This window comes from Arthrobacter sp. 05L421, from assembly GCF_056397785.1.
Map to the genome: position 1 here is coordinate 1 of NZ_JBFTOC010000009.1, position 55,926 is coordinate 55,926.

Sequence of the window (55,926 nt, forward strand, 5' to 3'; positions counted from 1 at the left end):
GGGAGAGTAGGTCACCGCCGGAACACCATTAACGGTCGAGGACCCCCAACCACGTTGGGGGTCCTCCCGCATTTAACGGCACTTCACAACTGACCCGCAGCAGGGGCCGTTTTGGAGGCCCAGAACGGCCCCTGCTGCCAGCCAGTTGGACAAGAACCGCCGACGAACCGGGCGCCGCCGTCGCCCCCATACGCGGGGGAGCCTCGCCGCAGGGGCGCCTCACTGCAGGTCACCAGACGAACACCATTGACGGTCGAGGACCCCCAACCACTTCGGGGGTCCTTGCGCATTTAAGCCCCAGACTGGACCTCAGTCACCAGACACGCCTCGTCAGCAGCCCACTGCGGACAGAGGCGGTGCAGGAGGTTGTGACACTTCCCACCGCAGGCCCTATTGAGGTGATGCCGTTAGCCGGTGGCCGGTTGCTCGCCTAGAATTGGGGGAGATGTACGGACTTCGAAGCGCTTGATTTCGGGTTGCGTAGGAAACGAAACACGGAACAGAGCGGCTGCGATTGCGCCAGTGGTCAGCTCTCAACAGGAGGAATCCCAGCATGGCTGAGCACAATGATGGCAACCGCGGCGGCAAGGCCCCCGACAACTCTGGCGGACGCAGTTCCGGTGGAGCCCCTTTCCGCGGCACGAGCAACTCGGGCGGCGATCCCCGTGGGTTCCGTTCCAGGGAAGACCGTGACCGCAAGCCGTATGGGGATCGTGCTCCGCGTGAGGGCGGCGGCGAGCGTAAGCCGTACAGCGGGGGTGAGCGTAAGCCGTACAGCGGCGGTGGCGCCGGGGGTGAGCGTAAGCCGTACAGCGGCGGTGGCTCCGGCGGTGAGCGTAAGCCGTATGGTGACCGTGCCCCGCGTGAAGGTGGCGGCCAGCGCAGCTTCGGTGGCGATAGCCGCCCGTCCTATGGTGACCGCAAGCCCTACAGCGCCGGCGGTGAGCGTAAGCCGTATGGTGACCGCGCTCCCCGTGAGGGCGGGGATCAGCGTAGTTTCGGTGGCGGCGATCGCAAGCCGTATAGCAGTGGCGGCGCCGGTGGCGAGCGTAAGCCGTATGGTGATCGTGCCCCCCGTGAAGGCGGTGGCCAGCGCAGCTTCGGTGGCGACAGCCGCCCGTCCTATGGTGACCGCAAGCCGTACAGCGGTGGCGGGGCTGGCGGCGAGCGTAAGCCGTATGGTGATCGTGCCCCTCGTGAAGGTGGCGGCCAGCGCAGCTTCGGCGGTGGCGATCGCAAGCCGTACAGCGGTGGCGACAGCCGCCCGTCCTACGGTGACCGTAAGCCCTATGGTGACCGCGCTCCGCGTGAAGGCGGGGGGCAGCGCAGCTTCGGTGGCGACCGTGACCGCAAGCCGTACAGCGGTGGCGAGAACCGCAAGCCGTTCGGCAACCGCGAGGACCGTCCGGCACGGAGCTTTGACCGTGGCGACTCAGGCCCCCGCCAGTACGGGCAGGACCGCCCGGAAGACCGTCCGGTGCGGGTGCCCAATGCACGCGATCTCCGCAGCGCCAACCGTCCGGACCGGGAGCGCTCACCGCAGATCGACGAGGACGTCACGGGCAAGGAACTTGACCGCGCCACCCAGCACCAGATCAAGACTCTCGAAGGCACCAGCGCCGAATGGGTGGCCCGCCACCTCGTCATGGCAGGACGGCTTCTGGACGAAGAGCCGGAGCTTGCCTTCCAGCACGCCCTGGCGGCCAGCCGCCGCGGCGGACGCCTTGCATCCGTCCGCGAGGCTGTTGGCCTGACGGCCTATGCAGCCGGCCACTATGGTGAAGCCCTCCGGGAATTCCGCACCTACCGCCGGATCAGCGGCTCCAACATGCACCTGCCGGTCATGGCCGACTGCGAGCGGGGCCTGGGCCGCCCGGACCGTGCCCTGGACATGGCCCGGTCCGACGAAGCCAAGGATCTCGACGCCCCCGGCAAGGTGGAGCTGGCCATCGTGGCCGCCGGTGCCCGCACCGACCTGGGGCAGCTCGACGCCGCGGTTTCCGAGCTGGAAATCCCGCAGTTGGACATCAACCGCGCCTTCTCCTACAGCCCTCGGTTGTTCCGCGCCTACGCTGACGCTCTGACGGGAGCCGGCCGCGGCGCCGAAGCCGGCAAGTGGCAACGCCAGGCCATCGTGGCCGAGAACGCGCTGGGCCTCGGGGAGGACGAGGAACCCGACATCATCGATCTCGGCTGGGACGAGGAAGAAGAGGCCCGCGAGGAGGATCGGCAGCGCCGCCTCCGTGCGCAGGAGAATGCCGACATGCACGCCGGAACTGAAGAGCGCTCCCCGCGTGCCGCCAGTGCTGCCGCCGCGGCAGAAGCCGCCGGCACAGCAGCTGGCCTGAACGCGACCGACGATGACGCGATCGACGACAATGCCATCGACAACAGCGCCGACGACGCCGAGGCTGACTACTTCGAGTCCGACGACGCCGAGTCCGACCAGGATTCGGTGGAGGCCGACGTGCTCGATGACGCCGATGGAGAAGCTGACTCCGAAGCGGACGCTGAATCCGAGGGGGAGCCGACGGCTGAAGCGGAGCAGGAACTCCTTGACGACTCAGAGACTGCCCAGCGTGAACGTGTGGAGGACTAGCCGAATGACGGATACCGCCCTGATTTCCACCTTTGATGCCCTGCTCTCCGACCTCGACGGCGTCGTCTATGCCGGCGCCCATGCCATCCCCGGCGCCGTCGAGTCGCTGCGCCGGCTGGCCGGTGTCGGCGTCGGGCTGGGCTACGTCACCAACAATGCATCCCGTTCTCCGGCGCAGGTAGCGCAGCATCTGCGCGATCTCGGCGCCCCCGCCGAGGACCATCAGGTGGTGAGTTCCTCGCAGGCGGCGGCAGCGCTGCTGGCCTCGCTGCTGCCGGCCGGGGCACACGTGCTGATCACGGGCAGCGCCGCGCTGGCCCAGGAAATTGAGCTTGTTGGCCTGGTCCCCGTCCGCGGCGCGGAGGATGACCCGGTCGCCGTCGTGCAGGGCTTTAGCCCGGACATTGGGTGGAAGGACCTCGCGGAGGCGTCGTACGTCGTCGCCGGCGGGGCGCTCTGGGTGGCGACCAACATGGACTGGTCCATTCCCCAGGCGCGTGGCATTGCCCCCGGCAACGGGACGCTCGTGGCCGCCGTGGCGGCCGCGACGGGCAAGAGCCCGCTCGTGGCGGGCAAACCTGAGGCGCCGCTGTTCCACACCGCCGCCAAGCGGCTGGCCTCGGACCGGCCGCTGGTGGTCGGTGACCGGCTGGACACCGACATCCTGGGCGGCAACAACGCCGGCTTCGCCACGGTGGCCGTGCTGACCGGAGTGGACACCAGGGAATCGATCCTCGCCGCAAAGTCGATGGAACGCCCCGATTTCCTCATCAATGACCTGACCGGCCTCTACGCGCCGTACCCTGCCGTGGAGCACGACGCCGGCCGGTTCAGCAGCGGCGCGGCCTCGGCGATCGTACGGGGGCAGTCCGTCCACATCAGCGGCGACCCCGCCGACCTCGATTCATGGCGTGCCGCCTGTTCGGCCTGGTGGGCCGCGAACCCTGAGACGACCAGCGCCTTGGCTCCGGTCCTCGAGTGGCTCGATCACTAGGCTGGAGACATGACCGAGCTAAACCAGCAACCAGACTCTGCGCTGAACCAGGCCCTAAACCAGCTGCCAGCTGAGGCGGAGGCGCCGGACCTTGCGGCCGACGTCACCTGGCCTGACCTGGCGTCGCGGCAGCTCTCGGCAGAACCGTCCGGGCCCGCGGCACAAGAACAGCAGACGCAAGGACAGCGCGCAAACGTCCAGGACCAGGCCGTCAGCGTTGTGCTGGACCGTCTGGCGGCTCTGCGGCAAACGCCCGTGTCCGAGCACGGAGAAGTTTATGCAGGCATGCACGACGCACTGCTGGAGGCCCTGAACGAGGACGTGGCCGGCCACGCCGGCGTGGCGCGCCGGATCCATGCGGCGGGGGACGGGGGATCGTGAGCCGGCTGGACCAAGCGCTCGTCGGCCGGGGGCTGGCGAGGTCCCGGACGCATGCCGCCCGGCTGATTTCCGAGGGCAAGGTCAGCTCCGGCGGCGAGGTCCTCGCCAAGGCATCACTGCAAATCCCGGATGACGCCCCGCTGGACGTCACGGCCTCCGCCGAGGACGGCTACGTCAGCCGTGCCGGGCACAAGCTGGCCGGCGCGCTGGATGCCTTTCCCGCCGTCGACGTCGCGGGCAAACGGTGTCTCGACACCGGTGCCTCCACCGGGGGGTTCACGGACGTCCTGCTACGGCGCGGAGCCGCCCACGTGGTGGCTGTGGACGTTGGGCACGGCCAACTGGTGCCGGAAATCCGGAACGACGCCCGCGTTGCCGTGCACGAAGGACTCAACGTCCGGTACATGACGCCCGCGGAAATCGGCGGGCTGGCCGCGTTGACGGTGGCGGACCTGTCCTTCATCTCGCTGACCCTTGTGGTGGCGCCGCTCAGGGCCTGTACCGAGCCCGGCGGCGACCTCGTCCTCATGGTCAAGCCACAATTCGAGATCGGCAAGGACCGCCTGGGCCGGACCGGGGTGGTTACCTCGGAACGGGAACGCCGGATGGCCGTGGGCAAGGTGGCAGCTGCCGCCGCGGACGCGGGGCTCGAATTGAAAGGGCTCGCCCAGAGTCCGTTGCCGGGCCAGGACGGCAATGTCGAATACTTCCTGTGGATAAAACGCGCGATGTCGGAAGTCCCGCCTAAGATCGAGGAGCGGGACGCAGCCGTTGCTGCGTTGCTCGGAACAATCTGGCCGAACCACTAGTACCACCAGAAGGCGGAACCCGATGAGCAGGCGTGTCCTCATCCTTGCCCACACAGGGCGCGAGGAATCCCTCAAGGCTGCCTGGGAAGCGTGTGCCCTGTTGCACGAATCCGGGCTGGTCCCTGTGCTGCAGGAGAACGAGCTCGGGGACATGGTCCGCTTCTTCGGCCGGCTCGACCACCCCGTCGAGGTCCTCCACGACCACGTGAAGCTGCCAGAGGTGGAACTCGTCATGGTGCTGGGCGGGGACGGCACCATCCTCCGCGCTGCCGAGCTGGTCCGCGAAGTCGACGTGCCACTGCTCGGGGTCAACCTCGGCCACGTGGGGTTCCTGGCCGAGAGCGAGCGGGCCGACCTCGCCCAAACCGTCGAGTGGATCGCCAGCCGCGACTACACGGTGGAAGAGCGCATGACGATCGACGTCCAGGTCTGGGTCCGCGGACAGAAGATCTGGCACACCTGGGCCCTTAACGAGGCCGCGATCGAGAAAGGCAACCGGGAACGGATGCTGGAGGTGGTCACGGAAGTCGACGAACGCCCCCTGACCTCCTTCGGTTGCGACGGCGTGGTCCTGGCCACGCCCACCGGCTCCACGGCCTACGCGTTTTCCGCCGGCGGTCCTGTGGTGTGGCCCGAGGTTGAGGCCCTCCTGATCGTGCCGATCAGTGCCCATGCCCTCTTCGCGAAGCCGCTCGTGGTCTCGCCCCGGTCCAGGCTCGCGGTCGAGATCCTGAATCGGACCGACGCCCAGGGCGTCCTCTGGTGCGACGGCCGCCGCTCGGTGGATCTGCCGCCCGGCGCGCGCGTTGAAGTGACTCGCTCCGCGACGCCCGTGCGGCTGGCCAGACTGCGTCAGACCCCCTTCTCCGGCAGGCTGGTGCGCAAGTTCGAGCTCCCGATCCAGGGCTGGCGCGGCCCCATGCCGCAGGCCGAGGCGATCCACACCGGACCCATCCCGATCATCCGCACGCCCCGCCCCATGCCGCCGCTGCCCTCGCCGCGCCACTCGGAACCCGGTGACGCCCCCGATCCCTCGACTGATCCCTCAACCGAGAAGTGAACCATGCTTGAAGAACTGCGTATCCGCGACCTCGGCGTCATCACCGACGCCACCCTGCCGCTGGGCCCGGGCCTCAGCGTGGTGACCGGTGAAACCGGTGCCGGCAAGACCATGGTGGTCACCGCCGTCGGCCTGCTCCTCGGTGCCAGATCCGACGCCGGCGCAGTCCGTAGCGGGGCGAAGAGCGCCTCCGCGGAAGCCGTGCTGAAGCTCGACGCCGGGCACGCCGCCGTCGTGCGGTCCCGCGAGGCCGGGGCGGAGGTTGAGGAGTTCGACGGCGGTGTGGAACTGCTGCTTGCCCGCAGCGTCGGCGCCGACGGCCGCAGCCGTGCGTACCTGGGCGGACGCGCCGCGCCGGTCGGGGTGCTGGCCGAAATCGGCGAAACTCTCGTGGTGGTGCACGGGCAGTCGGACCAGATCCGGCTCAAGAGCCCGGTGGCGCAGCGCGGCGCCTTGGACAAATTCGCCGGCGAGAGTTTTGCGGGCACGCTGGCCGCCTATCAGGCCCTCTATGCCCACTGGCATGCCAGCCAGGGCGAGCTGGACGCCTTGCGCAGTGCCGCCCGTGAACGCCTCCGCGAGGCCGAGTCGCTGCAGGCTGCGCTGGCCGAGATCGACGCCGTGGACCCGCAGCCGGGGGAGGACGATTCCCTCAAGGCCGAGGCCGTGAAACTGGCCAACGTCGAGGAACTGCGCATCGCGGCCAGTGCAGCCCACCAGGCGCTCATCGCCGAGGACTTCGGCGAAGAAGCCGACGCCACCACCCTGGTGGACGCCGCCAAGCGCACCTTGGAGCATGTGGCCGAACACGACGAGGAGCTGGGCTCAGCCGCGGCGCGCCTGGCCGAGGTCGGCTTCCTGCTCAACGACATCGCCGCGGAGCTCGCCAGCTACCAGGCCGCCCTGGACACGGAGGGGCCGGAGCGGCTCGCCGAGATCGAGGACCGCCGGGCTTCTCTGGCCAAGCTGGTCCGCAAGTACGCGCCGAGCATCGACGAGGTGCTGGTCTGGGCCGAGGCCGCCCGGGCCCGGCACGAGGAACTGCAGGACGACTCCACCCGGATCGAATCGCTGGACGCCGAGGTGGCCCGGGCCGAAGCCGAGCTCCGGAAGAAGGCCGCCGCGATCAGCAAGGCGCGCACGAAGGCCGCCAAGGACCTCTCCGCACGGGTCAGTGCCGAGCTGACCGCACTGGCCATGGCCGACGCCACCCTGGTCATCAACGTGGAGTCCGCAGCCCAGCTGGGGCCGTTCGGGGCCGATGAGGTCTCCTTCCTGCTGCAGCCGCACTCCGGCGCGCCGGCCCGGCCGCTGGGCAAGGGCGCGTCGGGCGGTGAACTCTCCAGAGTCATGCTCGCCATCGAGGTGGTGCTGGCCGCCGTCGATCCCGTCCCGACGTTCGTCTTCGACGAGGTCGACGCCGGCGTGGGCGGCCGGGCCGCCGTCGAGATCGGGCGCCGGCTGGCGATGCTGGCCCAGCACGTTCAGGTCCTCGTGGTGACCCACCTCCCGCAGGTGGCCGCGTTCGCGAACCAGCACATCAGGGTCACCAAGACCTCCGTGCGGGGCGCCGACGGCGCTACCGCCACGGGCTTCACCTCCAGCGACGTGCAGCTGCTGGACGAGTCAGAGCGCGTCCGCGAGCTGGCCCGCATGCTGGCGGGCCAGGAGGACTCGGAATCAGCCCAGGCGCACGCACAGGAGCTGCTGGACGACGCCAAACTGCTGCCACAAATCTGAGCGGCCCGGCAGGGACGTCCGCAAGGATTCCCGCAGGGACCGCTACTAGGACAACAATCACATCGGGATCCCGCCAAGGAGCCCGTGGAAGGCCGAATTGATGATAAGCTCAAACCCCGTGGTGCAGCGATCAAACTCTCGTGTAAATTCCCGGTTTCCGGGCTCGTCCAAGACGACCAAACACATCTTCGTCACCGGTGGTGTAGCGTCCTCGCTCGGTAAGGGACTGACGGCTTCGAGCCTCGGCCACCTCCTGCGGGCACGCGGTCTGTCTGTAACAATGCAAAAGCTCGATCCTTATCTGAACGTGGATCCGGGCACGATGAACCCCTTCCAGCACGGCGAAGTCTTCGTCACTGACGACGGCGCCGAAACGGACCTGGACATCGGCCACTATGAGCGCTTCCTCGATGAAAACCTCGAAGGATCGGCCAACGTCACAACCGGCCAGGTCTACTCGACCGTCATCGCCAAGGAACGCCGCGGCGAATACCTTGGCGACACCGTCCAGGTCATCCCGCACATCACCGATGAGATCAAGCGGCGCATGCGGCTTCCCGCCGAGGGTAAGAACGCCCCGGACGTGATCATCACCGAAATCGGCGGCACGGTGGGCGACATCGAGTCCCAGCCGTTCCTTGAATCCGCCCGCCAGGTCCGCCAGGACATCGGCCGCGGGAACGTCTTCTTCCTCCACGTATCCCTCGTGCCGTACATCGGCCCGTCGCAGGAGCTGAAGACCAAACCGACGCAGCACTCCGTCGCCGCGCTGCGCTCCATCGGCATCCAGCCGGAGGCAATCGTGATCCGGTCGGACCGCGAAGTTCCGCAGCCGATGCGCGACAAGATCGGCCGCATGTGCGACGTCGACATCGACGCCGTGATCGGCTGCCCGGACGCACCGAGCATCTACGACATCCCGAAGACCCTGCACTCCCAGGGCTTGGACTCGTACATCGTACGCGCCCTGGACCTGCCGTTCAAGGATGTGGACTGGACCAGCTGGGACAAGCTGCTCGACGCCGTCCACAACCCGAAGCACGAAGTTGAGATCGCGCTGGTGGGCAAGTACATCGATCTGCCGGACGCTTACTTGTCCGTCACCGAAGCCCTGCGTGCCGGCGGCTTCGCCAACGACACCAAGGTCAAGATCCGCTGGGTCCCCTCTGACGAATGCGAAACCCGCGAGGGCGCTGTGCAGTCCCTGGCGGGCGTCGACGCCATCTGCGTTCCGGGCGGCTTCGGCATCCGCGGCCTCGAAGGCAAACTCGGCGCCCTGAAGTACGCCCGCGAAACCAAGCTCCCGGTCCTGGGCCTTTGCCTGGGCCTGCAGTGCATGGTGATCGAGTACGCCCGCAACGTGGTCGGCCTCGAGGGAGCGTCCTCGTCCGAATTCGAGCCGGACTCCAAGTACCCCGTCATCGCCACGATGGAGGAGCAGTTGGACATCGTCGACGGCAAGGGCGACCTCGGCGGCACCATGCGCCTGGGCCTGTACGAAGCCAAGCTTGACGAAGGCTCCGTCGTCGCCGAGACCTACGGCGCCACAAAGGTCAGCGAACGGCACCGCCACCGCTACGAAGTCAACAACAAGTACCGCGATCAGATTGCCGCCAAGGGCCTGTCGTTCTCTGGAACGTCGCCCGATGGCAAGCTGGTCGAGTTCGTGGAACTTCCCCGCGAAGTCCACCCGTACTACGTAGCCACGCAGGCGCACCCCGAGCTCAGCTCGCGGCCCACGCGCCCTCACCCGCTGTTCGCGGGCCTGATCGAGGCTGCCCTGGGGCACCAGCGGGCCGCCGACGCCGCGCCCTCTGCAAGTATCAGCGCCAGCGCCAAGGCCGATGCTCCGGCTGCTGCGCCGAAGCCCTCGTCGGCAGCAGTGTCCAAGTAATTTCCAACTGAATCAAAGGACGGCGCGATGCCCGGTATGTCTGAGACCCCCAATGCTGCACGGCAGGTTTCGGATGAGCCGAGCCCGCGCCGTCTTTTGTCTTCCCGGAAGGTTTACGAAGGCAGGATCTGGGACGTCGTCAGCGACAGTTTCCAGCTCAGCGACGACGGCGACACCCTGGTCCGGGACTACATTGACCACCCCGGTGCGGTGGCCATTCTTCCGATGAACGACGCCGGCGACGTGCTGCTGCTCCGGCAGTACCGGCACCCCGTCGGCATGGACCTCTGGGAGATCCCCGCCGGGCTGCTGGACGTCGAGGGGGAGGACTTCGTCATTGGCGCCGCCCGCGAACTGGCGGAGGAAGCGGATCTCGTGGCGGACCGTTGGAACGTGCTGGCGGACTTCTTCAACTCCCCGGGATCCTCCAGCGAGGCCATCCGCATCTACCTGGCCCGCGGCCTGAGCGAGGTGCCCGGACATGAGCGGCACGTGCGCACCGATGAGGAAGCCGAAATCGAACTGCACTGGACCCCGCTGGACGAGGCCGTGCGGGCGGTCCTTGACGGACGCCTGCACAACCCGTCCGCCGTCGTCGGCGTGCTGGCCGCTGCCGCCGCCCGCGGCGACAACTTCGAAAGCCTCCGCCCGGCCGACGCGCCTTGGCCTGCCCATCCCAGCCAGCGCCAATGACCGATGCGCTGACTGCCGAGCCTCCGGCCCCGGCACAACTTTCGGCCTCTGCGCAACTTCCGGATCCTGCTGAACTTCCGGACTCTGCTGAACTTCCGGACCCTGCGCAACCGGAGGCAGCCACTCCCGAACCGCCGCCCGCCCGGCGGCTCACAGCGATAGACCGCGCAATAACTGACTATTTGCAGCACATGGGCGTGGAACGCGGACTTGCGGCCAACACCCTCTCGGCCTACCGGCGGGACCTGGCCCGCTACGCCCGGCACCTTGCCCACGCGGGCCGGGAACGTCCCACCGAGATCACCCGGCACGACGTCACCGGCTTCGTCCAGGCCCTCTCCGACGGGTCTGACGGCGGCTCCGCCCTGGGCATCCGCTCGGCGGCACGGACGGTGGTGGCCGTGCGCGGACTCCACAAGTTCTGGGCCCTCGAAGGCGTCACGCCCACCGACCCAGCCAGCGACGTCCACCCGCCCATGCCCGGCAAGCGGCTGCCCAAGGCCATCAGCGTGGACGAGGTCACCCGGATCCTCGAGGCGGCCGGCACGGACACAGCAACCGGCCTGCGCGACCGCGCGCTGCTTGAGTTCCTCTATTCCACCGGTGCCCGCATCAGCGAAGCCGTGGGCCTGGACGTCGACGACATCTCCCTGCACACGCCCGAGCAGGCCGGCGAAGCCGATGGGCCGGCGATCGTCAGGCTGTTCGGCAAGGGCTCCAAGGAACGCCTCGTCCCGCTCGGCTCCTACGGGGCCCGCGCCCTCGACGCCTACCTCGTGCGCGGCCGGCCCCTGCTGGCAGCCAAGGGCAAGGGCACCCCTGCCCTGTTCCTCAACGCCCGCGGCGGCAGGATCAGCCGTCAAAGCGCCTGGACCATTTTGAAGGCGGCGGCGGACAAGGCCAACATCACCAAAGACGTTTCCCCGCACACCCTGCGGCACTCCTTCGCCACCCACCTGCTTGAGGGCGGTGCCGATGTCCGGGTGGTCCAGGAACTGCTGGGGCACGCCTCGGTAACCACCACGCAGGTCTACACCCAGGTGACGGCCGATACGCTGCGGGAGATCTACGCCGCCGCGCACCCGCGCGCCCTGGGCTAAGCCGCTGCTGCCCAGAGACTTCCTCCTCACAAAGAGTGACGTCGCCGGCTTCGACGGGTCGCGAGGCTCTACCTTGACCATATGCCGGGCGCCTGAGCCATAATCGAGCCGGGCACCAGAGCGGGGCCGCAGAGAAGAGCCGACGGATGGCGCCGCAGGAGCAGCCGCCGGAGCAGAGGAGTCCTCGAATGACGAAGTACCTGATCTCGTTTCCCGGTGAGGCCATGGATTTCCCTGAGGAGGACTTCGAGGCGGTGGTCGAAGCCTCGCATGCCGTCATCGACGAGGCCAAGGCGGCGGGCGTGTACGTCTTCGGCGGCGGGATCGATGAGGACGTGGACCCGGTGCTCGTGGCCGGTGACGGCACTGTCACCGAGGGCACGTACCCAGGCCACAAGGTGCCCAACGGCGGCTACACCGTTCTCGAGCTGCCCTCGCGGGAGGCGGCACTTGAGTGGGCCGCGAAGATTGCCGCCGCCTGCCGCTGCTCGCAAGAGCTCCGGCAGTTCCAATACGACCCGGCCAGCTGACGAGGGCAACCTCGGCCAGAGTCGATCGTGCGACTGCACCGCGGCTGGTTTCGGCAAAAATGTCGGTGGCTCCTGATTTGATTGGGGTATGGAAAGCAGCGCAGCATGGAGCGCGGAAACCTGGAGCGCGGAGAGCAGGGCGGCCCTGGAGGCCGTCGCCGCGTCCGCTGCCGAGCTTGCTGCGCTGACACGCGCCGGCGTTGGCAGGTCCGATGCGCCCGGCGCCGATCCGCTGTGTAATGCGGATCCGTTGCGGAGCCGGGCGGACGGGTGCCTGGACGGGCTCGCCGAGGTGGCCGGATGGAGGCCCGGACCGCGGCGCTGAAGGTGCGGCTGGCCGCCGACTACGCGCGGGCGACCGTGGCCCTGGCGCCGCCGGCGCCGTCCCCGCAGGACCGCACCGCCCAGGGAATGGCGCTGGTCGCCGAGCTCGCCTGTGTGCTGACCGTGAGCGAACGAACCGCCGGCGCCCTCCTGTCCGATTCCCGGGCACTGACCACGGCGCTGCCGCTGACCCTGGCCGCCCTGCAGGCCGGGACGATCTCCTGGCAGCACGCCCGGATCATCATCGACGAAACCAGCGAATTGGATCCCGCCGGAGCGGCCGGCCTCGAAGCGCACTTCCTGGACCCCGAAGCACCCAACCCGGCCCGCGGCTGCGAGGCCGGGGACCTCGTGCCGTCCCGGTTCCGGGCCAAGGCCCGCGCCTGGCGCGAACGCCACCACCCGGTCAGCATCGAAGAACGCCACACCAAGAGCGCCGAGGACCGGCGGGTCGACTACCTCCCGGACCGGGACGGCATGGCCTGGCTCTCCGCCCACCTCCCGGCCGACACCGCCGCGGGGATCTGGGAACGGACCACCGCCGCCGCCCGCGCCCTTCAAGGCCCGGACGAGGCCCGGACCCTCAGCCAGCTCCGCGCCGACATCACCGCCACCTGGCTGCTCACCAGCCATGGCACCGGCCCCGGCAGTGGCGGCACCGCCGACAGCGGCAGTGGCGGCAGCGGAACGGCCAGCGGCGGGAGCCCCGGCGGGGGCACAGCCGGCGCCGGCTGTGGAAGCGCCAGCGGCGGACTGGCGGCAGGCGGAACGGGCTTGGGTGCGAGTTTCGTCGGGGGTGTTCCGTCGCCGCGGGCGCAGGTCCTGGTCACCGTCCCGGTCCTTTCGCTCCTGGGCGTCACCGAGGAACCGGCGACCCTGGACGGGTACGGGCCGATCCCGCCGTCCATGGCCCGCCGGCTGATCGCCGACGGCGCCGGGTCCTTCTACCGGGTCCTGACCGACCCCCGGGACGGAGCCCCGCTGGAAATCGGCCGGACCAGCTACCGTCTCACGAGGGCCCAGCGGCACTGGCTCCGGCTCCGCGACGGCAGGTGCCCCTTCCCCGGCTGCGGCAACCACTCTTTGGACAACGAGGCGGACCACCTGCTGGCCTGGGCCGACGGCGGCACCACCGGCATCTCCAACTTGGGCCAGCCCTGCCCAAAGCACCACCGCCTCAAACACGGCTCCGCCTGGACACCGTCCGGGGCCAGCAAGGACCACCCGCCGGGCTGGACCTCACCGTCCGGACGGCACTACCCCAGCGAACACCAGGACTGGGAACCACCCGAATGGCCGGACGACATCCCGGCCACGGACGAAAGCCCAGACGATGGACTGCCCGCGGTCCTTGGCCTGACCGCAGGTCCGGGACGTCATGGCGAATTGGAGCCGCTTCCGGATGAGGATCCCGGACTGGAACTGCCGCCGGACCCCTTTCCGGACTGGCATGCCTTCACGGTCTGGGACGATTTCTCCGCCGCGGACACAGGTGATCCGCGCTGGTCCGAGCCCTTGGGAATTCCCTCGTTGGAAGACTGCCTTCTCTAACCAGCCTGATCGACCAGTAGGGGGCCGTTCGGCCGGATAATTTCGCCAGACTTTTTGTTGGTGTGGATTGTGACTCGTAGCGAGAGCTGGCGTTCTTTCGGGCTTGAGGGGAAGTGCCACTGAGGCGGAGACTTGGATTTACGCCCTCAGCCATTGCGTCCCCTCGCATTTCAAGCTGCTCTGCTTGCGACCTTTCGGCCGCCAGGTCCGCCTCGTTGGAGAACTCTGTCCGGGCGGATGTTGGCTCACGCAATTGCGAGTGAGTGAAAGTCTTTCCACGGCACGGATTGGGCGGTGTCTGGAACATGATTCTCAGACGACCGACGTGAGAAGAACTCCTCAGGAAGCAAATGAGAGTAAGCATCCAGCCCAGTGGATACGTGCAGTTCGCCGAGAGTAGCGGTGCGTTCGGGAGCGCGGCTCGCGGAGCGTGGTGGACCTCACAACATGCGCCAGAAATCTCGTTCCTGCGAACTTTTTTGCTGACCCGTGTAAGAAAATACCTTTCACTGGACACTTAGACATCTAGAAGGGAAGTCATCGATGTCCGGGGGAACCACCATGTTGGCTGCCAAAGAGCAAGCGTTCATTGATCTGCACACCCAGCACTCCGCGCGGGTATACCGCTACATTGCCTGCCGTATCAGTGACCGGCACCGCGCCGAGGAACTAGCTGCGGACGTCTTCAGAATTGCTTGGGAAAAGGAGCTGTCGGAACCGCCCGGCATTGGCTGGCTGTTGGCTACGGCCCGGAACGTGATCGGCAATGAGTACAAAGGCCGGCGACGCCGTCAGGAACTTATTGACAGGCTGAAAGAGGAGGCCCGCACCCAAGTCCCCGCCTCAAACGGTGGAGAAGGGGCGGCCGTGGCAGATGTGCTGGTGCAGCTCAGGGAGCGGGACCGCGAGGTCCTCATGCTCAGCTACTGGGACGAGCTGACCATCGCTGAACTGGCGCAGATGCTGGGATGTTCTTCTTCCGCCGCTGCGGTCCGCCTGCACCGGGCACGCCGGGCGTTCGCGAAAGCTGCGCCCTCATATCTCATGACCGAACGGAAGGACTAGCCATGGACCGCATCGAACAGCTCATGAAGGACGCAAAACCTCGGGTGGGAGCTCCAGACGCGGCGCCGGAAGGCGACTCTGCCCGATCGATTGCCTTTTCCACGGATCCGGACCTTGTTCGTTTGGCAGGGCGCACTCCGGCACGTCGCAATGCCGTGCGGGCTACGGCCGCAACTGTGCTGGCCGCTGCAGCTGTGGTTGGCGCAGTGGTTGTCGGCGGCCATCTGATGCCGCAACCGGCGCCCGGACCGGCCCAGACGGGCATCCCAACGCCGACTGCCTCCGCCAGCCCCTCGCCCGATTCCCCACGCCCCTCCACTGCCGCTCCTGCCGCCACTCCCACTCAAGCGAGTACCGCAGCCGGAGCCTTGAGCACCGGCGGCGTCGCGTGCACCATGGCCAACGTCGACCAGCAACGCAATGACCAAGTTCGGGCTATCAAGGCAGTACCCGCCGTTGAACGGCACTATTACACGGTGCTGGGCTGCGCCGGCGGATGGATCGCCTACTCCATTTCCGGTGACGGGATCCGGGCACTCCAGCTCGATGGCGGCAACGCCTGGTTCAAGATCGCCAAACTGCAGAACGGCCGATTCCTCTGCGATGTCCGGCAGGAGTGGTCCAGCGTATACAACTGGGAGTTCCAAGCCACGAACAACCAGGGACTCACCCCGCAGCAGGCCATGGACAAGGAATTCGCGGACAAGGGGATTCCGGTCGAACTGCGGCCACAGCTTGTGGGCGATGGTCCTGCAGCCGGATAGCCTCGGCAGCCAGCGGCAGCTATAGGCTGGAGCACATGAAGCTCACGCCTGTCACTCTTTGCTTCCCGCTCCGTGACGCGGAGACCGGCACCGAGGTGCTGCTGGGCATGAAGAGGACCGGTTTCGGCATCGGCAAGATCGTGGGCATCGGCGGCCACGTAGAGCCGGGAGAAAGCGACGCCGAGGCCGTGGTCCGCGAAGTTTGGGAAGAGGCCGGCATCGTGGTGCTCCAAGAGGACTTGACCCACGCCGGCCTCGTCGAGTTCATCTTCCCCGCCAGGCCTGAGTGGAACATGTCGTGCCGGCTCTTCACCACGCGGCGGTGGGACGGCGAACCTGCAGAGAGCCCGGAAATCACGCCCGAGTGGTTCGACTCCGGGTCGTTGCCGCTGGAGCGGATGTGGCAGGATGCGGCGCACTGGCTGCCCCCAGCGCTGGCAGGCGGAACGATCGACGTCGTCGTGGTCCTCAACGAGGACAACGAGACCGTCGCGTCAGTCCGGTATCCCTCCACGCAGCGGTGAACAGGGCTCCCGCGCCGCCGGTTTCCGCGACTCGAAATCGTGTTGCGGGCAATGCCGCGGCCTGACCGGTAGCCTGAGGTTCGAACATCGCGCCGCGGCGATCCACGCACTTCCATCGCACACCTGCGAGCGGCACACGGGCAATTTTGGGGGCAAGGCATGGACTCAAACAATCACGACCTTCCGGGTAGGGATCCCTGGGACGAGGAGCCGTCCAAGGACGCCGCGTCACGCCGGCACTGGCCGTGGGCGGCCGCCGTCGTTGCCCTCGCCGTGGTGGCCGTGGCTGGCGGAGTTGCCGTGGCCGGAAACATGGGATCCGTTGACCGGACTCCCGCGGCCGCCTCGACGGCCGCAGTGATCACATCGACAGCGTCCACTGCCCTCACGGCGACGCCGTCGCCGGACGCTGCGACGTCGGCGCCCGTATCGCCGTCGTCCTCCCCAACGTCTGCTGCGGCTGCCCCGGCACCGTCCGCCGGGGCCTGGCTGACCTTTACCAGCGCCGATTCGAAGGTCAGTTTCGACTACCCGGCCGCCTGGCGTGTCACCGACGTCTCCGGGGGTTCCGGTGGGGTCGATGTTGACGTGGCGAACGAGGCCGCTGTGGTGGTGGCATCCCTGCATTTCGGACCGTCCGGAGGGATCGGCGGCGCGTGCCAGGGCGCCGTTCCCTATACGGTGCTTGATTCGGCAGAAGTGGATCTTCCGCACCAGCCCGCCAAGGGCTCTGTCACGCCGAGGTTTGCCTTCCGGACACTCCAGGAAAAGGACCGCGTCACGGCGTCCTACGGACTAACCGATACTCCGGCCGGCCAGAACGGCAGCACCTGCATGTTCTATAACGTAGTCACCGGGCCGCCCGAGTCGCCGCTGTTCTCCTTCGCCGATGCTTTCCAGGTCAATGTGGGGGGCTCGGAGGAAAATCCCACGCACAAGGGAGCCAAGACGTTCCCTTCGTTGGACGCAGCCCGGGCCTACATGAAGACCCCGGAGTACCTGAATGCAAAGCGGATGATTACCTCGCTGAAGATCAACGAGGGCTAGCAGGCTACGCACGGCAGCAAAGGGCGCGGGCCGTCCACCTTCAAAGGTGGCCGGCCCGCGCCTTTGCTTGCTGGCGTTTCTGCCGCAGAGGGCCCTCTTAGGCCAGGTGCCGTTCCTCGACGCCGTTGTACTCGCTCAACGGTCGGATCAGGGAGTTCGAATCCAGCTGCTCCATGATGTGCGCCGTCCAGCCGGTGATGCGGCTGGCGACGAACAGGGGAGTGAACGTCGCCGTGTCGAAGCCCATGAGGTGGTAGGTGGGTCCGGTCGGATAGTCGAGGTTCGGTTTGATGCCCTTCGCCTCGTCCATCGCCGTCTCGAGCCCGTTGTAGAGGCCCAGCAGCTCGGGCCGGCCGTAGTGCGCGATCATCTTGTCCAGGGCCGACTTCATGGTGGGGACCCGGGAGTCGCCATGCTTGTAGACGCGGTGGCCGAAGCCCATGACCTTCTTCTTGTGGGCCAGGGCGTTTTCCATCCAGGCCTTGGCCCGGACGTGAGCCTCTTCCAATGACTCCTCAGTCCGGATGCCGATCTCGTCAAAGGTGTGCATGACGGCCTCGTTCGCACCGCCGTGCAGCGAGCCCTTGAGGGCGCCGATGGCGCCGGTCACGGCCGAGTGCAGGTCCGAGAGCGTGGAGGTGATCACCCGGGCCGTGAAGGTGGAGGCATTGAAAGAGTGCTCGGCGTACAAAATCATGGAGACGTTGAACGCGTCAACCACCTCGGGGACGGCCTCCTCACCGAAGGTCATCCAGAGGAAGTTCGCGTCGTAGCCCAGATCCTCGCGAGGCTCCACCACATCCTGGCCATGACGGCGGCGCTGGTCGTAAGCCACGACGGCGGGCATCGCGGCGAACAGGTCGACGGCCTTGGCCAGGTTGGCTTCGCGCGAGGAATCCTCGGCCAAGGGGTGCCGGGCTCCCATGACCGACGTGGCGGTCCGGCACACATCCATGGGGTGCGCGGTGGTGGGCAGCGCGTCGATCACCTGTTTGACCACCGGGTCCAGGGCGCGGCCCGCACGTTCCCGGGCGGTGAACTCGGCCAGCTGGTCTGGAGTGGGCAGTTCGCCGTTCCAGAGCAGGTAGGCGACCTCCTCGAAGCTGCACTTGGCGGCCAGTTCCTGCACGGGGTACCCGCGATACAGCAGCGAGTTGGTCTCCGGGTTGACCTTGGAGACCGCGGTGTAGTCAACCACGACGCCGGCGAGGCCCTTTTTGATGTCCTGTTCAGCCATGCTGAAACTCCTTTGTCTCTGACGCCTGTACCGGCACGAGCCGGTGGTTCTGTGTGGGCTTACTTACCGGGGATCTGGAAATTGAACACCCCGGTGTCGAAACGGTTGTAAGCCTCATAATCAACAAGATCGTACAAACGCGCACGGGTCAGCATGCTCCCAACCTGTGCCTCCTGGGTTCCGTCGGCCTTAATCGATTCCAGAGTACGCTCCGCAGCGCCCATGGCACTACGGAGCAGCGTCACCGGATAGATCACCATATTGACGCCGACGCCGGCCAATTCCTCCACGGTGAACAGGGCACTCTGGCCGAATTCGGTCATGTTGGCCAGAATGGGGACGTCGACGGCGTCGCGGATGGCCTGGAACTCGCTCAGGTCCTTCATCGCCTCGGGGAAAATCGCGTCCGCACCGGCCTCGACGAGGGCCCGGGCGCGCTCCTGCGTGGCCTGCAGGCCGTCTGTGGCGCGGATGTCGGTCCGGGCCATGATCAGGAAGTTCGGGTCGCGCCGGGCGTCGGCCGCGGCCCGGATCCGCTTGGTGGCGGTGTCCAGGTCCACCACGTTCTTGCCGTCGAGGTGGCCGCAGCGCTTGGGATTGAACTGGTCCTCGATGTGGCAGCCGGCCAGGCCAGCGTTCTCGAGCTCCTGGACCGAACGGGCCACGTTCATGGGCTCGCCGAAGCCGGTATCGGCGTCGACGATTGCCGGCAGGTCGGTCATCCGGGCGATCTGCCCGGCGCGGGTGGCCACCTCGGTGAGGGTGGTCAGGCCGATGTCCGGCAGGCCGAGGTCGTTGGCGAGGACTGCACCGGAAATGTACACCCCGGCGAAGCCCTTCTCCTCGATCAGCCGCGCCGAGAGCGGGTTGAACGCGCCGGGGAACTGCTGAATCGTGCCAGAGGCGAGGAGTTCGCGGAACCGGATCCGCTTCTGCTCCGGCGTGACCTTCGAATACAACATTAGAAGAGTCCCTTCGGGGCCGCGGCGAGGTCGATCACGCCGTCGGCCGCCTGGATATTCAGCTGGTCCAGCTCGCCGGCGGCGAGCTTGGGGAGCCGGGCGGCAGCGGCGAGGAAGCGCTCGATCTCCTCGTCGGCCACCAGGCCGGCGGCGAGGGTGCGGAACTTGTTCACGTACTGCTCCCGCGCGAACGGCCGGGCGCCCAGCGGGTGGGCGTCGGCGACGGCGATCTCATCGGTGATGACGGTGCCGTCCGTGAGCGTGATCTCCACAGTGCCGCCGAAGGCCTTCTCGGCAATGTCCAGGGAGTGGTAGCGCCGGGTCCATTCCGGGTCCTCGACCGTGCTGACCTTGTGCCAGAGTTCCACGGTGTCGGGGCGGGCGGCGCGTTCCGGGGCGTAGGAGTCCACGTGGTGCCAGCGACCGTCCTGCAGGGCGACGGTGAAAATGTACGGGATCGAGTGGTCCAGCGTCTCGCGGCTGGCCGTGGGATCGTACTTCTGCGGGTCGTTGGCGCCGGAGCCGATCACGTAGTGCGTGTGGTGGCTGGTCTTGATCAGCACGGAATCGACGTTGGCCGGGTCCGTGACTTCGGGGTGTTCGCCGTTGAGCTTGCGGGCGAGGTCGATCCACGCCTGGGCCTGGTATTCGGCCGAGTGTTCCTTGGTGTACGTGTCCATGATGGCCCGCTTGGCCTCGCCTGCCTCGGGCAGCGGCACGGTGTAGGAGGCGTCCGGGCCGTCCAGCATCCAGGCGATCACGCCGTCTTCGCCCTCGTAGATCGGCACCGGGGAGGTCTGGCCGCGCATGGCACGGTCCGCGGATTCGACGGCCATTTTGCCGGCGAACGCGGGGGCGTGGGCCTTCCAGGTGGAGATTTCGCCCTTGCGGGACTGCCGGGTGGCGGTGGTGGTGTGCAGCCCCTGGCCGACGGACTGGAAGATGGTCTCGACGTCGAGTCCCAACAAGGTGCCGATGCCGGCGGCGGCGGACGGGCCGAGGTGCGCCACGTGGTCAATCTTGTGCTTGTGCAGGCAGATGGCCTTGACCAGGTTGACCTGGATCTCGTAGCCGGTGGCGATGCCGCGGATCAGGTCCTGGCCGCTGGAACCGGCGTGCTGGCCGACGGCCAGGATCGGGGGGATGTTGTCGCCGGGGTGCGAGTAATCCGCGGCCAGGAAGGTGTCGTGGTAGTCGAGTTCGCGGACCGCGACGCCGTTGGCCCAGGCGGCCCATTCGGGGGAGACGCGTTCCTCGATGCCGAAGACCTTGGAGCCCTTGCCGCCGGTGCTGGGGCCGTGGGTGAGGGCCTGGGCCCGGGCCGCGACGATCGGGGCCCGGTTCAGCGACGCGATGGCCACCGAGGCGTTGTCGATGATCCGGTTGATCACCATGTCGGTGACCTCATCGGTGACCTCCACGGGATCCGCGGCCACCTTGGCGATCTTGTAGGCGAGCTGGTCCTCGCGGCCCAGGTTTTCCTCGCTCTTGTAAACGCGGACGTGGTGTTCCTTAACCATGGTGCTCCCTTTGCTGAGGTGTATGGGTGGCTTTGACGTGCGAAAGGCTGCGGTGCAGGTGAAGCGTGGTGGCGGCCTCGGCCAGCCGCGGGTTACCGGCGGCGATCGCCTCGGCGATGGCGGCGTGCTCGGCGGCGGCGGCGGTGAGCCGGGCGGCGTCGTCCGCGGCCAGGCGCCGGACGCGCACGAGGTGGACGCGGAGGCTTCGCATCGCCTGGACGAGGTAGGCGTTGGAGATCGCGGCGTCAATGGCCGTATCCAGCCGTCCGACCAGCGCGTAGTAGTCGTGCAGGGCCGGATCCCGGCCACCGATCAGCTCCGGGGCCTGGAGCAGCTCGCGCCGGAGCTGTTCGAACGTCGCGGGGTCTCCGCGCTCGGCGGCCAGGGCGGCGGCCCTGCCTTCGAGGGTCTCGCGCAGTTCGAACAGTTCGTCGATGTCGTCCAGCGAAATGTCGGTCACGACGACGCCGCGGCCGCCCGTCGTCGTCAGGCCTTCGGCTGTAAGCCGGCTCAGGGCCTCCCGCAGCGGGGTGCGGGAAATGCCGAGGCGCTCCGACTGTTCGACTTCCGCGAGCACGGTCCCGGGCAGGAGACGCCATTCGATGATGTCGTCGCGGAGGGCCGCGTAGGCCTTGTCGCTGGCGCGCATCCTGCCCCCTTCGGTGACGGCTCTGTAACGGTGGAACATCAACAGTGTATACACGCGTGGCTGATTTGCCCAGCAAATCAGGCCACCGGCGGTGAAAAAGATGAGCTGTGTATACAGAAACTCTTGTAACGCCGGACCGCTCCGGTTTACCCTGTCTATCATCGGTTGCATCACAACGTCGTGGACAGGATGTACGTCATGGTCACCAAGAGCTACCAGGCCGCCTACGAACGGAGCCTGGATCATCCCGCAGAGTTCTGGCTGGAGGCCGCGGACGGGATCTCCTGGCAGACGCCACCGAGGCAGGCCCTCGATCCCAGCCGGGCACCGCTCTACGACTGGTTTCCCGACGGTGTCCTGAACACGTCCTATAACGCCCTCGATCGCCACGTCGCCCAGGGCAGGGGCGCGCAGGACGCCCTGGTCTACGACTCGGCGATGTTGGGCACGCAGCAGAGCTACACGTATGCGGAACTGACGGACCTCGTGGCCCGGTTCGCCGGAGTCCTGCGCCGCAGCGGTGTTGGTAAGGGCGACCGCGTGGTGATCTACATGCCGATGATCCCCGAGGCCGTGATCGCGATGCTGGCCACCGCACGGCTCGGCGCCGTGCACTCGGTGGTCTTTGGCGGGTTCGCCCCCAAGGAGCTCGCCGCCCGCATCCGCGACGCCGCACCCGCCGCGGTGGTCACGGCGTCCGGTGGCATCGAGCCCTCGCGGCGGATTGAATACCTGCCCGCCGTTGCCGAGGCCCTGGGCATCGCCGGCGCCACGGACACTCCGGTGCTGGTCAAGGCCAGGGAAGGCTTCGCCTCCACTGCGGCCTCGATGGCGGCCTCGATGGCGGCCTCTACGGCGGCCGAACAGTCCGGCTGGCTCGACTGGGACGCCGAGATGGCCAACGCCGAGCCTGCCGCGCCGGTGGCTGTGGCGGCCACAGATCCGCTGTACATCCTCTACACCTCCGGCACCACCGGGGCGCCGAAGGGCGTGGTGCGGGACAACGGCGGCCATGCCGTGGCCCTGAAGTGGACCATGGAAAACATCTACGACGTCGGCCCCGGGGACGTCATGTGGACCGCCTCGGACGTCGGCTGGGTGGTGGGTCACTCCTACATCGTGTACGGGCCGCTGCTTGCCGGCGCCACCACGGTGCTGTACGAAGGCAAGCCGGTGGGGACGCCCGACGCCGGCGCGTTCTGGCGGGTCATCCAGGACCACAAGGTCAATGTGCTGTTCACCGCGCCCACGGCACTGCGTGCCATCCGGAAAGCCGACCCCGAGGGCCAGCTCGTGGACAACTACGACATTTCCAGCCTGCGGACCCTGTTCGCGGCCGGCGAGCGGCTGGACACCGACACCTTCCACTGGGCCTCCCGGGTCCTCGGCGTTCCGGTGGTCGATCACTGGTGGCAGACGGAGACGGGCTGGGCCATCTGCGCCAACCCCCGCGGCCTCGACGGGCTGCCGATCAAGGCTGGCTCGCCGAGCGTCCCGATGCCCGGCTTCCGGCTCAACATCGTCGACGGCGCGGGCGGCGACGTCGAGGCCGGCACGGAAGGCAACATCGTCCTGGGCCTGCCCCTGCCGCCCGGCACTCTGACCACGCTGTGGCGCAACGACGAACGCTACATCTCCTCCTACCTGCAGGCGTTCGAGGGCTACTACGCCACCGGCGACTCCGGCTACCGGGACGGGGACGGCTATGTCTTTGTCATGGGCCGAACCGACGACATCATCAACGTCGCCGGACACCGGCTCTCCACCGGCGCCATGGAACAGGTGATCGGCCAACACCCGGCGGTCGCCGAATGCGCGGTGATCGGCCTCTCCGATCCCCTCAAGGGCCAGCATCCCAGCGGCTACGTGGTCCTCAAATCCGGGGTGGACATACCCGAGGACGTTTTGGCCAAGGACCTGATTGCCCTGGTCCGGCGGGACATCGGGGCCGTGGCGGACTTCAAGCACGTCACCGTGGTGGAGGCCTTGCCCAAGACCCGGTCCGGAAAGATCCTGCGAAAGACCATGCGGCAGATCGCCGACGGCGAGACCTACGTCGTGCCGTCCACGATCGAGGACGCCGGCGTGATCGACCGGCTGCTCGAAACCTTGCGCCCCGCCAATCCGGAGTGAGTCCCTCGTCGAGACGACACTTGGCGGCAATGTTTCCGGGAATCATTGCCGCCAAGTGTCGTTTCAATGACTGGAACCACGGCGGCGCGGCCCTAGATGTACTGTTAGGGCCGCGGCCGAGTCCAGCGGTATTCGTTCTCCGGCCGGCCGGGGGCACCGTAGCGGGCGGCCCGGGAAACCGTTCCGGCGTCGGCGAGGTATTCGAGGTAGCGCCGGGCGGTAACCCGGGACATGCCGAGCGCCTCCATGACCTCGCTGGCGGAGACCGCCCCGTCCTGGTCCTTGATGTAGTCCTGGACGGATTCCAGCGTGGATACGGCCAGGCCCTTGGGCAGCGACACTTCGGAGGGGGCGCGCAGGCTGGCGAAGGCCTGGTCCACATCACTTTGGGACGCCCGGGATCCTGCGACGCCGGTCACCGGCGAAGCCAGTTGCTCGCGGAACTGCCGGTAGCTGGCGAGTTTGTCTGCAAACGTTGCGTAGGTGAACGGCTTGATCAGGTACTGGACCACACCGGTGGCCACTGCACTGCGGACGATGTTCAGTTCCCGCACGGCGGTGATGGCGATGATGTCCGCGAAGAGCCCGGCCGCCCGCATCCGGCGTGCGATGTCCAGCCCGTGCAGGTCCGGGAGATTCATATCCAGCAGCACCAGCTCCACCGGGTTGCCCGCCGCCGCGAAGTCCGTGAGCAGGCGAAGGGCGGACTGCCCGTCCGGCGCGGAACCCGCCAGGGTGAAACCGTCCAGCCTTTCGATGTAGGCGGCGTGCGCCGCAGCGGCGATGGGCTCGTCTTCGACGACGAGCACCCGGATGTCGCTCATGGCTGTCCCTCTTTTGTGACCGGCGGTGTTGTGGTCGGCAGCGTGACGCGGAACAGCGCCCCGGCCGGGCTGGTGATTGTCATGGTACCGCCCAGCCGCTGCACGGCCTGGCGGACCAAGGCCAGCCCAAGGCCGCGCCCGAAAGGCCCCGGCGCCTTGGTGCTGAAGCCGTGACGGAAGACGTCGTCCACGGCCGCGGGGTCGATGCCGGGGCCGCTGTCTTCCACGGTGATCTCGAGGGCGGTCCCGGTGGTCTCGACGGTCAGCTCCACGAGCCGGGGCGCCGGGGCCTCGGCCGCGGCGTCGATCGCGTTGTCCAGCAGGTTCCCGAGGATGGCCACGAGGTCCTGCACGGCAAGTCCGGTCACCGCCGTCGAACCCGACGTGTTCAAGGTCAGTTCGACGCCGCGTTCGTGCGCCTCGGCTGCCTTGCCCATAATCAGCGCACCGAGCACGGGTTCCTCGATGGAACTTACGAGGTCGTCCGTCAGCCGCTGGCTCAGTTCCATGTCCTTCGTGGCGAAGTCCAGCGCCTCGGGCGCCCGGCCCAGTTCCATGAGCGAGACGATCGTGTGGAGGCGGTTGGCGTGCTCGTGGGTCTGGGCCCGAAGGGCGTCCGAGAGCGTGCGCATGGTTTCGACTTCGCTGCCGAGGGATTCGATTTCGGTGCGGTCGCGGATAGTGGCGACAGTTCCGTACACGTGGGCACCGGAAGCCGCTCCCCGCTGGCGGCCTGTGGCGGATGCAGGGCCCACCGCAGGGCCCTGGTTAACCACCAGGACCCGGGAGCCGGTCAGATGGATCTCGTCGAGCGCCGTCCGTCCGGATTCAAAGAGTTCCTTCAGGCTGGGTGCCAGCGGCAAGTCCGCGAGGGATGGCGCGGTCTGGCGCCCGCGTCCTGCGCCGGCGGCCGTACTGGCAGCATCCGTCCCGGCAGCGGCAGCGCCGTCGGCTGACTGCTTCGGCAACCCCAGCAGGTCGGCGGCCTGGTCGTTGTACATGACCACTTTGCCCTGCGGGTCGATGAGGATCACGCCCTCACGCACCGAATGCAGCACTGATTCGTAGTACGCGAAGAGCTGGCCGAGCTGTTCGGGTCCCCAGCCGCGGGTCACCCGGCGCAGATACCGCCCCAGCAGCCAGGATGCCAGCGAACCACCTGCCAGCAGCGCCAGGGCGATGGCCAGCACCGCCGGCAGCCTGCCGGAGACCGCCACATCTACCGTCCGGACCGTCACGCCCGCGGCCACGAGTGCCCGCACCTTCCCTTCCGCATCTTTGACCGGGGCGATGGTGCGCACAGACGGGCCGAGGGTTCCGGTCGTGACCTCCGTAAAAACCTGGCCGTTGAGGGCTGCGTCGATGGAACCGATGTATGGCTTGCCCAGTTCCTCATTGCGCGGATGGGTCCACCGCGTCCGGTCCGGGGCCATGATCGTGACGAAATCCGGGCCGGCATCGTTCATGACCTTCAGGGCATACGGCTGGAGCAGGGCTGACGGGTCGGCGGCGCTCGCCGCCTGCAGGACGAAGGGCGCGTCGGCCACCGTGGTGGCAATGCCTGCCATCCGGCGTCCGGCCTCGTCATAGGCCTGATCGCGTGCATCGACGAACGTGGCCGTGCCCACGATGGCCGTCAACGCCACGATGAACAGCAGATTGGCCGCAAACAGCCTGCGGGCGATGCTCCAGCGGTGGATCATCAACACCTTCCATGACCAATATGAACGCAAGGGTGATGCGCGTCACCTTGTCATCAATGATGGGGGTACACGCAAGAACGGACCGAGCGGACCACAGAGTGGGCCTCACGAAAGTCCAGCCTATCCAAGGAGAAACACCATGGCCTCTCAACGAGGAGAGTCGGCAGCACCGGCCGCAACGACGGCCAAGAAGCGCAAGGGACTGGACAAGTCCCACTACCTCTACATTGCAGTCATCGTCGCCGTGGTTGCAGGCGCCGTTGTCGGCCTGCTCTTTCCCGAGGTCGGCAAATCCCTGAAGCCGCTGGGCGACGGCTTCATCAAACTCATCAAGATGATGATCGGCCCCGTGATTTTCTGCACGATCGTGTTGGGCATCGGCTCCATTGCCAAGGCCGCCACGGTTGGCAAGGTCGGCGGACTGGCCCTCGTCTACTTCATGGTCATGTCTACCTTTGCCCTGGCGATCGGCCTCGTAGTGGGCAACCTGATCCACCCGGGTGAGGGCCTGAACCTCGCGCCCTACGATCCGAACAAGAAGGCGGCGGTCGACAGCACCGTTGACTTCCTGCTCGGCATCATCCCGGGCGACATTCCCGTGCTGCCGACGCTCCTCGCCGCGATCCTGGTCGGCTTCGCCCTGCAGAAGATGGGCCCGCAGGGAGCCCCAATCCTCAAGGCCGTGGGCTACGGGCAGGCCCTGGTATTCCGCATCCTCATCATGATCATGTGGCTGGCCCCCGTCGGAGCCTTCGGTGCGATCGCCGCCGTCGTCGGTGCCACCGGCTTCCAGGCCATCATCAGCATGGCCACCCTGATGGGCGCCTTCTACATCACCTGCGCCCTGTTCATCGTCGTGATCCTCGGCGGCCTGCTCAAGGTGGTCACCGGAGTCAGCATCTTCAAGCTCATGAAGTACCTCGGCCGCGAATACCTGCTGATCTTCTCCACGTCCTCCTCCGAGGCCGCACTGCCCCGCCTGATCGCGAAGATGGAACACCTCGGCGTGTCCAAGCCGGTGGTCGGCGTGACCGTCCCCACCGGCTACTCCTTCAACCTGGACGGCACCGCCATCTACCTGACCATGGCCGCGCTGTTCGTCGCCAACGCCATGGGTACGCCCTTGGACCTGGGCGCCCAGGTTTCCCTGCTGGTCTTCATGATCATCGCCTCCAAGGGTGCCGCCGGCGTCACCGGCGCCGGCCTGGCCACGCTGGCCGCCGGACTCCAGGCGCATGCCCCTCAGCTGCTTGGCGGCGTGGGCATGATCGTCGGCATCGACCGCTTCATGTCCGAGGCTCGTGCACTGACCAACTTCACCGGCAACGCCGTCGCCACGGTGCTGATCGGCACCTGGGTCAAGGAGATCGACGGCGAACGCGTGGACCGTGTCCTCGCCGGTGCCGAACCGTTTGACGAAGAGACCATGCTCGCCGGCCACAGCGGTGTACAGGACACCGTCGAAGAACCGGCACAGCCGGTCCTGGCGCACGCCTGAACCCTGTCTCTGAACCCCGTCGTTCAACAATGGCCGTCGTTCAACAACGGCCCAAGTTGAGCGGACACACCACCGCTAGATGACGCCCGAAGCGCCCGGCAGCTCAGCTGCCGGGCGCTTCGGCGTTCGAATCAGCCCCCGTCCGCGCCGAAATCTGTGCCGAAGGGGGTGACCACCGTCCGGCGGGGCGTCCCGGCGTCGTCGTAGTTCAGGGTGCTGACGCGGACGCCGTACAACGCCGAGAGTTGCGCATCGGCGAGGAGCGGCCCGGCAGGACCAGTCACCACACCCTCGGCGCCCATGAGGACCACCGAGTCTGCGAGGAACAGGGCGTGGTCCGGGTGATGGGTGCTCACCAGCAGCGACATCCCGGTCCGCACGAGTTCCCTCAGGAGTTGGAGCACCCGGACCTGGTTTTTCAGGTCCAGCCCGGTGGACGGCTCGTCCAGGACAAGGAGCCGCGAACCGCCCGCGACGGCCCGTGCGATGAGGACCAGCTGCTGCTCGCCCCCGCTCAGGGTGGGAAACAGCCGGTCGGCCAGGGCCGCGATCCCCACCCGGTCCATGGCCTGGAGCGCGGCAGCCCGGTCCCGGGTGCCGGGGGAGCGGAAGACGCCGATGTGGCGGGCACGGCCCATGACCACCATGTCCAGGGCCGGGTAGCCGAACGTGCTGCCGCGGGCCTGCGGAACGTAGCCGGCCGTCTCGGACCTGCGCACCGCCCCCTCCTGTACTGCCAGCAGGCCGGCCGCGCAGCGCACCAGTGTCGTTTTGCCGCTGCCGTTTGGTCCCAGAACCGCAGTCACGGTGCCCGGCGGCACCGAGAAGCTCAGATCCTTGAACACCCAGTTCTGCGGTGAGTAGCCAAACCCGGCCCCGCGCAGCTCAAGCACCGTCCCAGATCCTCTCCCGGTTCCGGCGCAACAGCACGAAGAAGACTGGTGCCCCGATCAGCGCGGTGAGGACGCCCAGCGGGATTTCGCCGGCCGTGGCGGTGCGCGCGATGGTGTCGATGGCGACGAGGTACGCCCCGCCGAGCAGGAATGAGACCGGCAGCAGGACCCGGTGGTCCGGGCCCACCCACATGCGCGCCAGGTGCGGGATGACAAGCCCCACCCAACTGATGACCCCGCTGACGGCCACGGCCCCGGCCACCATGAGGGCCACGGCGGAGAGGACCGTCCAGCGCAGCGGCCGCGGCCGGAGCCCCAGGGCCGTGGCGTCGTCGTCGCCGAGCGAGAGGACGTTGACCCGCCACCTCAGCGCCAGCAGGACGACGCCGCCGGCGGCGATCGGAATGAGGGCCACGAGCACCTTCCCCCACGTAGCGGTGGAGACGCTGCCAAGCAGCCAGAAGACGATCGCGGGAAGGGTGGTGAACGGGTCCGCCAGATACGTCACCAGGGCCACCAAAGCGGAGAAGAACGACGCCGTGACGATACCCCCGAGGACGACCATGAGGATGTGGGCCCCGCCCCGGCCGGAGGTGATGAGGAAGACGATGGCCAGTGCCAGCAGCCCGAAGCCGAACGATCCGCCCACGAGGGCCAGCGGACCCAGGCCCAGCAACAGGGCCAGGGCGCCCCCGAAGGAGGCCCCGGATGAAACGCCGATGACCTCAGGGCTGACCAGGGGGTTGCGGAACACAGCCTGCAGCGCGGCCCCGCCGATGGCGAGGCCACCACCGACCAGCAGGGCCAGCAGGACCCTGGGCAACCTGACCAGCAGCACCACGTTTTCCTCAGCCGCGGGCAGGGTTGATCCGATTGGAAATACCCGGGAGGCCAGGATTTCCGCGACATGGGGGAGGGACACGTTGTACCGGCCGCTGGCGAGTGCAAGGGCCGACACGGCGGCCAGGACGGCCAGGGAGAGCAGGCATGGCCCGAGAACCTGGCGCAGCCCTGGTCCGCGGCGGCCGCTAAGGTATCGCGTGGTCAGAGGCTGGGCCTCACGAAGCATCGAACTGCCGGTAGTTGGCCGAGGCGCCATTGACGTCAGTCCACAGGATCTTGTCCATTTCCGGCGCTGACGGCCGGTGGCGGTACAGGAAATCGAAGTAGTCGCTCGTCTCGTCCCGCAGCGCGGACCGGTTGCCGGAGGGGAAACTGATGTCGCTGAGCCAACGCCACATGAGCGGCGATTCCTGGCTGGGGGGATCCCAGCGGTATCCGCCCAGCGGGACCTTGTAGACACGCTTCGAACGCACGGCGGACACGCTTTGCCACACCGGGTTGCCGTAGAGGTCCCCGGGCATTGCGTCGTCGAAGTTCCCGAGGAGAATGACCTCCGGATTCCAGGCCAGGACCTGTTCGACGTCCACGCCCACCATGCCCTTGCCCTGGAGCCCCTGCGGGCCGGTTGCCGGATTGTGTGCGCCGACGAGCTTGATGTAGAAGTCGTTGTAGCTGCCGTTTCCGGCGACCTTGAGCCCGCCACTGAACCTGTTGAAGTAGATGATGCCCGGGCCGCCGGTGGCGCGCGAGGCGGCCTCGGCCTGAATGGACTTCTGGTGCTCGTCACTGCGCGCCTTCATCTGCACAGCGCGGTCCGGCTGTCCCAGCATCGTTGCGAAGAGCGAGGTCCAGGTGTCCACGTCCTGCTGCGTCCCGGAGTTGGTGATTCCCAGGACTTTCATTCCTGCCTGTTCCAGCGGGGCTGTCAGTTGCGCATCGCTCCACTGGACCACGACGTCGGGGTTCAGAGCCCGGATGCTCTCGACATTGGGCGTGAAATCGGTCGTGGCGATGTCGTGCGGGATATTCAGGGCCTCCGGGTACATGGTGCCCATGATGCCGTCGCGCATGGCGGCCCAGGAGGCGTTGTGCATCCCGGCGAGATGGCTTGCGCCCTGGTCGACGGCGACCAGTAGAGAGGCGGCCGGCATGGGGATGGTCACGACGCGGGTGACCGGGCGGTCGAAACTCAGCACGGTCCCGCGCTGGTCCGTCACCTGGATCCCGGCCGAACCGGAGGCGGAATTCGGTGGTGCCGTGCCAGACTCTGCCGTACCTGCCGATGGCGACTGTGGCGACGCGCTTCCCGGGGCACAGGATGCCAAGAACAGCGCCCCTCCGCCGTAGAGGGCCGCTGCCAGTACTGATCGTCGGTTGGCTTCGGGGATGTTCATCGGCCTACCTCCCGGGAAGGACCGCACAGCGGCGGCCATCCGCTCCGCGCCGGCAACACCAATGATCCCGGGACGGCATTCCCTCACAGCATCTGCCGAATGCGCAGGGGTGTCAATGCGTGTAACTCGGGCATTGTTAGTGGTCGGGGGCGGTGCTAGCCTCGCACTTATCCCCTGTGAAACGAGGCCACGGGATGCAAGTCAACGGCGCTCAACTCTTTGTCCGGTACGCATATCCGCCGAATTCGCGGGGTAGTTGCGGACCGCCTGACAGCGATGCGCTTTTGCACTACGGCCAGTCCGGGGTGACCGACGGGGGCTTGCGCGAACTTGCCAAGGGGTTCGCCGGTGCGTGGCCGTACCTGGAGCTCATCGCCGGTGCCACAGGCAACCCGGACCCGCTTGATTACGGGGTGGTGGAGGCCTATTGGGTGGGAAACGCGCTGCTGGACTCCGTGGGTGTGCGCAGCATCGGCAATTCCATGGAGGACAGGTTCCGCGCACGGACCGGCCATCAGTTTCCGCACCTGATGGAAGGGGTCATCGCCGGCGGCGTGCCGCACCACAGCTTCCATGTGCTGGAAATCTATCCGTGGCTCGGACTCCTGCGCGATGATCGACGCTCATCCACGGCACTGAACGTCCTTGACCAGTGCCGCATCCGGTGGGGCGAAGTGGTGGCCGTCGAAGGGGACAACGCCCTGGTGCGCTCAAGGCCCCTGGTTTGGGACGGAATAGCGCTCTCGCTCGGCGAGCCAGTGGTCGAGACCGCCAGGTACGCCGTGGCCGGGACCGGGTTCATCGCCGATCTCACGGCGGGCGACATGGTGTCCCTCCATTGGGACTGGGTATGCGACCGGCTGACGCCCGGCCAGCTCCACCGGCTCCAGCACTACTTTGCCCGCCACCTCAAGATCGCCAACTCCGGCGTGGAGCACCGCGGCGCCGCGATTGCCCTGGAACAGTGAAATCCGAACAGTGAAATCCGAACAGTGAATCCCGGACAGTGAGCCCGGGACAGTGGGCCCCGGACACCTGAGCAGGGAACAAGGCTAGGGAACGGTGTCGGTAGGGTCCGGGCCTCGACCCATGAGCTCAAGTCCGTTCATCGCACGGTCGGCGCCATCCTGGTCCACACGCTCCAGGGCGAAGCCCATGTGGATCAGGACCCACGTGCCGCCCTCCAACGGACCGTCGTCGAGGAGCCCGATGTTGATCTTTCGCTGCACGCCTGCCACATCCACGAGCGCCAGTTGCCCGTTGTAGCCGTCGATCACTTCAATGATCCGGCCCGGTATTCCCAAGCACATCCGCGCATCCTCCTCAGCCTGTTCTTCTCACCCTGCAGCATCTGGGCCCGCGCTCGCAGTCGCTGCGTCCGCGGACGATAGGCGGGCCGAGACCAAGGTGCGCACTGCCTCCACGGCTGCGGGGACGGCACGGGACACTTCCTCGGACAGTTCCATGCCGTCGTCCGTGCGCCCCGCGATGCAACCCACCAGGTAAGTCTCGGGCAGCGATCCGCCCAGGACGCGGAGGCGGCGCAGGACAGCCAACGGGTCCATGCCATGCGGATCGAACCCCGGGTTGACCGGCAGGCCGGCTGGCGTGAGCGGGCCGCCAGGCTCCAGATCCTCCGCCCGGATCTTCAGGATCCGGAGCGCCCCGGCGCTGGTGCTCCCGTCCGCCGGGGCCGGAAGCACATCCACGAGCACCAGCGCATCCACCCCGTCCAGGAGATCGTAGGCTAGGTGCAGCCCGCGGACCCCGTAGTCCCGCACCTGAACGTCCTCTGGCGCCCAGCCGGGCAGGCCGGACACCTCCTCCGCCAGGCGGCGGGCGACGGCCGGTCCGAATCCGTCGTCGCTCAGGAACACGTTCCCGACGCCGGCCACGAGAACCCCGCTCACATCGGGCCTCACATCCTGGAAATTCGCACGTAGCGCTTGATGTCAGGAATCGAACGCAGTCCGACGACGGCTGCTGCCAGGCCCGCGGCCAGCAGGAGCACGACGGTCATGATGCCCAGACCTTTCATGATGATGGTTCCTTTCCGTTATCCGGGGGCGGCGCCGCGGTGAGCGGCACGAGCTCCTCGGGGGCGAAATACAGGTATCGGCCGTACCATTCCTGCAGTTCGGCCGCCGGGTCGGCCTCGAGGACCACCGCGACGTGCGTTCCGCCGTCGACGTCGAAGTGGACTCCTGTGACGCGCCCCGATTTCCCGGCGAAGAAGAGGTCCTGGGCATCGGCGCGGCGCAGCGGAACAACCCTCACCCGGCTGCCGCGAGAGACCGGGACGCCGTCGATGAAGACGGTGTCCGATTCCGGATCGACGGCGGCGTCCCGGGCCGGATCCCACCAGGGCGTATCGGCGCCGGTAATCTCATAGCGGGTCTCGTCGGTGGTCTCGTTAACAGCACCGTCGCCCGGAACGGAGAATTCGGGAACGGAGAATTCGGGGCCGGAAAATTCCGTATCTGAATAGTCCGGGACCGCAAAGCCGGGGAAGTCTGTGTACCCGGAGGTCCCGGGTCCGCCCGGCGAACCGGTGTGCGGGTTCCGCAGGATGCCGTGCAACTGCTGTAGCTCCTCGGCTGTCATGTTTTCGCAGCGTTCGATGATCGCCGCCGCCCGGGCATCGGTTGACCGGGCCTCCGCCTTTTCCTCATCGGTCAGCGTGAGCACCCGCAGGGTCAGGATTTCATCGATCTCCGTCGCGTCGAACAGCTCCACGGTGCTCTCCGGCGCCACCGCGGGATGGTCATAAAGGATGATCGGGGACAGGAGCAGGACGTCGCGCTGCCCCTCGGGGCCGGCGAGCACGGGCCAGCAGCGGCGCTGGCGACAGGCAGCCGCCGCGGACGACGCCCACTCCGGCGGATCGATCACCGAGAGGAAGTCGGCATCGTGGACGGCGAGCAGGACATGGGCACCGATGAACGAGAGCTCGATGGCGGAACGTTTGTCGGCGGTGGCCGCCGCCGTGTTCTCGACCGTGACCCTGAGACGCCAGAGCGGGCCATGCGCCGGCACGGCCGTGCTGCCGGCAGCGGCCGGCACCTGCTCCGGCATCTGAGTCGGCACTTGCATCGCCATCAGGCGCAGCTCGCCGCTGAGGTGCCGACGCCGGCGCACCAGCCGGCCGGCCGTGGCGCCGTCGGCATCCAGCACCGGCTCGATGGCCTCGGACGCCGGGACGTTGAGCGGCGCGCGCACGCCCGCGGCAAGCTGGCCCAGGCTGTACGGCCCGAGCGTGATCTCCTGATCCGTTGCCTCGTCCCAGCTGAGCCACCGGGACGCACCGACAGTCAGTTCTTCGACAGGCGTGAAGCCGCTGTCATCCGCGCGCTCGGCGGACCGAGTCTGTAGGTGCAGGAAGCGAAGATGGACGTCCACCCGGGCTGCGGGTCCCGGCTCGAGGAGGCAGTCCGCAGCCATGTCCGGCTCTTCACCGGTGCCCGCGGCTGCAGCGCCCGGCGGCCCAAGCACCCCGAACTGCCAGCGCGCCTGGTTCTTGGCAGACGAGGCGCGGTACGGGTACAGGAGGTACCCCTCATAGAGGACAGCGTCGGCGACGGCGCGTGCCAGGCTGAGGCCGGCGTTCACGGTACCGGGTCACCCGCCCCGGCCAGCAGACCCTCGATGGCGGCCTCCCAGGACGTCAGGCCGTGGACGGCCTTGTATTTGGCCAGGGCAGCCAGGACGTCGCGGTCCAGCCGGATCCATCCCTGGTTCGGGAAGAACGCGTCCATCAGCGCGCGCCAGGCCGCCACGGGCAGGGCGTACCGGGCTTCCCGGTCCCAGGGGATCTGCTCGACGCCGAAGCCCGCCGCGCCGCGGGTGAAGACTGTCCCGGAGAAGAGGAATTCCAGCGGAATGGTCCCGTCCCGCAGGGAGTTCAGGTACTTCGCCGCGGAGACCTCGAAGTCGAAGGTGCAGGGGAGCGGCAGTTCCACGTCAACGCTGTCCGCAAATCCCTGGACCAGGACGCCGCTGTGCATCCACATGAACGGCTTGAGCGTGGCGGGCCACCGTCCGCGGTTGCCGAAGAGTTCCAGCAGCCCGGCTTCCTCGTCGGCGTCGTAACCGCGGCGCTGGGCCAGGATCCGCACCTGGCAACGCAGGGCCATGGCATGGATGGCGGCACCGCTTCGCTCCTGGATCCGCAGGCGAGCGATCAGCTGGGGTGCGGCCGCATAGAGCTCCGGGGCGATATCCAGCACGCTGAATTCGAGGTCAACCATGGCGTGCCTCCGGGTCTGCTGCGGCCGGAGCGGGGGCGGGCCTGCTGCGGCTGCTGATCCGGTCGAAGAAACCGGCGAGCTCCTGGCGGGAGTCCTGGCCGCCGTCGAAACCCTTCCACACCCGCCGCAGGCGGCCCACCAGCTCGTAGCATGCATCGATGGGGACCAGATGGCAGTCCGCCCGCTCCCGGTCGGGGCCGGGGGAGCGGATCAGCAGGGCCTCCGTGTCCGGGGCGAGCACGGTGATGGCCGGGTTGGCGGCCTGGACCGATGCCCAGGCGTTCAGGGGAAGTTCAGACTCCGTGGCGCCCGCCGGGCTCGGATAGAAAGCAGCGGTACGGCCTAGAGCGGAGTTGAAGAAGAAGAAGGCCAGGCCCACCGGGATTTCCAGCTCGTCCCATTGGGCAGGGCCGAGTTCGAAGGGCTCGAAGGAAAGGTAGCGGTCGGGGACGGAACGGTAGCGCAGTTGGGCCGACGAGTCCGTGAACAGGAGATAGCAGGGCCTGCACGTGCACAGCAGCGAGCGGCTCTCCATATCCACCACGTGCTGGTGGGCCTCCGCAATGGGCTCAGCACACATCTCGCAGCGCTCGCCGGCGGGCTGGGCCGGGCGGGTGGAGGCTATCCTGCGCAGCACGGCGAGCGCCGACGCGCTGTTGATCCCGGCCCTGTTGATCCCGGCGCCGCTGACTCCGGCACTGCCGGGGTCTGTGCCGCTGGTCACAGCGGCTCCGCCGTGGTGGGGACGGCCACGGAGGGAACACCGTCGCGGAGCAGCAGTGGAAGGGGATCAAGATGAAGCGCCGTGTCCTCGAGGCAGGCCCCGGCCTTCCGGACGTCGAAGTGGCTGCGGCAGTGCGGGCAGCGCAGCAGCCCGCCGCCTACCGGGGCAGCCAGCGCCCGCTGCAGCGAGGCGCCCGGCATGGAGTGGGTGCAACGGGGGCACCGGTCCACGAACGCGTAAACGTCCGGGCCGATCCGGCACGTGAGCACCTCGACGCCGGCCACCAGGAACCCTGCGACGCCTCCGGACTCCAGCTCGGCGAGGGCGGGGACCGCCTGCCATGTGCCGGAGGCCGGCGTGGCGGCTCCGTGGGCCGCCCACTCCGGCGCGTCGCCGGGTGCGCCGGCGCCCGGCGGGCCGCCCAACCCGTCCAGCCGCGAGCGCAGGGCGCGGACCGGGATCAGGGCAGGAACGGCGGCGGGGGCCGCCTCCTCCACCTCGATGCCGGTCACCTCGGGCGCGGCCGTTTCAATGGCGTCCTCGACGGCGAGTTTGAGGGTGACCGACGACGACGGACAGCCTTGGCAGCTGCCCAGGAGCCTCAGCCGGACCACGCCTTCTTCGCTGATGCCGAGCAGTTCCACATCCCCGCCGTGCGAGCCGAGGTAGGGCCGGACAGAGTCGAGGGCTCCCGCGACTCTCCCGGGCAGGTCCACGGGGTGCAGCCCGTGGATCAGCAGTAGGCCTGACACCAACGGGTCGGACGTGAGGGCGGAGACCGTTCCGGGGCCGAGCACACCCTGCGAATCCAGCACTTGCAGGATCCGTTCCAGCCCGGCACCGTACAGCTCCGTTACCTGCCGGACCAGTTCCTCTGCCCGGTCCCGGGCCACAGGACCGCCGGAACCCAGCGCATCGAGGAGGGAACTGATCCGTTCACCTGCCGAGCCCAACAGATTCTCCCGGTCCATGGCTGACTACTCACCGGTCAGCGACTGCGTCGGGGAGTGCAGCAGGTCCAGCGTCTGCCCATCCCCTAGATACATGTGGACGCCGCACGGCAGGCAGGGGTCGAAGCTGCGGACGGTGCGCATGATGTCGATGCCCTTGAAATGATCGCGGTCGTTCTCCTCGAAGATGGGCTGGCCCTGTACCGCGTCCTCATAGGGACCCGGCGTTCCCTCGGAATCGCGCGGGCTGGCGTTCCACGGCGTCGGCGGGTAGGGATGGTAGTTGGCGATCTTGCCGTCGCGGATCACCATGTGGTGTGAGAGCACGCCGCGGACGGCTTCCGTGAAGCCGCAGCTGATGGCTTCATCCGGCACCTCAAAGGACTCCCAGGTCTTGGTGCGGCCCGCCCGGATCTCCTCGAGGGCCTTTTCGGCGAAGTGCAGTGCCGCGGCGGCTGCGTAGGCCTGGAAGTAGGTCCGCGCACGGTTGCGCTCCAGTGTGTTGCTCCACTGTGGGATCTTCCATTCCAGGGTCACCGGGCCCTTCAGCGCAGTCTTGGGCAGCTCGATCTGGACGCTGCTGCCCGTTGACTTCAGGTAGCCGGTGTCGACCAGTCCCGCGAGGGCGGTCGACCAGAGCCGGGCCAGCGGGCCACCGCCGGTATCGAGCGCCAGGTTGCTTTGGCCGTCAGACCACCGCGGTGACATGACCCAGCTGTACTTGTCCTCCAGGTCGCGTTTCTGCGGCCGCGGGTTGGTGTGCTGGTTCCAGGGGTGCCGGCGGTCCACCGGATTGCCCAGTGGATCGCGGGTGACGAACATTTCCTGGTCGCCCCAGTCCTCGTAGTACGACGAGCCCAGCATGATCCGGATTCCCAGGTTGATCCGGACCAGGTCCGTGGTCACGAGTTTTCCGTCCACCACGACGCCGGGGGTGACGAACATCTTCCGGCCCCACTCCGTCATGTCCTTGTAGGCGAAATTGCAGAACTCCGGATCCTGGAAGGAGCCCCAGCAACCCAGCAGCGTGCGCCGCAGCCCCACCTGCTCGTACCCGGGCAGGGCCTCGTAGAAGAAATCGAAGAGGTCATCGTGCATCGGCACCACCTTCTTCATGAACTCCACGTAGCGCATGAGTCGCGTGAGGTAGTCCGTCATCAGCTGGATGGTCGCAACGGTGCCCACGCCGCCGGGGTAAAGCGTGGAGGGATGGACATGCCGGCCCTCCATCAGGCAGAACATTTCCCGGGTCATCCGGCTGACCTGCAGCGCTTCGCGGTAGAACTCCCCGGTGAAGGGGTTCAACGAGCGCATGATGTCCGCGATGGTGCGGTAGCCGTGGTCGCCTGCGTGCGGGGCCGGCGTGTTCTCGGCTTTGGCGAGCACCGACGGGTTGGTTTCGGAGACCATCTTCTCGCAGTAGTCAACGCCGACCAGGTTCTCCTGGAAGATGTTGTGGTCGAACATGTACTCGGCGGCCTCGCCCAGGTTTACGATCCATTCGCCGAGATGCGGCGGCTTCACCCCGTAGGCCATGTTCTGCGCGTAACAGGAGCAGGTGGCGTGGTTGTCGCCGCAGATTCCGCAGATCCGGCTCGTGATGAAGTGGGCGTCCCGGGGGTCCTTGCCGCGCATGAAGATGGAATAGCCGCGGAAGATCGATGACGTGCTGTGGCATTCCACCACTTGATTGTTCTTGAAGTCGACCTTGGTATAGATGCCGAGGCTCCCGACGATCCTTGTGATCGGGTCCCAGGCCATCTCCACCAGGTTCTCGCCCGCGGAACCGTCCGCCGGGGGCATCGGAATCGTCGAAGTCATTGCATTGCCTCTCTGCCTAGCGTCCCTACCAGGTCCGCTTGGCGCCGGTCAGCAGATCATTACCGGGTTTGCGCCAGCGTGGTTCCTGGTCCAGCGTGTGCTTCGTGATGTTCCGCAGCGTCCTGATGGTCTTGCCGTAGGGCATGACCGACGCGGTAGACAGCTTGCCGCCAGGAGGTTCGTCCATGAACGGCATGAACTTGTCCGGGAATCCCGGCATGGTGCAGCCGATGCAGATACCGCCCACGTTCGGGCACCCGCCGATTCCGTTCATCCAGCCACGCTTGGGCACGTTGCACTTGACCACAGGTCCCCAGCAGCCGAGCTTGACGATGCATTTCGGGGACCCGTATTCGGTGGCGAAGTCGCCCTGTTCGTAATATCCCGCGCGGTCACATCCCTCGTGCACCGTCTGGCCGAACAGCCATGTTGGCCGGAGCGCCTCGTCAAGGGGAATCATGGGTGCCTGCCCGGTGGCCTGGTACAGCAGATACGTCATGGTTTCGGACAGGTTGTCGGGCTGGATGGGGCAGCCCGGGACGCACACGATCGGGATCCCGGCCTTGGACTTCCAGTCATAGCCGAGATAGTCGGGCACGCCCATGGCCCCGGTGGGGTTCCCGGCCATGGCATGGATGCCGCCGTAGGTCGCGCAGGTTCCCGCCGCGATGATGGCCGTCGCCTTGGGGGCCAGCCGGTCCAGCCACTCGCTGGTGGTGATCGGCTGTCCGGTGTCGAGGTTGTTGCCGAAGGCCGCCCAGTAGCCGCCCGGGGCGTGCAGGTTCTCATTCGGGATGGACCCCTCAACCACCAGCACGAAAGGTTCCAGCTCGCCGCGGTCCGCCTTGCGGAACCACTCGAGGAAGTCGTCGGCCCCCTGCTGCGGGCCGCATTCGAAGTCGATCAGCGGCCAGTGCATGGCGATCTTGGGAAGTCCGGGAAGTGCCCCGAGGGCTATCTCCTCGACACTTGGCTGGGTTGCCGCCGTCAGGGCCACGGAGTCACCGTCGCAGCTGAGTCCGGCGTTAATCCACAGCACGTGGATCAAAGTTTCTTCCGCTTTCAATGCAGTAGCTGTAGGCATCGTTGCCTCCTTCGGAGCCCCGCCCTGCGGCTGCGGCTCGAATGTTGCGTCAGCAGGTCAAACGCGTAATCCACCGGAGCGCGGCGCGCCCCCGGCGGCAGCCGCCGCCAGATGGGGATTCTTCCGGATCCACTCCAGCCAGCCATCCATGCCGTCGCCGGTGGTAGCTGACAGGGTCAGGACGTCGACGCCGGGATTCAGCTGGCGCGCCTGGCGCACGCAGCGTTCGACGTCGAACTCCACATAGGGGAGCAGGTCTGCCTTGTTGATGATCACCAGGTCGGCAGCAAGGAACATGTGGGGGTATTTCTGCGGTTTGTCATCGCCCTCCGTAACTGAGATCACGACGACCCTGGCCGATTCGCCGAGGTCGAACAATGCCGGGCACACCAGGTTGCCCACGTTTTCGATGAAGAGTGCCGAGCCGGGCACGGGGTCCAGCGCGTCCAGAGCACGCTGCAGCATCCCGGCATCGAGGTGGCAGCCTGCTCCGGTGTTGATTTGGATCACTGGGCGCCCCGTGGACCGTATCCGGTCGGCATCCAACGACGTCTCCTGGTCCCCTTCGATGACACCGATGTCCAGTTCCCCGGCCAGTTCCTGAATAGTCCGCACCAGCAGCGTGGTCTTGCCGGCCCCGGGGGAACTCATGACGTTAAGGGCCCGAATGCCGCGTCCTTCCAGCCATCCACGGTTGCGTGCGGCGAGGAGGTCATTCTTGGCGAGAAGATTCTCTTCCAACGAAATGACGGTCCGTCCGTCCGGCGCGTGGCTGTGAACATGGTCGTGATCGTGCGGATGGTCGTGGTCGTGATCGTGCGGGTGTTCGTGATCGTGATCGTGGGGGTGCGGATGCTCGTGCGGGGCTGCAAGGGGGTGTAACGTTCCCTCGACATCGGAAACCCTGGTCCCGGCGTCGTCGCCGCATCCGCACGTGGCACACATGTCTACGCAACCTCCACCGAGGTGACCACGAGTTCCCGGCCACTGACGATTTCGACATCGGCACTGCCGCAAGGACAGAGCAGAAACATGTCCTTAAGGACGAATTCGTCGAGGCAGCTTCGGCACCTGGCCCGGCCCTCGGACTCATCGATCGTGAGGACTGCCCCGGCCAGCGGCGTGTCAGCTGAAACGACTTCGAAGCAAAAGCGCACGGCATCCGGCAGGACGCCGCTCAAGGGGCCAATCCGCAGGTTAACGCCCGTGACGGGGCGGTCGCCGGTCCGGTTCAGGACCGCCTCCACAAGACCTTCGGTAATCGCAAGTTCATGCATGAGCCGTTGCCACCTCGTCGTTTCAATGTAGGCCCGCAGGGTACAAACTTCAATACGCCCGCCATAGCCCCGCCATACCCCCGCAATAGGGTCGCGAAAGGGTCGCGGCCGCCGGTCGCCGAGCCCGCCGGCCGCGCCTGCCGCCTCCCTTTAGCCGGTTCCGGCACAGCTGCCAGCGTGCTCCGGCCGCCGTGCCCGGCCGGGAGTGCAACCTTCGACCTCAACCAGAACGTCAAGGCACAGCGGCCGCCCCGGTGTCAAGGTCCGGCGAATACCGTGTCGGGCGCTGTAACCTTGGGAGGAACGCGCTGGGCTCTGAGAGCCCGGAGGCGGCAATATGAAGCACGACAATCACCGTCATCGAAAGTGTGGATAGATACGTGAGCAGCGAGCAGGGTTCAGCAACTCTGGAAGGCATCGAACTCGACCTGGAAGACGCCGTCATGGGCCCCACCGGGCGGCCCCAGCGCGACTTTCCGGAGCCCGCACCGCTGTCTTCCCACGGCCCTGCCCGGGTCATCGCCATGGTGAACCAGAAGGGCGGGGTGGGCAAGACCACGTCCACGATTAACCTTGCCGCTGCCCTGGCCGAATACGGCCGCCGCGTGCTGCTGGTCGATTTCGATCCGCAGGGCGCCCTGTCCGCCGGCCTGGGCACGAACCCGCATGAGCTCGATCTCACCGTGTATAACGTGCTGATGGACCGCAAAGTGGACATCCGCGACGCCATCCAGAAGACCGGCGTGGAAAACGTGGATCTGCTCCCGGCCAACATCGACCTCTCCGCCGCCGAGGTGCAGCTGGTCAACGAAGTGGCCCGCGAGCAGGTCCTGGATCGGGCACTGAAAAAGGTCGAGGACGACTACGACGTCGTCCTGATCGACTGCCAGCCCTCACTCGGGCTCCTCACCGTCAACGCGCTGACAGCCGCCCACGGCGTCATCATCCCGCTGATCTGTGAATTCTTCGCCCTGCGCGCCGTGGCGCTGCTCGTTGAAACCATCGACAAGGTTCAGGACCGCCTCAACCCGCGCCTGCAGGTCGACGGCGTGCTCGCCACGATGTATGACGCCCGGACCCTGCACGGGCGCGAAGTGATCGCCCGCCTGGTGGAGGCCTTCGGTGACAAGGTCTTCGAAACCGTCATCAAGCGCTCCATCAAGTTTGCCGACGCCACGGTTGCCGCCGAGCCCATCACCACCTACGCGGGCAACCACGTCGGTGCCGACGCCTACCGCCGCCTGGCCAAAGAGCTGATCTCGCGCGGCGGCGCGCCCTAGCCAGGATCGTGGCAGGCGTCTCCTCTCCGCCAGCGGATCTCGACATGCCAGCGAGTCCTGACGTACCGGTTGAGCTCGACACACGCGCGAATTCCACGCAGTCCATCGGCCCGGCCGTCCCGTCAGAGCCGGGCGTCATCGCAGCACCTGACCTCCCAGCACCTGATTTCCCGGCGCCGTCCGGGAAGAAGCCCGGATTCGAAGTGCGGCTGGCCAACTTCACCGGCCCGTTCGACCTCCTGCTCGGCCTGATCTCCAAGCATCAGCTGGACATCACCGAGGTGGCGCTGTCCACGGTCACGGACGAATTCATCAAGTACATCCGGGGCCTGCAGCAGCTGGGGGAGGAATGGGCCCTGGATGAAGCCAGCGAATTCCTGGTGATTGCGGCCACACTCCTGGATCTCAAAGCTGCCCGGCTGCTGCCCGCAGGCGAGGTGGAGGACGATGAGGACATCGCCCTGCTCGAGGCCCGGGATCTCCTGTTCGCCCGTTTGTTGCAGTACAAGGCCTTCAAACACGTGGCCGGCATGATCGGCTCGACACTTGAGCTGGAAGCCCGACGGTATCCCCGGCAGGTTGCCCTGGAGGGACACTTCGCTGCCCTGCTTCCGGAACTCCTTTGGCGGCACACCCCGGAGCAGTTCGCTTCCCTGGCCGAGGCGGCCCTCAAACCGAAGGACGCGGCCCCTACGGAAGTCGGCCTCGCGCACCTGCACGGTACGCCCGTGAGCGTCAAGGAACAGGCCGAGCTGCTCGGGAACCGGCTGCGGCTGGGGACACCGCTGACGTTCCGGGCGCTGATCGCCGACGCCGAATCCACGCTGGTGGTGGTGGCGCGGTTCCTGGCCCTGCTGGAGCTGTTCCGCGACCGCGTGGTGGGCTTTGACCAGTTGCTCCCGCTGGGCGACCTGACCGTGCACTGGACGGCTGATTCCCACGGGTGGAGCAGCGAAAACCTGAGTGAAGAATACGAGGACAAGCCGTGAACGAACGATTGCCGGACACCGAGCCGGACACGCGGCCGGACGTCGCGAATCTGCCCGGTGGGGCCCGAGCGGCCCTCGAAGCCGTCCTGATGGTGATCGACGAACCGGCCACGGCCACGGCCCTCGCCGCCGGACTGGACCTGACGGTGGACGTCGTCGAGGGTCTGCTCGAGGAACTGCAACGGGAGTATAACGGCTATACTGTTAATGCCCCGGATGTGGACGATGCCAGCCATAGCAGCAGAAATGACGGCTTCAGCGCCACCGCCCGGGGTTTTGAATTGCGGAATATCGCCGGAGGCTGGCGGATCTATTCCCGCGCTGAATTCGCCGATATCGTTGGCGAATTCGTGCTGGAAGGACAGACAGCCAGGCTGACGCAGGCGGCGCTCGAAACGCTCGCCGTCATCGCTTACCGCCAGCCCGTATCAAGGGCGCGGGTGTCTGCAATTCGAGGAGTCAACGTTGACTCTGTCGTGCGGACGCTGACGCAGCGGGGGCTGATCGAGGACTCGGGAACCGATCCCGAATCTGGAGCAATCCTGTACCGCACGACGTCGTATTTCCTGGAGCGAATGGGAATCGGGTCGGTGGCGGAATTGCCGCAGCTTTCACCCCACCTTCCGGGGCTTGAAGGCATCGAAGAGTTTTACGACGCTGGAAGAATGTAGGCAGGAACTACTGCCTGCGCACGAGTATCCAACAGGGCAGAATCATTTTGCCCCGTCGGCGGGTGTTGTCGGGAGACAGCGGCCGTCGGCCAACAAACGAAGGACGGGTCATGACACAGGCGGGACGCCAGGGTTCACCACGTAACAGTTCGGGACGTAACAGTGCCGGACAAAATTCAGCGCAGGGCTCAGGCCGCGGCGCACAGGGCGGCTCAGGCCGCGGCGCCCAGGGCGGCGGAAGCCGCACTGGGGGAGCAGGATTCAAGGGCGGCGGAGACCGCCCCTTCAAGCACCCCAAGCCTCGCGAAGAGGCCTTCATCGATCCGGACCTGCAGGGTCCCGACGGCGCGCCGTCGGCTGCCCGCCCGGCTTCCGCTGACTGGAAGTCCAAGGCGCCCTCCGGCAAGGAAGCAGCCCGCAAGGCGGCCGCCCGCAAGCCCGGCTTCGGCAAGGCCCCCGGCACCCCCGGTGCCCTCAAGCCCAAGCCTCGCACCGGTGCCGCCAAGTTCGCCGGTCCCCGCGCGTTCGGCAGCGAACGCTTCGGCCAGAACCTTGGACCGGTCCGCAAGCCGGCCCGCAACCGCGGACCGCGCCGCGAGGTGCCGCAGTCTGAGCTGCACGACGCCGACGGCACCCGCCTCCAGAAGGTCATGGCCTCCGCCGGGGTCGCCTCACGGCGTGTCTGCGAGGAAATGATCGCCGAGGGCCGCGTCGAGGTCGACGGCCAGGTGGTCACCGAGCTCGGCGTGCGCGTTGACCCGAAGTCGGCAGTAATCCACGTCGACGGACTGCGCATCCAGCTGGACGAGAACATGGTTTACATGGTCTTCAACAAGCCCAAGGGCGTTGTCTCCACCATGGAGGACCCGGACGGCCGCCCGTGCATCAGCGACTTTGTCCGCAACCACCATGGCGAACGCCTGTTCCACGTGGGCCGGCTCGACGTTGCCACGGAAGGGCTGCTGCTCCTGACCAACGACGGCGAGCTCGCCAACCGCCTGACGCACCCGTCCTATGAAGTGCCTAAGACCTACCTCGTGCAGGTCCGCGGGCCGTTCCCGCAGGGGATCGGCGCCGAGCTCAAGGCCGGCGTCGAGCTCGAGGACGGTATCGCCTCGGTGGATTCCTTCAAGCTCGTCGACTCGACCCCGGGCCACGTGCTGATTGAGGTCGTGCTGCACTCGGGCAAGAACCGGATCGTCCGGCGCCTGTTCGACGCCGTCGGCTTCCCCGTCCTGCGCCTGGTGCGCGTCAAGGTCGGCCCCATCGGGCTGGGCGACCAGCGCCAGGGCAGCATCCGCAACCTCGGCAAGCAGGAAGTCGGCCACCTGCTGGCATCTGTGGGGCTGTAAGCGTGTCCGCCTTCCGCACGCACGGCCGCGGCCACCTGAACGGCCCGGTGGTCGTCTTGGGCTCCGGGCTTCTGGGCACCAGCATCGGGCTGGGGCTGCGGGGGCGCGGTGTCGTTGTGTTCCTCTCTGATCCCTCGCCAACCAACCAGGCCGTCGCCGTAGACATCGGCGCCGGCCTGCCATTGGCACGCCTGAACACGACACAACCTGACTACGATCAGCCGGAGCTCGTCGTTGTGGCTGCGCCGCCGGATGTCACGGCGGACGTCGTTGCCAACGCGCTCCGGGACTACCCGCACGCCGTCGTGGTGGACATCGCGAGTGTGAAGGCGTCCATCCTGGCCGATCTCCGCAGCCGCGGCGCTGACCTGGGCCGCTACGTGGGGACTCACCCCATGGCCGGGCGCGAGAAATCCGGTCCCGTCGCTGCCCGCGGCGAGCTGTTCACGTCCATGCCATGGGTTGTGTGCCCGGCGGAAGAGACTCTGCCGGAGTCCCTGGAGGTGGCGCGTGCGCTGGCCGGCGACCTCGGCGCCGTCGTATCCGAATTCGCCGCTGACGAACACGACGAAGCCGTCGCGCTCGTCTCACACGTGCCGCAGGTGATGTCCTCGCTCGTGGCCAGCCGCCTGCAGGGCACACCCCTGCACGCCCTGTCCCTGGCGGGAAACGGGCTGCGGGACGTTACCCGGATCGCCGCAAGCGATCCCACGCTCTGGGTGCAGATCCTGGGCGCGAACGCGGACAAGGTGGTGGAGATCCTGCACGGAGTCCGCGAGGACCTCAACCGGCTCATCGGCACCCTGGAGGCCCCCACGGCTCCCGGGGCCCGGCTGGACCTTGCCCAGCTGTTCAGCGAAGGCAACGCCGGCCAGTCCCGGATCCCGGGCAAGCACGGTGGACCCCCGCAGGCCTATGCATGGCTGACGGTCCTGGTCGATGACACGCCCGGACAGATCGCGAAGCTCCTGACAGAGATCGGCGAGATCGGCGTCAACGTAGAGGACCTCCGCCTGGACCACTCCTCGGGACAGAATGTGGGCATGGTGGAAATTTCCGTCCTGCCCAACAAACACGACCTTTTGATCGAAGCCCTCAACGACCGCGGATGGCAGGTACTCCAGTAATGACCCAGGAACTCATCGAGACCGTGGACGTGCTCCGGCCCGGAAAAAGCCTAGTGGTCGCCATCGACGGCCCCTCCGGTTCCGGCAAATCCAGCGTCAGCAAGGAAGTGGCCCGCCGGCTCAAACTTGCCTACCTCGACACCGGAGCAATGTACCGCGCCCTGACGTGGTTCTGCCTGGAGAGCGGAACGGACCTGGACGACGCCTCGGCCGTCGAAGTAGCGGCCGAGGCGCTGCCCCTGGACATCAGCACGACCCCGCAGGAAGAGTACGTCCGCGTCGGGGGGCACGATGTCACTTTGGCCATCCGTGAACCCGCCATTTCCGCGGCGGTCAGTGCCGTTGCCACCACCCTGGGCGCGCGTACAGAACTGATCCGCCGGCAGCGCGAGCTGATCGAAAAGCACCACCGCCGCATGGTGGTCGAGGGCCGGGACATCACCACCGTCGTCGCGCCCCATGCCGAGGTGCGGATGCTGCTGACCGCGAGCGAGGAAGCACGGCTTCGCCGCCGCGGCATCCAGCTGGGCGGCAGCCAGAATGCCGAGCAACTGGCAGCCCAGGTCACTCACCGCGATGCCAAAGACTCCACCGTTGTGAACTTCACCACGGCCGCCGACGGCGTCGTCACCCTGGACTCCTCGGAGCTGGACTTTGACGAGACGGTCCAGGCCGCCCTCGACATCGTCGAGACCGTGGTCAACCACACCGCCGTTCCACGCCGGGCCATCCACGGTGACTGAGGGGCGCACCGGACGGCCGGCGGGCGTGCCCGCCTCCGTGCCCGGCCACTGGACGACGGCGTGGAGCCGGCCTGTGGGCTGGATCCTGGACCACCTCGTCTACCGCACCTCGGTCACCGGACGGTCCAACGTCCCGGCGGCCGGCCCCGTCATCTTCGCGGGCAACCACATCAGCTTCCTCGACGGGCCCGTCATGTTCGGCGCCTCGCCCCGGCCCATGCACATACTGGTCAAGCAGGAGATGTTCGCCGGGTTCCTCGGCCGCATCCTGGCGGCGTCGGGCCAGCTGCCTGTCGACCGCCGCGCGGGCCGTGCGGCGCTGGCCACGGCCCGGAGCCTGCTCGCCGCCGGGCGGTGCGTCGGAATTTTGCCCGAAGGCACCCGGGGGAGCGGTGAGGCCGCCGCGATCAACAACGGCGTCGCCTGGCTGGCGCTCAACTCCGGCGCCACCGTAGTCCCCGTGGCCATCCTGGGCACCAGAATCGGCGGCGAACACCTGGACACGGTTCCCGCACCCCGCCGGCGGCTGCACGTCAGCTTTGGCGGGGCCATCAACGTCAGCCGCAGGCCCGGTGAGACCGGCCGTGTTTCAATGGACAGGGCGGGAACCGAAATTCGGGCCGCGTTAGCGCGCCATGTCCAGGACTCAGTACTAAGAACCGGGCAGTCCCTGCCCCACGCGGAATCCCCGCATGAACGTCACGAAGAAGTAGCCGGGACGCCGGCAGATCATCACCTAAGGAAAGTGCAATGAGCGATACGACTCAAACCTCCGGCAATTTTGGCGCCGGCGAAGACGAATACACGCCCACCGGCACCGACCAGGTGGCTGAACACCTTGCCGCCCTGGACGATGACGAGGCGGAGCTCCGCGCGGCCTCCCTTCGGGCCGGGCTGGACGACTACGAGCTGGACGAGGACGACGCCGCGCTGCTGAGCGGCCAGTTCGACGACGAGGACTTTGACGGTCCGGTCAAACTGGATCCGGTCCTGGCCATCATCGGCCGACCCAACGTGGGCAAGTCCACCCTGGTCAACAGGATCCTGGGCCGCCGCGAGGCAGTGGTCGAGGACACCCCCGGCGTCACCCGCGACCGCGTCATGTACTCGGCGAACTGGAACGGCCGCAACTTCACGGTGGTTGACACCGGCGGCTGGGAACACGATGCCCGCGGCATCCACGCCCGTGTGGCGGAGCAGGCCGAGATGGCCGTGGAACTCGCGGACGCCGTCCTGTTCGTCGTTGACTCCGCCGTGGGCGCAACCGCGACCGACGAAGGCGTCATGAAGATGCTGCGCAAGTCGAAGAAGCCGGTCATCATGGTGGCCAACAAGGTGGACGACTTCGCGCAGGAAGCCGATTCGGCAACCCTCTGGGGCCTGGGCTTCGGCGAGCCGTACCCCGTGTCGGCCCTGCACGGCCGCGGCGTGGCCGACCTCCTGGACCACGTCATGGACACTCTCCCGGAGTACTCCTTGATTGAAGGCCTGGAGCGCTCCGGCGGGCCCCGCCGTGTGGCCCTGATCGGCCGCCCGAACGTCGGCAAGTCCTCGCTGCTGAACAAGCTGGCCGGTTCCGAGCGTGTGGTGGTGGACAACACCGCCGGCACCACCCGTGACCCGGTCGATGAATTCATCGAACTCGGCGGACGCACGTGGCGTTTCGTGGACACCGCCGGCATCCGGCGCCGCCAGCACATGGCCCAGGGCGCGGACTTCTACGCCTCCCTGCGCACGCAGAGCGCGCTCGAAAAGGCCGAGGTCGCCGTCGTGCTCCTGGCCGTGGACGAAGTCCTCAGCGAGCAGGATGTCCGCATCCTGCAGCTCGCCGTCGAATCCGGCCGCGCCCTGGTGCTCGCCTTCAACAAGTGGGACCTCCTGGACGACGAGCGCCGCCGCTACCTGGAACGCGAAATCGAGCAGGACCTGGCGCACGTCGCCTGGGCCCCGCGCGTGAACATCTCGGCCTTGACCGGCTGGCACAAGGACCGGCTGGTCCCGGCCCTGGACATCGCCCTGGAAAACTGGGACAAGCGCATCCCCACCGGACGCCTCAACTCGTTCCTGGGCGAGCTGGTGGCGGCGCACCCGCACCCGGTCCGCGGCGGCAAGCAGCCCCGCATCCTGTTCGGCACCCAGGCCTCGAGCCGGCCGCCGAAGTTCGTGCTGTTCACCACCGGATTCCTGGATCCGGGCTACCGCCGCTTCATCACCCGGCGCCTGCGCGAGACCTTCGGTTTCGAGGGCACGCCGATCGAGGTCAACATGCGTGTGCGTGAAAAGCGTGGCAAGAAACGTTAATTCCGACACACCGTGGCTGTGGCAGGATGAAATTGTCACAGGCACCCTCCGGGATCGTGTAAGCTTTTGGAGGTGGTTCGGCCGGACTGCTTGGAAGAAAACCTGGAGAAAATCCGGGACGACTTCCGGGCGGAGAACGGTGGAACCAGCGGGCTGTAGCGCAGCTTGGTAGCGCACTTGACTGGGGGTCAAGGGGTCGCAGGTTCAAATCCTGTCAGCCCGACCAACAGACGAAACCCCGCCATTCCTGATAAAGGAATGGCGGGGTTTTCTGTTTCTCAAACATCCGCGGGGAAGGACGCACTGAGTGCCGCAACGACTCTGCCGAAGATTTCATCCTCGCTTCCCGTGCCCACGACGCTGAGCAGGATCCCGCGCGCCGAGTAGGCGGAGGCCACCGGTTCAGTCTCGTGGTGGTAGAGCTCCAGGCGGTGCCGGATGACGTCCTCGGTATCGTCGCTGCGTCCGGTCATGGTGGCGCGGTGGAGCAGTCGGCGGACGAGCTCCGCGTCGTCAACCGTCAGTTGGACTGCAGCGTCCAGTTCTTGCCCGTTGGCGGCAAGCATGACGTCGAGTTCGGCAAGCTGCGCCGTGTTCCGGGGATACCCGTCCAAGAGGAACCCGCCCCTGACGTCGTCCTGGTCCAGCCGGTCACGCACCACACGGTTGGTCAGGGTGTCAGGCACCAGATCCCCGGCGTCCAGGTGCACAATGACTTCCTGGCCCAGCGGCGTCAGGTTCTTCACATGGTCGCGAAAAACCTCCCCAGTGGACACCACGGTGATGCCGAGGCGCCCGGACAAACGTTCGGCCTGGGTGCCCTTGCCGCACCCCGGGGGACCCATAATCAGCATGCGCATCGTCGAGACAACTCCCTCAGGCGCCCTTGAAAGGCGTACTTGTATCGTCTTCGCTGGGAGGCGCCAGCGCAAGGGATCGGGACGCCGGCGCCCGTTTCAGGAAGCGCCCGTTTCAGGAAACTCCTATTTCAGGAAGCGCGACGTCCGCCGGTCGGCCAGGATCTTTCCCTTCGTCTGGCACGTCGGGCAGTACTGCAGGGCGGTGTCCGCAAAGGAAACCTCACGGACCGCATCGCCGCACACCGGACACGCTTCGCCGGTCCGGCCGTGGACCCTCATATGGCTCCGCTTGGTGTCTTTGAGTTCGTTGGGCGGCTTGCCTTGGGCTTCCGCCACGGCCGTTCCCAGTATGGTGTGGATGGCGTCGTAGAGGCGCTGGACGTCCGTCCGGTCCAGGGACTTGGCGAGGGCGAATGGCGAGATCCTGGCGGCGTGCAGGATCTCGTCGCTGTAGGCATTCCCAATCCCGGCGATGATGCTTTGGCTCCGCAGGACACCCTTGATCTGCTGGGAGCTGGAACCGAGAATCCCGGCCAAAGCGTCGACGTCGAAGTCCGGACTGAACGGATCCGGTCCGAGCGCCGCGATGCCGGGAACATCAAGCGGATCGCGGACCACGTAGACCGCCAGGCTCTTTTTCGTGCCAGCCTCGGTCAGGTCCATGCCCGCCGGGCCGGCTGCGCCGGTAAATGTCAGCCGCAGGGCGATGTGCCCCTTGCCCATTTTCAGCTGGGCGTCGGTGGGGGTGTCAGTGAAGCGGACCCAGCCGGCCCGCGCCAGGTGGAAGACAAGATGCAGCTCGTCCGCGTCCATGCTGACGAACTTGCCGAACCGGCGCACTCCGGTGATGGCCCTGCCCTGGAGGTCGGAGTAGAGGGGGTCTGCCGTCTTAAGCACGGCGAAGGAGACCAGCTGGATCTTCGCCACAGCTGCTCCCCGCAGGTGGTCGTCCAGAAAGTCCGTCAGGGCCGCAACTTCGGGGAGCTCAGGCATGGCCTAGCCCTGGCCGGTCCGGAGGGTCCCGGCGCCCCGGTTGTTCACATTCCTGACATTTGGCGGCGCATGTTCTGCCATCGCACCATCATGACAGAACCCTCCCCGGCCCCTGCCCGATATGCCTATACTTTCAGCGGCGGCTAGAACAAACGACTGCCGCCGCATAGGTGATTGACCCGATGAAAGGCCCGTCATGAGCATCATTCCCGAAGACCTGTCCTACACCGCAGAACACGAATGGGTTTCGGCCCCCAATGTCGACGGGATTGTGCGCGTCGGCATCACCGATTTTGCCCAGGACGCCCTCGGGGATGTCGTGTACGCCCAGATGCCCGAAGTGGGGACAACCATCAAGGCCAACGACGTGGTCGGAGAAGTTGAATCCACCAAGAGCGTCAGCGACATTTACGCCCCTGTTACGGGCGAAGTCGTGGCCCGGAACGAGGCTTTGGACACCGATTCTGCCCTTATTAACTCCGATCCGTACGGCGAGGGCTGGCTGATCGAAATCAAGCTCGCGGAAGCCGACGCCGTGGAGTCCCTGCTCAGTGCATCCGAGTATGAACAGCAGGTAGGCTAAAGACAGAGGTCGTTCGGTCCGGGGTCGCCGGAGAGTGTTGTTGGGATAACAAAACAAGCCGCGCCCCGCCGAAAGGCCTCAATACCGGGACTGCGAGGCTTTTCCGGACGGCATGCGTTGTTTGCAGGGGGGACACCTGCAACGAATGAGGAGGACTCAATGTTTGGGCACGAACGGAACGACACCGGTGATGGTTACGGCACGGGTGGAGTGAAAGCTTCGGAGACCACGTCGATCAACCTCACTCCGGTGCGCGATGAACCAAACTTCACGCCGAAGCTCTCGACCGAGGAGAGGGCAGCGGTCGAGGCCCTTCCCTTCGGATCGGCCCTGCTCGTGGCGCACAGCGGCCCCAACGCCGGCGCCCGGTTCCTCCTGGACTCGGACGTCACGACGGCGGGCCGCCACCCGGACGCCGACATCTTCCTCGACGACGTCACCGTGTCCCGCAGGCACGTGGAATTCCGCCGCACCGCGCGCAGCTTTGAGGTAGTGGATACCGGGAGCCTGAACGGCACCTACGTCAACCACGACCGCGTGGACTCCGTGGAGCTGAAGTCCGGCAATGAGGTCCAGATCGGCAAGTTCCGCCTCACCTTCTACCTCAGCCCTGCCCGCGCAGCAGGCAACGTCTGATTCCGGGGTAGTTGCCTGTGGCCACGGCACATGCGGATCGGCGCGGACCCCAGGTTCTGAACATCGGGGAAGTCCTGGCTCAACTGAGCGACGACTTTCCCAGCATGACGGCGTCAAAAATCCGGTTCCTTGAGGAAAAGGGACTCATCAACCCGCAGCGGACTCCTGCCGGCTACCGGCAGTATTCCGAGAACGACGTCGAACGGCTGCGCTTCGTCCTGTCCCTCCAGCGTGACCAGTACCTGCCGCTAAAGGTGATCAAGGACTACCTTGACGCGATCGACCGGGGCGAACGGCCGGAAAACTTGCCGGCAGGCATCACGCTCTCCCCGCGGATCGTCTCCGAGGAGCTCGCCACCGAGCTGCAGGGCCGTGCGCGCCGGCTCAGCGAGGAGCAGCTGCGTGCGGAATCCGGGGCGAGCGTCCCCCTGCTGGAATCGCTCTTGAGCTACGGCCTGATTGGGCACGTCAACGGCAAGTTCGACGAACACGCCTTGCAGGTGGCGCGGGCTTGCGTCCAGCTGGAGAGCCACGGCCTGGAACCCCGCCACCTGCGGCCGTTCCAGGCGGCTGCCGACCGCGAATTCGGGCTCGTGGAACGGGCCGTGGCCACGCTGACGTCCCGCAAGGACGCAGCCTCCCACGCCCGTGCGGCCGAGGCGGCCCGGGAAATCAGCGACCTCTGCCTGTCCCTGCACCAGGCGCTGGTCCACGACCGCATCTCAAGGATGGACATCTGATGATTGAGGTGGAGATTGTCGGCGTGCGGATTGAGTTGCCGTCCAACCAGCCGCTTGTCCTGCTCAAGGAAATCCATGGTGAGCGCCACGTCCCGATCTGGATCGGGACTCCGGAAGCCAGCGCCATCGCCCTGGCCCAGCAGGGAGTCGTCCCGCCCCGGCCGATGACCCACGACCTCCTCGTGGACGTTGTCGAGGCGCTGGGTCACACGATCGTCAGCGCCAACATCGTCGCGGTGGAAGACAACATCTTTTACGGGCAACTGCAGTTCGAGAACGGCACCACGGTGAGCTCCCGGGCCTCGGATGCCTTGGCGCTTGCCCTGCGCGCAAAGTGCCGGATCTGGTGTGCCGACGCCGTCATGGACGAGGCCGGCGTCCGGATCACCGAACACGACGAGGGCGAGGACACGCACCCCGGACCCGCCGTGGACGAGGAAGGCGAACTGCGGCGCTTCCGCGAGTTCCTCGACGACGTCGAACCGGAAGACTTCGGCGGCTGAACGGCACTGAACTGCACTGAACTGCGCAGGCAACCAACCGGGGCCGGGGAGGCTGCCGGGGTGGCTGGTGTGTCTGTGACGGCTGAGGTTTCTGAAACGCCCGGGACAGCTGTGGCGGCGCCCAACGTTAAAGTCGAGGATGAAACTTTCGACACGCCCGCCAAATAGCCCCAACGTCTTTGACCTTGGGCCCGAGCAGGCCTAACGTCGGAGGTACAAGTTCCCATTGCATACGGTAGCCGCGCAAGTCACACTTGAAAGTGCATCCTCGGCTGAATTACACGGATGAAGTCATCATCCGGTGTCATGCAGCTGTTCACAGATATTGCTGCCGATGCAACTTACCCAGGGGAACCCACGACAAGGAGGGTCCACGTGAGTCCGAAAGGCGAAGCAGGCGAGCTGAAGCAGGCCGCAACGGCCGGCATTGCTGTGCCCGCCAGCGGTGCCCAAGGCCTGCTGTTCACCGAGGATCTTCCCGTTCTGGACGAAGACGCGGGCTACCGCGGCCCCACCGCCTGCAAGGCGGCCGGCATCACCTACCGCCAACTCGACTACTGGGCACGCACCGGGCTCGTTGAACCCGCCGTCCGAGGCGCGGCCGGCTCCGGCTCCCAGCGGCTCTACGGCTTCCGCGACATCCTGGTCCTCAAGGTGGTCAAACGGCTCTTGGACACCGGCGTCTCCCTGCAGCAGATCCGCACGGCCGTGGAGCACCTGCGGGAGCGCGGCGTCGAAGACCTCGCCCAGATCACGCTCATGAGCGACGGTGCCAGCGTCTACGAGTGCACGTCGGCGGATGAAGTGATTGATCTCGTCCAGGGCGGCCAGGGGGTGTTCGGCATCGCCGTCGGCCGTGTGTGGCGCGAAGTTGAAGGAAGTCTCGCAGCCCTCCCCAGCGAACACGCCACCGACCAGTCCTTTCCCGACGACGAACTGAGCAAGCGCCGCGCGGCCCGCAAGATCGGCTAGCGCACACCGTTACCGGCAAGATCGATACGGACACGATCGATACAGACAAGACTGAGGCCGCCTCCCGGACAGGGAAGGCGGCCTCAGTTCGTTGAGCCATGTTCGTTGAGCCTTGAGTGGCGGGATTCCGGCCCTTGGGCCGTGGGCCCGGTTAACGCTGGCTGCGGTTGCGGACAGTTCCGGCCGGGGCCATGCCGTTGGGATGCAGCAGGTTCTGCAGCAAGGTATCGAAGAGCCCGGCCGCATTCTTGGCCGAGTCTCCGGGCCAGTGGTGGATGGAGTGGGCCGCGCCCTGGATCTGCTGCCAGTTGGCCTGCTCCGGGATGTGCGGGCTCAGCAGCAGTTCGCCGAACATGGACTCCATCTCCGAAAGCCGGAACGTGTGCTCGGCCGAACCGCTGCGCACCCGGTTGGCCACAATGCCGGCGGGGGACAGCTTGGGGGCGAATTCCTGCCGGAACAGCTGGATGGCGCGCATGGTGCGTTCCGTGCCGGCCACCGAGAAGAGCCCCGGTTCGGCCACCAGGGTGACCTTGTCGCTGGCGGACCATGCCATCCGGGTCAGGCCGTTCAGCGACGGAGGGCAATCCACCAGGACGAGTTCATAGTTCGTGGCACCGGCGAGGACAGCGGAGAGCCGGCGGAGGTCGCGGCGGCCCAAGTCAGGCCGGTCGTAGATGCCGGTGTAGGCAGAGCCGACGGCGACGTCGAGGACGGAAGTTGCAGTGCCGGATCGTGTTGTGCCGTTGGCACTGCCGTTGGTGCGGCCGTTGGCACCACCGTTGATCCTGGCGTGTTCCACCCAGCCGCTGGGCACCACGTTGTCCGCCAGGTGCGCCCGCCGGGGCGACCTCAGCATCCTGCCGATGTCGAGCTGATCGTCCGGGCTCACGCCCAGGGCAGTGCTGGCGTCAGCATGCGGGTCAAGGTCGACGACGAGGGTGGGGATTCCGGCGGCCAATGCCGCTGACGCCAGTCCGGTGGTCACGGATGTCTTGCCGACACCGCCTTTGAGGCTGCTGATGCTCACTACTTGCACTTGAAAAACCAATACCTAACGCCGGTTGCCGAGACGGGGTCGTGCCGGCTCCTGCGTTCTTCGGAGCCGGGGCGTGCATGCGCCACCCACCCACTCATCATATGTTGATGCTCCGGCGAAACCCGTTTCATCCGGCGTGGGAGCGCCAGAACCTCCCGAACCGGGCAGGCCGGGAAAGGTCCATGGCCAGGGCCCTGCCCATCGCGGCGTCCGTGACGGATAATGCTGTGACAGTGGCCACAATGATTTGTGTTTGCCCGCACAGGTCCTAGACACTGTGAGCACTTACCGATACGCCCGCGA

General features: G+C 67.0%; 53 protein-coding genes, 1 tRNA gene and 2 pseudogenes. 32 read left to right on the forward strand and 24 right to left on the reverse strand.

The annotated features are described in order from the left end of the window. Positions 1-553: 553 nt before the first annotated feature. From AC1DKQ_RS12120 to AC1DKQ_RS12190, 15 genes and pseudogenes are all read left to right on the forward strand, one after another. Positions 554-2,599, forward strand: coding sequence for a tetratricopeptide repeat protein (locus AC1DKQ_RS12120; protein ID WP_476884943.1), 2,046 nt, complete (start codon positions 554-556; stop codon positions 2,597-2,599). 4 nt (positions 2,600-2,603) lie between these two features. Beyond that, positions 2,604-3,593: an HAD-IIA family hydrolase gene (locus tag AC1DKQ_RS12125; RefSeq protein WP_476884942.1), complete on the forward strand. Its 990-nt coding sequence runs from the start codon at positions 2,604-2,606 to the stop codon at positions 3,591-3,593. Between the two features lie 9 nt (positions 3,594-3,602). Continuing rightward, complete coding sequence (locus tag AC1DKQ_RS12130) at positions 3,603-3,974, forward strand: hypothetical protein (RefSeq protein WP_476919115.1); 372 nt, start codon at positions 3,603-3,605, stop codon at positions 3,972-3,974. Further along, complete coding sequence (locus AC1DKQ_RS12135; protein WP_476884940.1) at positions 3,971-4,783, forward strand: TlyA family RNA methyltransferase; 813 nt, start codon at positions 3,971-3,973, stop codon at positions 4,781-4,783. Before AC1DKQ_RS12130 ends, AC1DKQ_RS12135 begins: the two co-directional genes overlap by 4 nt. 22 nt (positions 4,784-4,805) lie before the next feature. Then, the gene (locus AC1DKQ_RS12140) at positions 4,806-5,843 is read left to right on the forward strand and encodes an NAD kinase (protein WP_476884939.1); all 1,038 of its coding nucleotides are present in this window, start codon (positions 4,806-4,808) and stop codon (positions 5,841-5,843) included. A 3-nt stretch (positions 5,844-5,846) separates the two neighbouring features. Then, positions 5,847-7,583, forward strand: coding sequence for a DNA repair protein RecN (gene recN, locus AC1DKQ_RS12145; protein ID WP_476884938.1), 1,737 nt, complete (start codon positions 5,847-5,849; stop codon positions 7,581-7,583). A gap of 100 nt (positions 7,584-7,683) precedes the next feature. After that, positions 7,684-9,477 carry a CTP synthase gene (locus AC1DKQ_RS12150; protein WP_476884937.1) on the forward strand — a complete coding sequence of 598 codons (1,794 nt, stop codon included), beginning with the start codon at positions 7,684-7,686 and terminating at the stop codon, positions 9,475-9,477. Between the two features lie 27 nt (positions 9,478-9,504). Further along, positions 9,505-10,170 carry an NUDIX domain-containing protein gene (locus tag AC1DKQ_RS12155; protein WP_476884936.1) on the forward strand — a complete coding sequence of 222 codons (666 nt, stop codon included), beginning with the start codon at positions 9,505-9,507 and terminating at the stop codon, positions 10,168-10,170. A gap of 158 nt (positions 10,171-10,328) precedes the next feature. Then, positions 10,329-11,270: a site-specific tyrosine recombinase XerD gene (gene xerD, locus AC1DKQ_RS12160; RefSeq protein ID WP_476884950.1), complete on the forward strand. Its 942-nt coding sequence runs from the start codon at positions 10,329-10,331 to the stop codon at positions 11,268-11,270. Positions 11,271-11,458: 188 nt separating this feature from the next. After that, positions 11,459-11,800, forward strand: a complete 342-nt coding sequence (locus tag AC1DKQ_RS12165; protein WP_476884935.1) for a YciI family protein — start codon at positions 11,459-11,461, stop codon at positions 11,798-11,800. 88 nt (positions 11,801-11,888) lie between these two features. Then, positions 11,889-13,675 (forward strand): annotated as a pseudogene (locus tag AC1DKQ_RS12170) (HNH endonuclease signature motif containing protein). A gap of 561 nt (positions 13,676-14,236) precedes the next feature. Further along, positions 14,237-14,740, forward strand: a complete 504-nt coding sequence (locus AC1DKQ_RS12175) for an RNA polymerase sigma factor (protein ID WP_476884934.1) — start codon at positions 14,237-14,239, stop codon at positions 14,738-14,740. A 2-nt stretch (positions 14,741-14,742) separates the two neighbouring features. Next, complete coding sequence (locus tag AC1DKQ_RS12180) at positions 14,743-15,504, forward strand: hypothetical protein (RefSeq protein ID WP_476884933.1); 762 nt, start codon at positions 14,743-14,745, stop codon at positions 15,502-15,504. A gap of 35 nt (positions 15,505-15,539) precedes the next feature. Beyond that, positions 15,540-16,028 carry an 8-oxo-dGTP diphosphatase gene (locus AC1DKQ_RS12185; RefSeq protein ID WP_476884932.1) on the forward strand — a complete coding sequence of 163 codons (489 nt, stop codon included), beginning with the start codon at positions 15,540-15,542 and terminating at the stop codon, positions 16,026-16,028. 159 nt (positions 16,029-16,187) lie between these two features. Beyond that, positions 16,188-17,075 (forward strand): hypothetical protein, encoded by an 888-nt coding sequence (locus AC1DKQ_RS12190; RefSeq protein ID WP_476919116.1) that lies wholly within the window; start codon positions 16,188-16,190, stop codon positions 17,073-17,075. A 97-nt stretch (positions 17,076-17,172) separates the two neighbouring features. Here the strand turns inward: AC1DKQ_RS12190 and AC1DKQ_RS12195 are convergent, their stop codons facing one another. The 4 genes from AC1DKQ_RS12195 to AC1DKQ_RS12210 are packed head-to-tail and all read right to left on the reverse strand — an operon-like array spanning position 17,173 to position 21,443. Further along, positions 17,173-18,312, reverse strand: coding sequence for a bifunctional 2-methylcitrate synthase/citrate synthase (locus AC1DKQ_RS12195; protein WP_476884930.1), 1,140 nt, complete (start codon positions 18,310-18,312; stop codon positions 17,173-17,175). Positions 18,313-18,371: 59 nt separating this feature from the next. Next, positions 18,372-19,274, reverse strand: coding sequence for a methylisocitrate lyase (gene prpB, locus AC1DKQ_RS12200; protein ID WP_476884929.1), 903 nt, complete (start codon positions 19,272-19,274; stop codon positions 18,372-18,374). Continuing rightward, entirely contained in the window at positions 19,274-20,794 is a 1,521-nt protein-coding gene (locus tag AC1DKQ_RS12205; protein WP_476919117.1) for an MmgE/PrpD family protein, read from the reverse strand. The genes prpB and AC1DKQ_RS12205 overlap by 1 nt, the downstream gene beginning before the upstream one ends. Further along, entirely contained in the window at positions 20,787-21,443 is a 657-nt protein-coding gene (locus tag AC1DKQ_RS12210; RefSeq protein ID WP_476884927.1) for a GntR family transcriptional regulator, read from the reverse strand. Before AC1DKQ_RS12210 ends, AC1DKQ_RS12205 begins: the two co-directional genes overlap by 8 nt. 198 nt (positions 21,444-21,641) lie before the next feature. Between AC1DKQ_RS12210 and AC1DKQ_RS12215 the strand changes: the two genes are divergently transcribed. Further along, entirely contained in the window at positions 21,642-23,576 is a 1,935-nt protein-coding gene (locus tag AC1DKQ_RS12215) for an AMP-binding protein (RefSeq protein WP_476919176.1), read from the forward strand. A gap of 104 nt (positions 23,577-23,680) precedes the next feature. Here the strand turns inward: AC1DKQ_RS12215 and AC1DKQ_RS12220 are convergent, their stop codons facing one another. Next, positions 23,681-24,400 carry a response regulator gene (locus tag AC1DKQ_RS12220; protein WP_476884925.1) on the reverse strand — a complete coding sequence of 240 codons (720 nt, stop codon included), beginning with the start codon at positions 24,398-24,400 and terminating at the stop codon, positions 23,681-23,683. Next, positions 24,397-26,103, reverse strand: a complete 1,707-nt coding sequence (locus AC1DKQ_RS12225) for a sensor histidine kinase (RefSeq protein WP_476919118.1) — start codon at positions 26,101-26,103, stop codon at positions 24,397-24,399. Before AC1DKQ_RS12225 ends, AC1DKQ_RS12220 begins: the two co-directional genes overlap by 4 nt. Before the next feature lie 139 nt (positions 26,104-26,242). On the opposite strand from AC1DKQ_RS12225, the gene AC1DKQ_RS12230 reads away from it, so the two are divergent. Next, complete coding sequence (locus AC1DKQ_RS12230) at positions 26,243-27,601, forward strand: cation:dicarboxylate symporter family transporter (protein ID WP_476884923.1); 1,359 nt, start codon at positions 26,243-26,245, stop codon at positions 27,599-27,601. Positions 27,602-27,732: 131 nt separating this feature from the next. Here AC1DKQ_RS12230 and AC1DKQ_RS12235 read toward each other — a convergent pair whose 3' ends face one another. Genes AC1DKQ_RS12235 through AC1DKQ_RS12245 form a run of 3 tightly spaced genes read right to left on the reverse strand, consistent with a single transcriptional unit; the run spans position 27,733 to position 30,731 of the window. After that, on the reverse strand, positions 27,733-28,494 hold the full coding sequence (locus tag AC1DKQ_RS12235; RefSeq protein ID WP_476884922.1) for an ABC transporter ATP-binding protein: 762 nt from the start codon (positions 28,492-28,494) through the stop codon (positions 27,733-27,735). Beyond that, positions 28,487-29,563, reverse strand: a complete 1,077-nt coding sequence (locus tag AC1DKQ_RS12240; RefSeq protein ID WP_476919119.1) for a FecCD family ABC transporter permease — start codon at positions 29,561-29,563, stop codon at positions 28,487-28,489. Before AC1DKQ_RS12240 ends, AC1DKQ_RS12235 begins: the two co-directional genes overlap by 8 nt. After that, positions 29,553-30,731 (reverse strand): ABC transporter substrate-binding protein, encoded by a 1,179-nt coding sequence (locus AC1DKQ_RS12245; RefSeq protein ID WP_476919120.1) that lies wholly within the window; start codon positions 30,729-30,731, stop codon positions 29,553-29,555. Before AC1DKQ_RS12245 ends, AC1DKQ_RS12240 begins: the two co-directional genes overlap by 11 nt. Positions 30,732-30,925: 194 nt before the next feature. Between AC1DKQ_RS12245 and AC1DKQ_RS12250 the strand changes: the two genes are divergently transcribed. Next, positions 30,926-31,699 carry a DUF6390 family protein gene (locus tag AC1DKQ_RS12250; RefSeq protein WP_476919121.1) on the forward strand — a complete coding sequence of 258 codons (774 nt, stop codon included), beginning with the start codon at positions 30,926-30,928 and terminating at the stop codon, positions 31,697-31,699. A gap of 84 nt (positions 31,700-31,783) precedes the next feature. Here AC1DKQ_RS12250 and AC1DKQ_RS12255 read toward each other — a convergent pair whose 3' ends face one another. The 12 genes and pseudogenes from AC1DKQ_RS12255 to AC1DKQ_RS12310 all read right to left on the reverse strand — a co-directional run bounded on the left by AC1DKQ_RS12255 (position 31,784) and on the right by AC1DKQ_RS12310 (position 40,834). Next, complete coding sequence (locus tag AC1DKQ_RS12255) at positions 31,784-32,041, reverse strand: HypC/HybG/HupF family hydrogenase formation chaperone (protein ID WP_476919122.1); 258 nt, start codon at positions 32,039-32,041, stop codon at positions 31,784-31,786. A 27-nt stretch (positions 32,042-32,068) separates the two neighbouring features. Then, a complete protein-coding gene (locus AC1DKQ_RS12260; RefSeq protein WP_476884917.1) occupies positions 32,069-32,641 on the reverse strand; it encodes a hydrogenase maturation protease in 573 nt (190 codons plus the stop codon). A gap of 8 nt (positions 32,642-32,649) precedes the next feature. Then, a complete protein-coding gene (locus AC1DKQ_RS12265; protein ID WP_377988209.1) occupies positions 32,650-32,769 on the reverse strand; it encodes a DUF6893 family small protein in 120 nt (39 codons plus the stop codon). Continuing rightward, complete coding sequence (locus tag AC1DKQ_RS12270; RefSeq protein WP_476919123.1) at positions 32,766-34,340, reverse strand: hypothetical protein; 1,575 nt, start codon at positions 34,338-34,340, stop codon at positions 32,766-32,768. Before AC1DKQ_RS12270 ends, AC1DKQ_RS12265 begins: the two co-directional genes overlap by 4 nt. Further along, positions 34,337-34,978: a DUF6084 family protein gene (locus AC1DKQ_RS12275; protein WP_476919124.1), complete on the reverse strand. Its 642-nt coding sequence runs from the start codon at positions 34,976-34,978 to the stop codon at positions 34,337-34,339. The genes AC1DKQ_RS12270 and AC1DKQ_RS12275 overlap by 4 nt, the downstream gene beginning before the upstream one ends. After that, a complete protein-coding gene (locus AC1DKQ_RS12280; RefSeq protein WP_476919125.1) occupies positions 34,971-35,702 on the reverse strand; it encodes a DUF5947 family protein in 732 nt (243 codons plus the stop codon). The genes AC1DKQ_RS12275 and AC1DKQ_RS12280 overlap by 8 nt, the downstream gene beginning before the upstream one ends. Continuing rightward, on the reverse strand, positions 35,699-36,673 hold the full coding sequence (locus AC1DKQ_RS12285; RefSeq protein ID WP_476919126.1) for a NifU family protein: 975 nt from the start codon (positions 36,671-36,673) through the stop codon (positions 35,699-35,701). Before AC1DKQ_RS12285 ends, AC1DKQ_RS12280 begins: the two co-directional genes overlap by 4 nt. Before the next feature lie 6 nt (positions 36,674-36,679). Beyond that, complete coding sequence (locus tag AC1DKQ_RS12290) at positions 36,680-38,473, reverse strand: nickel-dependent hydrogenase large subunit (RefSeq protein ID WP_476884912.1); 1,794 nt, start codon at positions 38,471-38,473, stop codon at positions 36,680-36,682. Between the two features lie 25 nt (positions 38,474-38,498). Continuing rightward, positions 38,499-39,557 carry an NADH-quinone oxidoreductase subunit B family protein gene (locus tag AC1DKQ_RS12295; RefSeq protein WP_476884911.1) on the reverse strand — a complete coding sequence of 353 codons (1,059 nt, stop codon included), beginning with the start codon at positions 39,555-39,557 and terminating at the stop codon, positions 38,499-38,501. Positions 39,558-39,614: 57 nt separating this feature from the next. Further along, positions 39,615-40,298 carry a hydrogenase nickel incorporation protein HypB gene (gene hypB / locus AC1DKQ_RS12300; RefSeq protein ID WP_476884949.1) on the reverse strand — a complete coding sequence of 228 codons (684 nt, stop codon included), beginning with the start codon at positions 40,296-40,298 and terminating at the stop codon, positions 39,615-39,617. 84 nt (positions 40,299-40,382) lie between these two features. Further along, positions 40,383-40,502 (reverse strand): annotated as a pseudogene (locus AC1DKQ_RS12305) (hydrogenase nickel incorporation protein HypB); the annotation flags it as partial. Between the two features lie 2 nt (positions 40,503-40,504). Then, complete coding sequence (locus tag AC1DKQ_RS12310; RefSeq protein ID WP_476919127.1) at positions 40,505-40,834, reverse strand: hydrogenase maturation nickel metallochaperone HypA/HybF; 330 nt, start codon at positions 40,832-40,834, stop codon at positions 40,505-40,507. Between the two features lie 380 nt (positions 40,835-41,214). On the opposite strand from AC1DKQ_RS12310, the gene AC1DKQ_RS12315 reads away from it, so the two are divergent. The 9 genes from AC1DKQ_RS12315 (at position 41,215) to AC1DKQ_RS12355 (ending at position 49,523) form a co-directional block, all read left to right on the forward strand. After that, entirely contained in the window at positions 41,215-42,114 is a 900-nt protein-coding gene (locus tag AC1DKQ_RS12315) for a ParA family protein (protein ID WP_476868002.1), read from the forward strand. A gap of 44 nt (positions 42,115-42,158) precedes the next feature. Beyond that, on the forward strand, positions 42,159-43,103 hold the full coding sequence (locus tag AC1DKQ_RS12320) for a segregation and condensation protein A (RefSeq protein ID WP_476919128.1): 945 nt from the start codon (positions 42,159-42,161) through the stop codon (positions 43,101-43,103). An 89-nt stretch (positions 43,104-43,192) separates the two neighbouring features. Further along, positions 43,193-43,774 (forward strand): SMC-Scp complex subunit ScpB, encoded by a 582-nt coding sequence (scpB, locus tag AC1DKQ_RS12325; protein WP_476919177.1) that lies wholly within the window; start codon positions 43,193-43,195, stop codon positions 43,772-43,774. Between the two features lie 110 nt (positions 43,775-43,884). After that, positions 43,885-45,126, forward strand: coding sequence for a pseudouridine synthase (locus AC1DKQ_RS12330; protein WP_476884908.1), 1,242 nt, complete (start codon positions 43,885-43,887; stop codon positions 45,124-45,126). Positions 45,127-45,128: 2 nt separating this feature from the next. After that, entirely contained in the window at positions 45,129-46,253 is a 1,125-nt protein-coding gene (locus tag AC1DKQ_RS12335) for a prephenate dehydrogenase (RefSeq protein ID WP_476919129.1), read from the forward strand. Further along, positions 46,253-46,996, forward strand: a complete 744-nt coding sequence (gene cmk / locus AC1DKQ_RS12340) for a (d)CMP kinase (protein WP_476884906.1) — start codon at positions 46,253-46,255, stop codon at positions 46,994-46,996. The genes AC1DKQ_RS12335 and cmk overlap by 1 nt, the downstream gene beginning before the upstream one ends. A gap of 73 nt (positions 46,997-47,069) precedes the next feature. After that, positions 47,070-47,750, forward strand: coding sequence for a lysophospholipid acyltransferase family protein (locus AC1DKQ_RS12345; RefSeq protein WP_476919178.1), 681 nt, complete (start codon positions 47,070-47,072; stop codon positions 47,748-47,750). Beyond that, positions 47,747-49,297, forward strand: a complete 1,551-nt coding sequence (gene der / locus AC1DKQ_RS12350; protein ID WP_476919130.1) for a ribosome biogenesis GTPase Der — start codon at positions 47,747-47,749, stop codon at positions 49,295-49,297. The genes AC1DKQ_RS12345 and der overlap by 4 nt, the downstream gene beginning before the upstream one ends. Positions 49,298-49,446: 149 nt before the next feature. After that, positions 49,447-49,523, forward strand: a tRNA-Pro gene (locus AC1DKQ_RS12355). Positions 49,524-49,575: 52 nt separating this feature from the next. Here AC1DKQ_RS12355 and AC1DKQ_RS12360 read toward each other — a convergent pair. Further along, positions 49,576-50,151 (reverse strand): adenylate kinase, encoded by a 576-nt coding sequence (locus AC1DKQ_RS12360; RefSeq protein ID WP_476884946.1) that lies wholly within the window; start codon positions 50,149-50,151, stop codon positions 49,576-49,578. 129 nt (positions 50,152-50,280) lie between these two features. Continuing rightward, a complete protein-coding gene (locus tag AC1DKQ_RS12365; protein ID WP_476919131.1) occupies positions 50,281-51,150 on the reverse strand; it encodes an Fpg/Nei family DNA glycosylase in 870 nt (289 codons plus the stop codon). Between the two features lie 196 nt (positions 51,151-51,346). Here AC1DKQ_RS12365 and gcvH point away from each other — a divergent pair, with 196 nt between their 5' ends. From gcvH to AC1DKQ_RS12390, 5 genes are all read left to right on the forward strand, one after another. After that, positions 51,347-51,733: a glycine cleavage system protein GcvH gene (gene gcvH / locus AC1DKQ_RS12370; RefSeq protein WP_476884903.1), complete on the forward strand. Its 387-nt coding sequence runs from the start codon at positions 51,347-51,349 to the stop codon at positions 51,731-51,733. 159 nt (positions 51,734-51,892) lie between these two features. After that, entirely contained in the window at positions 51,893-52,369 is a 477-nt protein-coding gene (locus tag AC1DKQ_RS12375; RefSeq protein WP_028275906.1) for an FHA domain-containing protein, read from the forward strand. Between the two features lie 17 nt (positions 52,370-52,386). Next, positions 52,387-53,109, forward strand: a complete 723-nt coding sequence (gene ftsR, locus AC1DKQ_RS12380) for a transcriptional regulator FtsR (RefSeq protein WP_476884902.1) — start codon at positions 52,387-52,389, stop codon at positions 53,107-53,109. Next, positions 53,109-53,612 carry a bifunctional nuclease family protein gene (locus tag AC1DKQ_RS12385; protein WP_476884901.1) on the forward strand — a complete coding sequence of 168 codons (504 nt, stop codon included), beginning with the start codon at positions 53,109-53,111 and terminating at the stop codon, positions 53,610-53,612. Before ftsR ends, AC1DKQ_RS12385 begins: the two co-directional genes overlap by 1 nt. Before the next feature lie 375 nt (positions 53,613-53,987). Next, a complete protein-coding gene (locus AC1DKQ_RS12390; protein ID WP_277526868.1) occupies positions 53,988-54,584 on the forward strand; it encodes a MerR family transcriptional regulator in 597 nt (198 codons plus the stop codon). 151 nt (positions 54,585-54,735) lie between these two features. On the opposite strand, the gene AC1DKQ_RS12395 is transcribed toward AC1DKQ_RS12390, so the two are convergent. Further along, positions 54,736-55,623 (reverse strand): ParA family protein, encoded by an 888-nt coding sequence (locus AC1DKQ_RS12395; RefSeq protein WP_476919132.1) that lies wholly within the window; start codon positions 55,621-55,623, stop codon positions 54,736-54,738. Positions 55,624-55,926 lie beyond the last annotated feature (303 nt).

Excerpts from the sequence above, each read along its gene's own strand:
- AC1DKQ_RS12120 (WP_476884943.1), top strand. The coding sequence starts at position 554 with ATGGCTGAGCACAATGATGGCAACCGCGGCGGCAAGGCCCCCGACAAC.
- AC1DKQ_RS12125 (WP_476884942.1), top strand. The coding sequence starts at position 2,604 with ATGACGGATACCGCCCTGATTTCCACCTTTGATGCCCTGCTCTCCGAC.
- AC1DKQ_RS12130 (WP_476919115.1), top strand. The coding sequence starts at position 3,603 with ATGACCGAGCTAAACCAGCAACCAGACTCTGCGCTGAACCAGGCCCTA.
- AC1DKQ_RS12140 (WP_476884939.1), top strand. The coding sequence starts at position 4,806 with ATGAGCAGGCGTGTCCTCATCCTTGCCCACACAGGGCGCGAGGAATCC.
- recN (WP_476884938.1), top strand. The coding sequence starts at position 5,847 with ATGCTTGAAGAACTGCGTATCCGCGACCTCGGCGTCATCACCGACGCC.
- AC1DKQ_RS12150 (WP_476884937.1), top strand. The coding sequence starts at position 7,684 with ATGATAAGCTCAAACCCCGTGGTGCAGCGATCAAACTCTCGTGTAAAT.
- AC1DKQ_RS12155 (WP_476884936.1), top strand. The coding sequence starts at position 9,505 with ATGCCCGGTATGTCTGAGACCCCCAATGCTGCACGGCAGGTTTCGGAT.
- AC1DKQ_RS12165 (WP_476884935.1), top strand. The coding sequence starts at position 11,459 with ATGACGAAGTACCTGATCTCGTTTCCCGGTGAGGCCATGGATTTCCCT.
- AC1DKQ_RS12175 (WP_476884934.1), top strand. The coding sequence starts at position 14,237 with ATGTTGGCTGCCAAAGAGCAAGCGTTCATTGATCTGCACACCCAGCAC.
- AC1DKQ_RS12180 (WP_476884933.1), top strand. The coding sequence starts at position 14,743 with ATGGACCGCATCGAACAGCTCATGAAGGACGCAAAACCTCGGGTGGGA.
- AC1DKQ_RS12185 (WP_476884932.1), top strand. The coding sequence starts at position 15,540 with ATGAAGCTCACGCCTGTCACTCTTTGCTTCCCGCTCCGTGACGCGGAG.
- AC1DKQ_RS12190 (WP_476919116.1), top strand. The coding sequence starts at position 16,188 with ATGGACTCAAACAATCACGACCTTCCGGGTAGGGATCCCTGGGACGAG.
- AC1DKQ_RS12195 (WP_476884930.1), bottom strand. The coding sequence starts at position 18,312 with ATGGCTGAACAGGACATCAAAAAGGGCCTCGCCGGCGTCGTGGTTGAC.
- prpB (WP_476884929.1), bottom strand. The coding sequence starts at position 19,274 with ATGTTGTATTCGAAGGTCACGCCGGAGCAGAAGCGGATCCGGTTCCGC.
- AC1DKQ_RS12205 (WP_476919117.1), bottom strand. The coding sequence starts at position 20,794 with ATGGTTAAGGAACACCACGTCCGCGTTTACAAGAGCGAGGAAAACCTG.
- AC1DKQ_RS12210 (WP_476884927.1), bottom strand. The coding sequence starts at position 21,443 with ATGCGCGCCAGCGACAAGGCCTACGCGGCCCTCCGCGACGACATCATC.
- AC1DKQ_RS12215 (WP_476919176.1), top strand. The coding sequence starts at position 21,642 with ATGGTCACCAAGAGCTACCAGGCCGCCTACGAACGGAGCCTGGATCAT.
- AC1DKQ_RS12220 (WP_476884925.1), bottom strand. The coding sequence starts at position 24,400 with ATGAGCGACATCCGGGTGCTCGTCGTCGAAGACGAGCCCATCGCCGCT.
- AC1DKQ_RS12225 (WP_476919118.1), bottom strand. The coding sequence starts at position 26,103 with ATGATCCACCGCTGGAGCATCGCCCGCAGGCTGTTTGCGGCCAATCTG.
- AC1DKQ_RS12230 (WP_476884923.1), top strand. The coding sequence starts at position 26,243 with ATGGCCTCTCAACGAGGAGAGTCGGCAGCACCGGCCGCAACGACGGCC.
- AC1DKQ_RS12240 (WP_476919119.1), bottom strand. The coding sequence starts at position 29,563 with ATGCTTCGTGAGGCCCAGCCTCTGACCACGCGATACCTTAGCGGCCGC.
- AC1DKQ_RS12245 (WP_476919120.1), bottom strand. The coding sequence starts at position 30,731 with ATGAACATCCCCGAAGCCAACCGACGATCAGTACTGGCAGCGGCCCTC.
- AC1DKQ_RS12250 (WP_476919121.1), top strand. The coding sequence starts at position 30,926 with ATGCAAGTCAACGGCGCTCAACTCTTTGTCCGGTACGCATATCCGCCG.
- AC1DKQ_RS12255 (WP_476919122.1), bottom strand. The coding sequence starts at position 32,041 with ATGTGCTTGGGAATACCGGGCCGGATCATTGAAGTGATCGACGGCTAC.
- AC1DKQ_RS12265 (WP_377988209.1), bottom strand. The coding sequence starts at position 32,769 with ATGAAAGGTCTGGGCATCATGACCGTCGTGCTCCTGCTGGCCGCGGGC.
- AC1DKQ_RS12275 (WP_476919124.1), bottom strand. The coding sequence starts at position 34,978 with ATGGTTGACCTCGAATTCAGCGTGCTGGATATCGCCCCGGAGCTCTAT.
- AC1DKQ_RS12285 (WP_476919126.1), bottom strand. The coding sequence starts at position 36,673 with ATGGACCGGGAGAATCTGTTGGGCTCGGCAGGTGAACGGATCAGTTCC.
- AC1DKQ_RS12290 (WP_476884912.1), bottom strand. The coding sequence starts at position 38,473 with ATGACTTCGACGATTCCGATGCCCCCGGCGGACGGTTCCGCGGGCGAG.
- AC1DKQ_RS12295 (WP_476884911.1), bottom strand. The coding sequence starts at position 39,557 with ATGCCTACAGCTACTGCATTGAAAGCGGAAGAAACTTTGATCCACGTG.
- AC1DKQ_RS12310 (WP_476919127.1), bottom strand. The coding sequence starts at position 40,834 with ATGCATGAACTTGCGATTACCGAAGGTCTTGTGGAGGCGGTCCTGAAC.
- AC1DKQ_RS12320 (WP_476919128.1), top strand. The coding sequence starts at position 42,159 with ATGCCAGCGAGTCCTGACGTACCGGTTGAGCTCGACACACGCGCGAAT.
- scpB (WP_476919177.1), top strand. The coding sequence starts at position 43,193 with ATGGTGATCGACGAACCGGCCACGGCCACGGCCCTCGCCGCCGGACTG.
- AC1DKQ_RS12330 (WP_476884908.1), top strand. The coding sequence starts at position 43,885 with ATGACACAGGCGGGACGCCAGGGTTCACCACGTAACAGTTCGGGACGT.
- cmk (WP_476884906.1), top strand. The coding sequence starts at position 46,253 with ATGACCCAGGAACTCATCGAGACCGTGGACGTGCTCCGGCCCGGAAAA.
- der (WP_476919130.1), top strand. The coding sequence starts at position 47,747 with ATGAGCGATACGACTCAAACCTCCGGCAATTTTGGCGCCGGCGAAGAC.
- AC1DKQ_RS12360 (WP_476884946.1), bottom strand. The coding sequence starts at position 50,151 with ATGCTGATTATGGGTCCCCCGGGGTGCGGCAAGGGCACCCAGGCCGAA.
- AC1DKQ_RS12365 (WP_476919131.1), bottom strand. The coding sequence starts at position 51,150 with ATGCCTGAGCTCCCCGAAGTTGCGGCCCTGACGGACTTTCTGGACGAC.
- gcvH (WP_476884903.1), top strand. The coding sequence starts at position 51,347 with ATGAGCATCATTCCCGAAGACCTGTCCTACACCGCAGAACACGAATGG.
- AC1DKQ_RS12375 (WP_028275906.1), top strand. The coding sequence starts at position 51,893 with ATGTTTGGGCACGAACGGAACGACACCGGTGATGGTTACGGCACGGGT.
- AC1DKQ_RS12385 (WP_476884901.1), top strand. The coding sequence starts at position 53,109 with ATGATTGAGGTGGAGATTGTCGGCGTGCGGATTGAGTTGCCGTCCAAC.